At 63.5% G+C, this 55,568-nt stretch carries 55 protein-coding genes (1 of these 55 running past the window's edge); 29 read left to right on the forward strand and 26 right to left on the reverse strand.

Annotation, left to right across the window (positions count from 1 at the left end):
* Positions 1–461 precede the first annotated feature (461 nt).
* Positions 462–1,412, forward strand: coding sequence for a helix-turn-helix transcriptional regulator (locus tag THL1_RS08415; RefSeq protein WP_083245849.1), 951 nt, complete (start codon positions 462–464; stop codon positions 1,410–1,412).
* Between the two features lie 208 nt (positions 1,413–1,620).
* Positions 1,621–2,292, forward strand: coding sequence for a hypothetical protein (locus THL1_RS08420; protein ID WP_069082844.1), 672 nt, complete (start codon positions 1,621–1,623; stop codon positions 2,290–2,292).
* Between the two features lie 209 nt (positions 2,293–2,501).
* Here THL1_RS08420 and THL1_RS08425 read toward each other — a convergent pair whose 3' ends face one another.
* Both THL1_RS08425 and THL1_RS08430 read right to left on the reverse strand, forming a co-directional pair.
* Positions 2,502–3,158 carry a hypothetical protein gene (locus tag THL1_RS08425; protein WP_069082845.1) on the reverse strand — a complete coding sequence of 219 codons (657 nt, stop codon included), beginning with the start codon at positions 3,156–3,158 and terminating at the stop codon, positions 2,502–2,504.
* Positions 3,159–3,651: 493 nt separating this feature from the next.
* Positions 3,652–3,957 carry a hypothetical protein gene (locus THL1_RS08430; RefSeq protein ID WP_069082846.1) on the reverse strand — a complete coding sequence of 102 codons (306 nt, stop codon included), beginning with the start codon at positions 3,955–3,957 and terminating at the stop codon, positions 3,652–3,654.
* Positions 3,958–4,534: 577 nt separating this feature from the next.
* Here THL1_RS08430 and THL1_RS08435 point away from each other — a divergent pair.
* A complete protein-coding gene (locus THL1_RS08435; RefSeq protein ID WP_069082847.1) occupies positions 4,535–4,906 on the forward strand; it encodes a hypothetical protein in 372 nt (123 codons plus the stop codon).
* A gap of 138 nt (positions 4,907–5,044) precedes the next feature.
* On the opposite strand, the gene THL1_RS08440 is transcribed toward THL1_RS08435, so the two are convergent.
* Positions 5,045–5,776: a TrmH family RNA methyltransferase gene (locus tag THL1_RS08440; RefSeq protein WP_069082848.1), complete on the reverse strand. Its 732-nt coding sequence runs from the start codon at positions 5,774–5,776 to the stop codon at positions 5,045–5,047.
* An 11-nt stretch (positions 5,777–5,787) separates the two neighbouring features.
* The gene (locus THL1_RS08445) at positions 5,788–7,425 is read right to left on the reverse strand and encodes an NAD(P)/FAD-dependent oxidoreductase (protein WP_069082849.1); all 1,638 of its coding nucleotides are present in this window, start codon (positions 7,423–7,425) and stop codon (positions 5,788–5,790) included.
* Between the two features lie 241 nt (positions 7,426–7,666).
* Between THL1_RS08445 and rlmE the strand changes: the two genes are divergently transcribed.
* Positions 7,667–8,287: a 23S rRNA (uridine(2552)-2'-O)-methyltransferase RlmE gene (gene rlmE / locus THL1_RS08450; protein ID WP_069082850.1), complete on the forward strand. Its 621-nt coding sequence runs from the start codon at positions 7,667–7,669 to the stop codon at positions 8,285–8,287.
* Between the two features lie 64 nt (positions 8,288–8,351).
* On the opposite strand, the gene THL1_RS08455 is transcribed toward rlmE, so the two are convergent.
* Both THL1_RS08455 and THL1_RS08460 read right to left on the reverse strand, forming a co-directional pair.
* Positions 8,352–8,642, reverse strand: coding sequence for a hypothetical protein (locus THL1_RS08455; protein ID WP_069082851.1), 291 nt, complete (start codon positions 8,640–8,642; stop codon positions 8,352–8,354).
* A gap of 133 nt (positions 8,643–8,775) precedes the next feature.
* Complete coding sequence (locus THL1_RS08460) at positions 8,776–9,780, reverse strand: GlxA family transcriptional regulator (protein ID WP_237234778.1); 1,005 nt, start codon at positions 9,778–9,780, stop codon at positions 8,776–8,778.
* 55 nt (positions 9,781–9,835) lie between these two features.
* Here THL1_RS08460 and THL1_RS08465 point away from each other — a divergent pair, with 55 nt between their 5' ends.
* Positions 9,836–10,612, forward strand: coding sequence for an MBL fold metallo-hydrolase (locus THL1_RS08465; protein WP_069086452.1), 777 nt, complete (start codon positions 9,836–9,838; stop codon positions 10,610–10,612).
* A 61-nt stretch (positions 10,613–10,673) separates the two neighbouring features.
* Here the strand turns inward: THL1_RS08465 and THL1_RS08470 are convergent, their stop codons facing one another.
* The gene (locus THL1_RS08470; protein ID WP_069082853.1) at positions 10,674–10,955 is read right to left on the reverse strand and encodes a peptidylprolyl isomerase; all 282 of its coding nucleotides are present in this window, start codon (positions 10,953–10,955) and stop codon (positions 10,674–10,676) included.
* A gap of 111 nt (positions 10,956–11,066) precedes the next feature.
* Complete coding sequence (locus THL1_RS08475) at positions 11,067–11,948, reverse strand: LysR substrate-binding domain-containing protein (RefSeq protein ID WP_069086453.1); 882 nt, start codon at positions 11,946–11,948, stop codon at positions 11,067–11,069.
* A gap of 190 nt (positions 11,949–12,138) precedes the next feature.
* On the opposite strand from THL1_RS08475, the gene THL1_RS08480 reads away from it, so the two are divergent.
* The 6 genes from THL1_RS08480 to THL1_RS08505 all read left to right on the forward strand — a co-directional run bounded on the left by THL1_RS08480 (position 12,139) and on the right by THL1_RS08505 (position 18,817).
* The gene (locus THL1_RS08480) at positions 12,139–13,602 is read left to right on the forward strand and encodes an aldehyde dehydrogenase family protein (RefSeq protein WP_069082854.1); all 1,464 of its coding nucleotides are present in this window, start codon (positions 12,139–12,141) and stop codon (positions 13,600–13,602) included.
* Between the two features lie 331 nt (positions 13,603–13,933).
* A complete protein-coding gene (locus THL1_RS08485; protein WP_069082855.1) occupies positions 13,934–15,037 on the forward strand; it encodes an ABC transporter substrate-binding protein in 1,104 nt (367 codons plus the stop codon).
* A gap of 95 nt (positions 15,038–15,132) precedes the next feature.
* Complete coding sequence (locus THL1_RS08490; RefSeq protein ID WP_069082856.1) at positions 15,133–16,041, forward strand: ABC transporter permease; 909 nt, start codon at positions 15,133–15,135, stop codon at positions 16,039–16,041.
* Positions 16,038–16,883 (forward strand): ABC transporter permease, encoded by an 846-nt coding sequence (locus tag THL1_RS08495; protein WP_069082857.1) that lies wholly within the window; start codon positions 16,038–16,040, stop codon positions 16,881–16,883. Before THL1_RS08490 ends, THL1_RS08495 begins: the two co-directional genes overlap by 4 nt.
* A 13-nt stretch (positions 16,884–16,896) precedes the next feature.
* Positions 16,897–17,952 (forward strand): ABC transporter ATP-binding protein, encoded by a 1,056-nt coding sequence (locus THL1_RS08500; protein WP_069082858.1) that lies wholly within the window; start codon positions 16,897–16,899, stop codon positions 17,950–17,952.
* An 82-nt stretch (positions 17,953–18,034) separates the two neighbouring features.
* Complete coding sequence (locus THL1_RS08505; protein ID WP_069086454.1) at positions 18,035–18,817, forward strand: SDR family oxidoreductase; 783 nt, start codon at positions 18,035–18,037, stop codon at positions 18,815–18,817.
* Between the two features lie 100 nt (positions 18,818–18,917).
* Here THL1_RS08505 and THL1_RS08510 read toward each other — a convergent pair whose 3' ends face one another.
* On the reverse strand, positions 18,918–20,531 hold the full coding sequence (locus tag THL1_RS08510; protein ID WP_069082859.1) for an FMN-binding glutamate synthase family protein: 1,614 nt from the start codon (positions 20,529–20,531) through the stop codon (positions 18,918–18,920).
* Between the two features lie 413 nt (positions 20,532–20,944).
* Between THL1_RS08510 and THL1_RS08515 the strand changes: the two genes are divergently transcribed.
* Positions 20,945–21,919: an IS110 family transposase gene (locus THL1_RS08515; protein ID WP_069081544.1), complete on the forward strand. Its 975-nt coding sequence runs from the start codon at positions 20,945–20,947 to the stop codon at positions 21,917–21,919.
* A gap of 267 nt (positions 21,920–22,186) precedes the next feature.
* Here THL1_RS08515 and THL1_RS08520 read toward each other — a convergent pair whose 3' ends face one another.
* The 5 genes from THL1_RS08520 to THL1_RS08540 form a co-directional block, all read right to left on the reverse strand.
* The gene (locus tag THL1_RS08520; protein ID WP_069082860.1) at positions 22,187–22,888 is read right to left on the reverse strand and encodes an ABC transporter ATP-binding protein; all 702 of its coding nucleotides are present in this window, start codon (positions 22,886–22,888) and stop codon (positions 22,187–22,189) included.
* Between the two features lie 3 nt (positions 22,889–22,891).
* On the reverse strand, positions 22,892–23,659 hold the full coding sequence (livG, locus tag THL1_RS08525) for a high-affinity branched-chain amino acid ABC transporter ATP-binding protein LivG (protein ID WP_069082861.1): 768 nt from the start codon (positions 23,657–23,659) through the stop codon (positions 22,892–22,894).
* The gene (locus tag THL1_RS08530; protein WP_069082862.1) at positions 23,656–24,912 is read right to left on the reverse strand and encodes a high-affinity branched-chain amino acid ABC transporter permease LivM; all 1,257 of its coding nucleotides are present in this window, start codon (positions 24,910–24,912) and stop codon (positions 23,656–23,658) included. The genes livG and THL1_RS08530 overlap by 4 nt, the downstream gene beginning before the upstream one ends.
* A complete protein-coding gene (livH, locus tag THL1_RS08535; protein WP_069082863.1) occupies positions 24,909–25,832 on the reverse strand; it encodes a high-affinity branched-chain amino acid ABC transporter permease LivH in 924 nt (307 codons plus the stop codon). Before livH ends, THL1_RS08530 begins: the two co-directional genes overlap by 4 nt.
* A gap of 115 nt (positions 25,833–25,947) precedes the next feature.
* Positions 25,948–27,069 (reverse strand): branched-chain amino acid ABC transporter substrate-binding protein, encoded by a 1,122-nt coding sequence (locus THL1_RS08540; RefSeq protein ID WP_069082864.1) that lies wholly within the window; start codon positions 27,067–27,069, stop codon positions 25,948–25,950.
* Positions 27,070–27,422: 353 nt separating this feature from the next.
* Between THL1_RS08540 and THL1_RS08545 the strand changes: the two genes are divergently transcribed.
* The gene (locus THL1_RS08545) at positions 27,423–27,740 is read left to right on the forward strand and encodes a DUF2288 domain-containing protein (RefSeq protein WP_069082865.1); all 318 of its coding nucleotides are present in this window, start codon (positions 27,423–27,425) and stop codon (positions 27,738–27,740) included.
* 149 nt (positions 27,741–27,889) lie between these two features.
* Positions 27,890–28,258 (forward strand): DUF5064 family protein, encoded by a 369-nt coding sequence (locus tag THL1_RS08550; protein WP_069082866.1) that lies wholly within the window; start codon positions 27,890–27,892, stop codon positions 28,256–28,258.
* Between the two features lie 256 nt (positions 28,259–28,514).
* On the opposite strand, the gene phnE is transcribed toward THL1_RS08550, so the two are convergent.
* The 4 genes from phnE to THL1_RS08570 are packed head-to-tail and all read right to left on the reverse strand — an operon-like array spanning position 28,515 to position 31,751.
* On the reverse strand, positions 28,515–29,279 hold the full coding sequence (gene phnE / locus THL1_RS08555) for a phosphonate ABC transporter, permease protein PhnE (protein ID WP_069082867.1): 765 nt from the start codon (positions 29,277–29,279) through the stop codon (positions 28,515–28,517).
* The gene (locus THL1_RS08560; RefSeq protein ID WP_069082868.1) at positions 29,276–30,103 is read right to left on the reverse strand and encodes a PhnE/PtxC family ABC transporter permease; all 828 of its coding nucleotides are present in this window, start codon (positions 30,101–30,103) and stop codon (positions 29,276–29,278) included. Before THL1_RS08560 ends, phnE begins: the two co-directional genes overlap by 4 nt.
* Positions 30,097–30,903: a phosphonate ABC transporter ATP-binding protein gene (locus THL1_RS08565; protein WP_069082869.1), complete on the reverse strand. Its 807-nt coding sequence runs from the start codon at positions 30,901–30,903 to the stop codon at positions 30,097–30,099. Before THL1_RS08565 ends, THL1_RS08560 begins: the two co-directional genes overlap by 7 nt.
* Positions 30,900–31,751 (reverse strand): putative selenate ABC transporter substrate-binding protein, encoded by an 852-nt coding sequence (locus THL1_RS08570; protein ID WP_069082870.1) that lies wholly within the window; start codon positions 31,749–31,751, stop codon positions 30,900–30,902. Before THL1_RS08570 ends, THL1_RS08565 begins: the two co-directional genes overlap by 4 nt.
* Before the next feature lie 125 nt (positions 31,752–31,876).
* On the opposite strand from THL1_RS08570, the gene THL1_RS08575 reads away from it, so the two are divergent.
* The 4 genes from THL1_RS08575 (at position 31,877) to mnmH (ending at position 35,824) form a co-directional block, all read left to right on the forward strand.
* A complete protein-coding gene (locus tag THL1_RS08575) occupies positions 31,877–32,764 on the forward strand; it encodes an NAD(P)-dependent oxidoreductase (protein ID WP_069082871.1) in 888 nt (295 codons plus the stop codon).
* Positions 32,764–33,549: a hydroxypyruvate isomerase family protein gene (locus THL1_RS08580; RefSeq protein ID WP_069082872.1), complete on the forward strand. Its 786-nt coding sequence runs from the start codon at positions 32,764–32,766 to the stop codon at positions 33,547–33,549. Before THL1_RS08575 ends, THL1_RS08580 begins: the two co-directional genes overlap by 1 nt.
* 149 nt (positions 33,550–33,698) lie before the next feature.
* On the forward strand, positions 33,699–34,733 hold the full coding sequence (selD, locus tag THL1_RS08585) for a selenide, water dikinase SelD (protein WP_069082873.1): 1,035 nt from the start codon (positions 33,699–33,701) through the stop codon (positions 34,731–34,733).
* Positions 34,733–35,824: a tRNA 2-selenouridine(34) synthase MnmH gene (gene mnmH, locus THL1_RS08590; protein ID WP_069082874.1), complete on the forward strand. Its 1,092-nt coding sequence runs from the start codon at positions 34,733–34,735 to the stop codon at positions 35,822–35,824. Before selD ends, mnmH begins: the two co-directional genes overlap by 1 nt.
* A gap of 270 nt (positions 35,825–36,094) precedes the next feature.
* Here mnmH and THL1_RS08595 read toward each other — a convergent pair whose 3' ends face one another.
* Entirely contained in the window at positions 36,095–38,296 is a 2,202-nt protein-coding gene (locus THL1_RS08595) for a putative bifunctional diguanylate cyclase/phosphodiesterase (protein ID WP_069082875.1), read from the reverse strand.
* A gap of 299 nt (positions 38,297–38,595) precedes the next feature.
* On the opposite strand from THL1_RS08595, the gene THL1_RS08600 reads away from it, so the two are divergent.
* Positions 38,596–39,921 (forward strand): spinster family MFS transporter, encoded by a 1,326-nt coding sequence (locus tag THL1_RS08600; protein WP_069082876.1) that lies wholly within the window; start codon positions 38,596–38,598, stop codon positions 39,919–39,921.
* Between the two features lie 89 nt (positions 39,922–40,010).
* Here THL1_RS08600 and rapA read toward each other — a convergent pair whose 3' ends face one another.
* A complete protein-coding gene (gene rapA, locus THL1_RS08605; protein WP_069082877.1) occupies positions 40,011–42,860 on the reverse strand; it encodes an RNA polymerase-associated protein RapA in 2,850 nt (949 codons plus the stop codon).
* A 155-nt stretch (positions 42,861–43,015) separates the two neighbouring features.
* On the opposite strand from rapA, the gene THL1_RS08610 reads away from it, so the two are divergent.
* From THL1_RS08610 to THL1_RS08620, 5 genes are all read left to right on the forward strand, one after another.
* Positions 43,016–43,312: an aspartate-semialdehyde dehydrogenase gene (locus THL1_RS08610; protein WP_069082878.1), complete on the forward strand. Its 297-nt coding sequence runs from the start codon at positions 43,016–43,018 to the stop codon at positions 43,310–43,312.
* Positions 43,313–43,350: 38 nt separating this feature from the next.
* Positions 43,351–43,944, forward strand: coding sequence for an alpha-ketoglutarate-dependent dioxygenase AlkB family protein (locus THL1_RS08615; protein WP_069086455.1), 594 nt, complete (start codon positions 43,351–43,353; stop codon positions 43,942–43,944).
* Positions 43,944–44,108 carry a hypothetical protein gene (locus THL1_RS30290; protein ID WP_145928275.1) on the forward strand — a complete coding sequence of 55 codons (165 nt, stop codon included), beginning with the start codon at positions 43,944–43,946 and terminating at the stop codon, positions 44,106–44,108. Before THL1_RS08615 ends, THL1_RS30290 begins: the two co-directional genes overlap by 1 nt.
* A gap of 265 nt (positions 44,109–44,373) precedes the next feature.
* Positions 44,374–44,490 carry a cytochrome c oxidase subunit CcoM gene (gene ccoM, locus THL1_RS31175; protein WP_280326068.1) on the forward strand — a complete coding sequence of 39 codons (117 nt, stop codon included), beginning with the start codon at positions 44,374–44,376 and terminating at the stop codon, positions 44,488–44,490.
* A 102-nt stretch (positions 44,491–44,592) separates the two neighbouring features.
* Positions 44,593–45,720, forward strand: coding sequence for a GNAT family N-acetyltransferase (locus THL1_RS08620; RefSeq protein WP_069082879.1), 1,128 nt, complete (start codon positions 44,593–44,595; stop codon positions 45,718–45,720).
* On the opposite strand, the gene THL1_RS08625 is transcribed toward THL1_RS08620, so the two are convergent.
* The 5 genes from THL1_RS08625 to THL1_RS08645 all read right to left on the reverse strand — a co-directional run bounded on the left by THL1_RS08625 (position 45,721) and on the right by THL1_RS08645 (position 50,538).
* The gene (locus tag THL1_RS08625; protein ID WP_069082880.1) at positions 45,721–46,005 is read right to left on the reverse strand and encodes a DUF2790 domain-containing protein; all 285 of its coding nucleotides are present in this window, start codon (positions 46,003–46,005) and stop codon (positions 45,721–45,723) included.
* Positions 46,006–46,351: 346 nt separating this feature from the next.
* The gene (locus THL1_RS08630) at positions 46,352–48,184 is read right to left on the reverse strand and encodes an ABC transporter ATP-binding protein (protein ID WP_069082881.1); all 1,833 of its coding nucleotides are present in this window, start codon (positions 48,182–48,184) and stop codon (positions 46,352–46,354) included.
* Positions 48,185–48,239: 55 nt separating this feature from the next.
* Entirely contained in the window at positions 48,240–48,794 is a 555-nt protein-coding gene (locus THL1_RS08635) for a peptidylprolyl isomerase (RefSeq protein WP_069082882.1), read from the reverse strand.
* Positions 48,788–49,597 (reverse strand): alpha/beta fold hydrolase, encoded by an 810-nt coding sequence (locus THL1_RS08640; RefSeq protein WP_069082883.1) that lies wholly within the window; start codon positions 49,595–49,597, stop codon positions 48,788–48,790. The genes THL1_RS08635 and THL1_RS08640 overlap by 7 nt, the downstream gene beginning before the upstream one ends.
* Before the next feature lie 14 nt (positions 49,598–49,611).
* Complete coding sequence (locus THL1_RS08645; protein WP_069082884.1) at positions 49,612–50,538, reverse strand: LysR family transcriptional regulator; 927 nt, start codon at positions 50,536–50,538, stop codon at positions 49,612–49,614.
* A 109-nt stretch (positions 50,539–50,647) separates the two neighbouring features.
* Between THL1_RS08645 and THL1_RS08650 the strand changes: the two genes are divergently transcribed.
* The 5 genes from THL1_RS08650 (at position 50,648) to THL1_RS08670 (ending at position 54,763) form a co-directional block, all read left to right on the forward strand.
* Entirely contained in the window at positions 50,648–50,962 is a 315-nt protein-coding gene (locus THL1_RS08650; RefSeq protein WP_069082885.1) for a 3-phosphoglycerate kinase, read from the forward strand.
* 159 nt (positions 50,963–51,121) lie between these two features.
* A complete protein-coding gene (locus THL1_RS08655; protein WP_069082886.1) occupies positions 51,122–51,721 on the forward strand; it encodes an FMN-dependent NADH-azoreductase in 600 nt (199 codons plus the stop codon).
* Positions 51,722–52,114: 393 nt separating this feature from the next.
* Positions 52,115–53,011 (forward strand): EamA family transporter RarD, encoded by an 897-nt coding sequence (gene rarD, locus THL1_RS08660; RefSeq protein WP_069082887.1) that lies wholly within the window; start codon positions 52,115–52,117, stop codon positions 53,009–53,011.
* 129 nt (positions 53,012–53,140) lie between these two features.
* Positions 53,141–54,472, forward strand: coding sequence for a DEAD/DEAH box helicase (locus tag THL1_RS08665; protein ID WP_069082888.1), 1,332 nt, complete (start codon positions 53,141–53,143; stop codon positions 54,470–54,472).
* Between the two features lie 3 nt (positions 54,473–54,475).
* On the forward strand, positions 54,476–54,763 hold the full coding sequence (locus tag THL1_RS08670) for a DUF1294 domain-containing protein (protein WP_069082889.1): 288 nt from the start codon (positions 54,476–54,478) through the stop codon (positions 54,761–54,763).
* A 112-nt stretch (positions 54,764–54,875) separates the two neighbouring features.
* On the opposite strand, the gene THL1_RS08675 is transcribed toward THL1_RS08670, so the two are convergent.
* On the reverse strand, positions 54,876–55,568 hold the 3' portion of the coding sequence (locus tag THL1_RS08675) for a zinc-dependent alcohol dehydrogenase family protein (RefSeq protein WP_069082890.1). The gene runs 285 nt beyond the window's last position; 693 of the gene's 978 nt are visible here — the last part of the coding sequence; the start codon falls outside the window, past its right edge; the stop codon is at positions 54,876–54,878.

A 55,568-nucleotide genomic window follows, 5' to 3' on the forward strand; every position in this document is an offset into this window, starting at 1 on the left:
TCTCTGTCGAGCCGACCATTTCTCTGCCCACTCCATCTGAGCGGTGTCATGGTGCGAATGGCCTTTGCCCACAAGCATGGGAAATCCCCTCGCACCACAGCCCGCGATTAGCCCAATCCCTGCGCAGATGCCGGCAGATCCACAGCTCACCTAATCCGATCGGCACATGTTGTGAACTTGCGTTCATGCGCCCGGCTACCTGGAGGTAATACCCAGTACTAGAGGGGCATCCTTGCTTAGTCAAAGTGTTGGCGAATCGTAAATTGGCCTGATTAGGACTTCTATTTAATTGATTAAAAAGCTTTTTTTGCTAGTGTCATTGCGTGGCTGTGCGACGAAGCCGCCAAAAGCCGGGCTAACCGGTGCACCGAGGCTGCACGCCTGCCGACTACTGCGTAACCGATGAACTGGGCGAGGCCCCACCAGCAGCGTGGGTATCGGCTGTCTCGATCTGCTGGCGGATGAACAGCATCGCGGGTTCGGGAGGTTCCACTGAGCCGCCGACCGGCGGAGCCATCTTTTGGGTTCCATCCACTAAACTGTCTGACCCGACAGCAAAGCACAACGGGGGCAAGGCGATGAGTTTGCCATGTCTCGTCTGGGCCGATCTTCGCACCAACCGGGCGGACCCCAGCCCCGTAGGTGACTTGAGCGAGCAGTTCCGCATCCAGCGTGTCGTTGAGATGACCGCCATAGCGCAGAGCATCGACCAGACCGCGCCGCTGTTGTCATGCTTCGAGTACGACTACCCCGACCTGCCTGCCCTGAAGGCAATGCGCGCCACCAAGCTGGCCTATCCCTCCCTGCCCATCCTGATGCTCACCCTCCATCACTCGGAAGCCCTGGCCGTCTGGGCGTTTCGCACCAGGGTCTGGGACTACCTGGTAAAACCGATCACGGCCGAAGAGCTCTGCGATCGGCTCAAACCGCTCCTGTCGGTGCTGCCACCGCAGCGGCAAGCGCAGCGGGAAAACGCAATGCCCGCGCCGCTCATCCCGCTGGAAAGCCGCTTCGGTGCCCACAACGCTGCCCAGCAGGCGGCCGAGGTCGCCTTGTCTTACGTGGAGCGCCACTATTCGGAGCCGCTGCGGTTGCAGGAAGTCGCAATTTTCTGCCGGATGGGTATCTACCAATTCAGCCGGGCATTCAAGCGCACCTTCGGCCTGACCTTTCGCGAATACGTCTGCCGCTATCGGCTCGAACGCTCCCTGGAGCTACTGATCAATCCTCACGTCACGGTTTCCGAAGTGGCCTGTGCCGTCGGCCTGCCAAATGTCTCGCACTTCACACGGACCTTTCGCCAGCGTGTCGGCATCACCCCCTCGCAGTATCGACGCGATCCGTGCCCGCAAAATATGCACAGCCCACTGCAAGAGGTGCACAGCAGGCCGCTTTTGCGTCCCATAGACTGATTTATTAGCCGGCCAATCGCGGGCAATGACTCCCGCCAGTGGGGGGATGGCATGAGCGCCTTGCCGCCCCATCGAGGGAGTATCGAGGGAGTATGAGAGCCGAATCCACAAGGGTGTCTTTCGGTACGCCGGGGCAAGGGCGGCGCACGATGCGCGGCGAACAGCCAGAAAAAACACCTCGCCCCTCTCCTCAAACAGGAGGCAAGCCATGTTCACTCATTGGTTAAAGGTCTACTCAGTTCCATTCGCGATCAGCATCGCGGGCGTAGGGTTTTATGCCAGTCCGGCACATGCCGGGGTCTGCGAGTTAGCGGACGCCGCCAGGGATACTGGCTGGTCGATCACCTTCGACGATGCCCAGGTCAGCAACTGCGTCTTTACCGGCAACCCCGGTGAGGGACGCAACAAAGGCACGCTCAGTCTGACGCTGAAGTTCGTCGACCGGACTCCCGTCGCCATTCAGTTCGTGGAGGAAGCCGCAGCCGCCGCAGACAGTTTTGGCTTGCGCATCACCTGGAACCTGACGCTGGACAACCAGTTTCAATTGCTGAGAGGCATCAGGGGCCGGGCATTTGATGACAGCCCGGTACTCGACGACGACGACAACGAGTTCGTCGCGGACGAACACCCGGGGTTCGCGCACTTTCACCAGGATGGGACCTTCAATCCCGGCCCGTTCGTAGGGGCGATGGATTGTGACTGCGAATCCAAGCGTGATTTCAAGGTCAGGGGCGTGGATGAAGGCTCCTTTGCCGCCGGGACGGTCGGTACGGTTTCCGGAATAGGCGTCCATCAGATCGAAGAGCTGGGACAGCAACGGAACTTCACGGTCAATGTCGAGCCCTTGCGTGCGGAGGAGCCACCAGAGGCAGGAATGTAAGGGGGCTCGCCCCACCCGCACAGCGCCGCCGACCAAACCGGGTCGGGGGCGTTGTGCGGTCAATGCAAACCTCGGCTCTGCTTGCCCGGCAGGGAAGCGAGGCCATGGGGCCTGGTAATCGGCAGGACTCAGGAGGGAAAGCCGCAGGAGCCCATGGGCAACCTGCGGCTGTCGGGTAATTCAGGTCGGGCTTCCTTGCCCGCCCACGCTTACCAGGAGGCGAGCGCGGGGTTCATTCGAGCAGGGGCCTGGGCTGTAGTCCGGCTGGAGGCAAATTTGACCAGCAGGGTCATTGCGGCGAAGCCGAGGCAGATGAGCACCGGGTAGGCGAACATGATGTCGCCCAGGGAGTATTTCCAGCTCAGCGGGCGGGCAATTCCCAGCATGGCTCCATAGAACCAGGAGACTCCGGAAACGACGCCCGAGAACACCGCGAGGGTACGGGTATTGGTCTCAAGCTTGAGCAGGTTGCCGGCCTTGTCCAGCGCAGGCATTACCACGCTGTGCAGCACGTACCCGTTGAGGGTCAGGAGTGCGACGACCAGAATCTTGGCCTGGAGTTTGGGGTTGAGGAAATACACCGCGCCCTTCACCGAGTAGTCCAGCAGCAGGATGCCGATCCCGGTCACCCAGAGCGCCGCAAGAGAAAGCAGTACGGTCTTCTTCAGAACATGAAGGTGTTCCTTGTCGGCGGCGGTCGCATCGCCGCCCTGGAACAGTTGCTTGATCATGGCGAGATCGCTGGTCAGGACCAGGCCGATGGCCACGCAGCAAGCGATAAGGTGGGCGTAGACAACACCCATGCGTGTCAACTCCATGGTTGCGTCCTGCTGGAGCAGGGAAGCAATGAGATGAAAAAACTCCATGGTTTACCTCTTTCTTAGCAATTTAAGCGGCTGTACTGATGCAACAGCGGCATTGAACAAATGGGTTTGGACGTTCGCCATTTGCCGCGAACGAAAAGGCTTGATCGGGAGATAGGGCACCTGTTTCACAGGCCTGGATTCACCGGTTGCCTTTTTTCGGAACGAGCTGTCTCCTGCACATGAACTTGTGCATGCGGAATCGTCCCGGGGTTGAAGAAAAATGAGCGCCGCGCCGACGATGCAAATGCCGTGGCGCGACCTGATTGCCGGCGCATAATAATCGCAACTTTCAGAATTTGATCAAAAAGTGATCAGTGGTCCGACGAGCGGCTGCGATGCTGGTGACCACGGAGTCCCCGCAAAACCGGAAAGACCCTATTAAACTGCGGGTTTCCGCTACCTCTTCCTCCGTCCTGGCAGTGCCGGAAAAACACCCACCTGAAGGGGCGAATTCATTCGCCAAGCAGACCGCAGGTGTTGCTGATGGGTATCGCTACGTTCGCGGAATGCCGCCCGACCCATCCAACGAACTGCCCAGTTCCATTGCCCGTTCATGGGCCGCCTCGTAGAGCGATCGCGCATCCCCCAGCAGCAAACCCACCGCAAAGGACAACCGCGCCGCCTCGCGCTGCACGAAATCCGTGTTCTCGGCCTGCTCCACAAGTTGCAACAGGTCCAGCACGGCGGACAGGCGCTGATGGGCGGTTTCGAACAGGTGGGCAGGGCTGGCTCCGGCGTTGAAGAACATCACGTCGGGGTAGGGCTGGGAGGGGGCGGTGAAGGCCTTGAAGTCAGGCATGGCGCACCTCCGGGACGGAGGTGGTAGAAAGGCCGAACGTTGAATGGCGGTGCGCGGGGGTAAAAGGTGGGTAGCGCATATCCGTTGCTCCCTCGTGTGATTAGGGATGCCGCCTACCCGTCTGTTGCTAAGCGAAAAGGGTGGCGGAGCCATGCGGGGGTAGCAAACCGGTCACACGAGGGAATCCCCACCCGGCAAGGCACAAGGCCTTCCCCGCACGGTCCGCCATAGAAGCCAAAAGCAGCAGGCAGAAAAAAGCGCCCGTGCTTTAGGCATTGGCGCTACCGCGCTCGTGTGAATCCGGGTTGCTACGCCCAGGTCACGGGATTGACCGTGACAGGGCCGGACTCTAGCCAGAGCGCTTGTAGGCGCTCAAGGTTAAAGACTCGTAGGAGTTTTCTCTGTAGGAGGGCGGGTTTGGAGTACAGAAATGGCTGTAGGAAACGGCCTTCACCGTACGTCGCCACAGCCCCGATTGCCGACATAAGGCTGCCCCAAAAACGGATTGAAACGGGTCAAAAACTATACTGGAAGTGCGGGGGTGTAAACGTGGGGGGACCATTCAGGAGGGCTCGCCATGCGTATCCTCAAGCTACTCATCTTCTTCCTGGCCTGCGCTACCGGCGGGCAAGCCCTTGCCCAGCAACCCTGGTCTACCACCAGCAGCTCCGGCGAAACCCTGCTCGCCTGGAACGGTGGCGGCCACGGCGGAGGCCGGCACAACGGCTATCGCCACGGGTATGGCTACAAGCATCACAAACACTTCTACCGCCATCGCGGTTACTACGACCGCGCTCCGCGCGTCATCTACGCCCCGCGCTATTACGGCGGCTACTACGCAGATGAGCGGCCGTACTACTACGAGCGCTACCGCAGCCCGCGGATCGTCATCCAGTACTACGACCCGAGGCTGGGGATATTTATTGGGACGGATTTAGACGGGTACTAAGCGCAACCGTCCGGCTGCCTTAGAGTTGGCGGGCACCAGTCTTTTAACGTGCTTACCAGATGACCTTCAGTAACATGACGCTGCACGGGGCCGGGGAGTGGCCGGGCTTACCAGACGAGAGAACGGCTCCCTGATCCGCTATCTGTTTAATTCGTACGCGCACATATTGACCGTCGCGGCCAGGTTCAGCGACTCGACGGTGCCACAACCGGGAATCGTAAAAGGTTGGGCGTTGAGTGCGATCAGTTGCTCGCGGGGCACGCCACGTGCTTCGTTGCCGAACAGATAACAATCGAACGTTTTAAAACTGGCGGATTGCACGCGGTCGCCATTCATATCCAGACAGGCAATGCGCTCAAAGCGCGTGCGCAAGGAGTCCAATTCCACATCCAGCTCCATGGGCGCATGAAAAATGGCGCCCATGCTGGAGCGCACGACTTTAGGATTATACGGATCAACGCTGCCGGGACTGAGCAGGCAGCGGAAATTACCGAACCACGCCAACGTGCGCAGGATGGTGCCGAGATTGCCCGGGTCCTGAATTTCATGCAGGTAAATGGCGCGCTCGTTATGAATGGGGGCAGAAACCGGCGCGGCTGTCGCTGGCATTGGCACCAGCGCAATAATTCCCTGCGGTGTTTTGGTATCGGCGATCTGCGCCATTTGGCGGTCGTTGATCACATGGGTTTCAAACGGGCTTTGCCAGTGCTCGTAGGCGCCGGTTACATACAGCTGACTGTTCTGTAGCAGCGGATTCTGCAAGGCCGCTTTTTGCAACTCCAGCAACAGATGTTCGCCCTCCACCAGAAAATAACCGAACTCGGCCCGGTATTTTTTCTGGTGGAGTTTTTTGATGTCGTCGAGTTTCATCAATGCGGTGCTCAGTTTGTCTGCACTTCGGTCTTTTTTATTTCAGACAGAAGCGACTTGGCCAACGCTTCGGCGACTTTGATGCCATCCACGCCTGCCGACAAAATGCCCCCCGCATAACCGGCGCCTTCACCGGCCGGATACAGGCCGCGCAGGTTGAGACTTTGCAATGTCTCGTTGTCGCGGGTGATACGGACCGGGGAGGAGGTGCGGGTTTCGATACCGGTGAGCACCGCGTCATCGCGATCAAAACCGCGTATCTGCTTGCCAAATGCCGGCAGCGCCTCACGGATGGCCTCGATCGCATACTCCGGCAGCGAGGGCGCAAGATCGCCCAGGCGCACGCCAGGTTTGTAGGAGGGTTCTACCTCGCCAAATTCGGTCGACGGCACTCTGCGAATAAAGTCGCCCACCAGTTGCGCGGGCGCACAGTAATCGCTGCCGCCCAACTCATAGGCGCGGGATTCCAGGCGCTCCTGCAATTCCACTCCGGCCAGCGGGCCTCCCGGGAAATCCTGCTCCGGGTTGATACCGACGACGATGCCGGCATTCGCATTGCGCTCGTTGCGGGAGTACTGGCTCATGCCGTTGGTAACGACTCGCCCTGGCTCGGAAGTGGCCGCCACCACAGTGCCGCCGGGGCACATGCAGAAGCTGTAGACGGCGCGGCCATTTTTGGCGTGATGCACCAGTTTGTAGTCGGCGGCGCCGAGCTCCGGATGGCCGGCGTACTTGCCCAGGCGCGCCTGGTCGATCATGCCCTGCGGGTGTTCGATGCGGAAACCTACGGCGAAAGGCTTGGCCTCGATGAACACGCCCTGCCGGTGCAGCATGCGGAAGGTATCGCGGGAGCTGTGGCCCAGCGCTAGCACAACATGGCGACTGCGGATTGTTTCGCCACTGGCCAGCACCACACCCTCAAGCTGGCCGTCGTCGATCAGCAGATCGGAAACTTTGCTTTCAAACCGCACCTCGCCGCCGAGGGCGATAATCTCCTCGCGCATGGCGGATACCACGCCGGTGAGTCGGAAGGTGCCGATATGCGGCTTGCTCACGTACATGATCTCGTCCGGAGCGCCGGCGCGGACGAACTCGTGCATCACCTTGCGGGCGTAGAACTTGGGGTCTTTGATCTGGCTGTAGAGTTTGCCGTCCGAGAACAGTCCCGCACCACCCTCGCCGAATTGCACGTTGGATTCCGGAGTCAGGACCTTTTTGCGCCACAGTGCCCAGGTATCCTTGGTGCGGCTGCGCACATCCTTGCCGCGCTCCAGCACAATGGGTTTAAACCCCATCTGCGCGAGCAACAGCGCCGCGAATAATCCACAGGGGCCAAAGCCCACGACCAGCGGCCGCTCGCTCAAATGGGCCGGCGCTTGTCCTACTGGATAGTACTGAGTGTCCGGGGCTGGAAGTACATTATGGTCATCTGCAAAGCGCGCCAGAATTGCCGCCTCGTCGCGTGTCTCCAGATCGATGATGTAGATGAACAGAATGACGCTGTTTTTCTTGCGGGCATCGTAGCTGCGCTTGAATACGGTGAAGTTCAGCAGATCGGCGTCGCTGATATTCAGGCGTTTGACGATGGCCTTGCGCAACTCATCGGCGGAATGATCGAGGGGCAGAGACAGTTCGTTGATGCGAATCATGGCGGTAATCCTGGCCGGTGAATCCGGCAAAGGAAGCAACAGAGGGTTGGAGTAAGGCGCGAATTGTACCCGCCGCCGCCCACCCCTGTCAGGCCGTTCTCCTGAAGGCGGAGCCTGCCCCGCGGATTTAACCTGCGCAGTACTATCGGCTTATAATCGCCGCCGCTTTACGCCCAACAGCCCCCCTGTGTCCCATGCATTGCTCCACACCTCACATTGATTTTCTGTGGTTGGCTCTATCATGAAACGATCCAAAAGCAGCCGCCGCTGGCTGGATGAACACGTCAACGATCCCTACGTCAAACAGGCTCAGAAAGACGGCTTGCGCTCCCGTTCCAGCTACAAGCTGATTGAGCTGAACGAGAAGGACAAGCTGATACGCCCCGGTATGCTGGTCATGGATCTTGGCTCCGCCCCCGGCGGCTGGTCGCAGGTAGCCGCAGGTCTTGTGGGCGAAAAGGGACGGGTTCTGGCCACCGACATTCTGCCGATGGACGGGCTGGAAAACGTCGACTTCATTCAGGGCGACTTCACCGAAGAGGCTGTGTTCCAGCAGATTCTCGACCAGCTCGACGGCAAGCAGCCCGATCTGATTGTTTCCGACATAGCCCCCAATATCAGCGGCGTCGCTGCCGCCGACCAGGCATCTTCGATGTACCTGGTCGAACTCACCCTCGATATGGTCCGGCAAGTGCTCAAGCCCAATGGAAACTATGTGGTCAAGGTCTTCCAGGGCGAAGGCTCCGACGAATTCCTGAAGGACGTTCGCACCTCGTTCGAGAAGGTGGTGATACGCAAACCAGAGGCGTCGCGGCCGCGGTCGAGGGAGGTTTATCTCGTGGGGAAGGGGTTCAAAGGATAAGACGCCCGCGGCGCTGTGCGATCGAGCTCACGTCGATAGCGACGCAGGCTTGTCCGGGTCGATTTCAGTGAAGAACGTTGGAAGCGGTATCGGACGGACGTGAAATCGCGTGCACGATTTCGCCGGCCAATCCCTGCGCCTCGTTAGCGAAATCGGCCTGGCTGGGGATGCCGCAGCAACACCCGTTCGCGTCCGTCACCAGTACGCGCCGGATTTGATTGTCTTCCATCAGTTCGCGGTACTCATCGGCGCTCGCATCCTTTGCGCTAGGCTCTGTACGAAAAGTGCCTGCGGGCTTCGCGCGTGATGCTGCGTTGAAATCGGCCTCGTGCGCGAGTCCGATCAGAATGCTCATTTACAACGCGTAAACTGCGCTTCTTCGGCCGATTGACTCGCTCGCGCTCGCCCTTCGGGACAGCCTTCTGCTGTTACTCCCGATGGTCGTTGCGCCTTGCCTGACCTTCGCTCGACGACTTTTCGTACAAACCCTAATAGCGAGCAAAGCGCTGTCGATATTGCGCTGGAGTGAAACCGGTCAGCTCCTTGAACATCCTGCGCATGTTGGAGTCGCTGCTGAAGCCCAGTTCGGCACTGATCGTACTGATAGGAGCTGAGGTCAGGGTGAGGCGTTCGCCGGCCTGGCCTAGTTTGATACGACGCGCGTAGCTACCGGCGGCGACTCCTATTTCGCTCCTGACCTTGCGTGCCAGCGTACGTTCGGACGTGCCCAGTTCGTCCGCCAGCTTTTGAAGGGTGATCTGCTCGGCGGGCAGCCTTTCCACTAGCGCGTGCATTCGCCGCAGTAGCGGACTGGGTTGTTCGATGAGGCTGATGGCCTGGAAAGCGTCATGCGACTGCGCGGGGCGCGGGAGCACCATCAGCCTGGTGAGGTCGCGGAATATTTCGGCGCTGACGTGCTGCTCGATCAGCGACTGGGCGATCGGCAGGTAGCCGTTGACCCCACTCGCGGTGGCGTTGCGTTCGTTAAATATGCTGTTTCTCTCGCTCTGCCAGCCGACCTTGGGATAGCGCTTGAGCAGGGTGTCCGCCAGCCACCAGGTCACGGTCGCCGGTTGACCATTGAGACATCCGCTGGCGGCGGCCAAGCAGACGCCCACGCAGTAGCTCCACACTTTGCAGCGCTTGCCGAGTCTTGCCAGGGCGGCCAGGAGGTCGGCATTGGCAGTCAGGGCCGCCTCGACATGCTGCGGGGATTCCGCCCAGAAGCCAGGTATCAGGATTGCGTCGAGCGCACGGTCGGCAATGGCATGCGTGGCTTGCAGGACCAGGCTGTGCGCACATTCGACCGGGCCGCTGTGCACACCAACAAAGTGCGTTTCGAAGAGGCAGAGCCCGGTTCGCCGATTGGTGGCATGCAGCATGTCGGCAAAGGCGAGCAGCCCTGCCGGCATGCAGCCGGGGAAGAGGAGAAGGCCGATCTGAAGAGGGCTGGGCATGGCGGTAAATGAATCAATTGTGTCTGATTCTGCCATTATGGTCGCTGCTGCGGATCGGCACCATGAAGCCACGCCTGAGGAGGGCTTCATGATGAAGATTCAGCAGATCCGCAACGCGACGATCATTCTCGAACTGGGTCCCCATCGCATCCTTGTTGATCCGATGCTTGCACGCAAAGGCGCGCTTCCCCCGCTACGGGTGTTTTCCGCGCGGCAGAGAAACCCACTGGTCGAGCTGCCGGATTCGGCAGCGCAAGCACTCGAGTCTGTGACCCACTGCCTGATCACGCACTGCCAGAAAGGGCACTTTGATCACCTGGACCGGGCGGCCAAGCGTTGGCTGAGGGAACGGCAGATTCCGGTCATCTGCACGCCACATGACGCGCCATATCTGGCGGCGCGGGGCCTTAACGTCCAGCCGCTGCCGGAGGATCACGAGGCGCCGAGCCCGTTCCTGGGCGGTTGGATTCGCACGGTCCGCTGTACCCACGGGGAGGGCCTGATCGGCAAGCTGATGGAGCATGGCGTCGGCTATCTGATCGAAGTATCCGGTGAGCCCAGCCTCTATTTGGCGGGCGACACGTTGCTGACGCCCACCGTTCGCGAGCTCGTGCTGCAGCATCAGCCTCGGATCAGCGTTGTTCCTGCCGGCGGGGCGCGCTTCGACGTCGGCAACGACATCATCATGGGCGTGGATGACGTGCTCGAGTTCACTCGACTGAGCCTCGGGACCGTTGTCGCGAATCACCTTGAAGCCATCAGTCATTGTCCCGTCACTCGTGAGGGGCTGGCTGATGCGGCGACCGAGGCTGATGTCGCGCACCGGTTGCTCATTCCAGCCGATGGGCAGGTACTGGACTTGAGTTAGTGCACTTTCTCAATGCGGATGCTCCATGCAGGCGCCGCCGGGCGGCGGCGCCTTGGAACCGTCAGTCCTGGCGGCTGGTGACTTCCAGCAGGTGGTAGCCGAACTGGGTCTTCACCGGGCCTTGCACCACGTTCAGCGGGGCGCTGAATACGACGGCGTCGAATTCCTTGACCATCTGGCCGCGGCCAAAGGAGCCGAGGTTGCCGCCGTCGCGGCTGGAGGGGCAGGTGGAGTGTTGCTTGGCGACTTCGGCGAAGTCGGCGCCGGCTTCGATGGCGGCTTTGAGTTCGTTGCACTTGGCTTCGGTGGAAACCAGGATGTGGCGGGCGGTGGCGCGTGCCATGGTGGGGTACTCCTTGTTCGTTGAGGGGGCAGAGACTAGCGGAATTGATGGGCGTTTCAAGGTGCTTGGTCGGCAGCAAGGCTGCTGGCCGATCCTGCGCACCGGCGCAACTCAGTGCGCATGCGCCTGGGCGGTCAGCCACTCCACCAGTTCGCGCAGTTGCGGGCTGGGACCGGGGCGCTCGGGGTAGACCAGGAAGTAGGCGCCACCCGTGGGCACCTTGAGCTCGAAGGGCGCCACCAGGCGGCCGGTCGCGAGGTCTTCGCCGATCAGCGCCCAGTCGCCCAGGGCTACACCATTGCCCTGGGCCGCGACGGACAGGGCCAGGTCGAGGGTGTCGAAGTGGTGCCCGCTACCGAGCTTGTGGAGGGTTGCACCGGCGGCCAGGAGCCAGGTTTTCCAGTCCTGGTCATCGCGGGTCGGGTGCAGCAGGGTGTGCCGGGCCAGGTCGGCGGCGCTGGTGAGCGGCACGGGGCCGTCCATCAGTTGCTGGGAACACACGGGTGTGAGCTGTTCATCGAACAGGTGGTGGGCGACCTGGGCGGTGCCGGGCTGGGTGCCGTAGATCACTGCGGCGTCGAACTCTTCACGGCGGAAATCCACGCCGTACTGCACGGTGGTGGTCAGCTCCACCGGCACGTCCGGGCGTTCGGCCTGCCATTGCATCAGGCGCGGCAGGAGCCAGCGCATCACGCAGGTGGGGGCCTTGAGTTGCAGGGCTTCGCGCTTTGCGCCGACTTGTTCGACGGCCTCATCGATCAGGGTGAAGACCTGCTGAATGCGTGGCAGCAGCTCACGCCCCTGGGCGGTGAGGCTGAGCCCTCGCGCCTGGCGCTGGAACAGCGGGTAGCCCAGGTGGCTTTCCAGCCCGGAGATCTGCCGGCTCACGGCGCCCTGGGTGAGGTGCAGCAGTTCGGCGGCGCGGGTGAAGTTGCAGCATTGGGCGGTGACCAGGAAGGTATGCAGCGCAGGCAGCGGCGGGAGGCGTTTCATCTGGGCAGCCATGACGTGAGGACATGGCAAGTATGACAAATTTTGCCTTGTCATGGCCGCCGCCCGACGGGTCCAATTGCGCAACCTACCTGCCCCAGCTCTTGCTGCCGCGCGCATCCCGTATCACGGCGCGCCATTGTCATCCGCGCCGATTGCAGGTTCGGCGGCCCAGAATCGACGGAATCATGCAATGCAGAACACGCTCCCGACCTACACCGAAACCCTCGCAGGCGTTTATATCGATGGCCAGTGGCTGACCGGCGGCGCCGAGCTTGCGGTGATCAACCCGGCCACCGAAGAACACTTGGCGACGCTTGGCACCGGTGACGCCGCCAGTGTCGAGCAGGCTGTGCAGGCCGCCGGCAACGCCTTCCCGGCCTGGGCCCGCAGCAGCGGTGCCGAGCGCGGTGCTGTGCTGCGCCGTATTGCCGAGGGTGTGCGTCAGCGCCGCGAAACCCTGATCCAGCTGCAGTCCGCCAACAACGGCAAGCCGTTGTTCGAGGCAGCCATCGATGTGGACGATGTGATCGGCACCTTCGAGTACTACGCCGGCCTGGCCGAAGGCCTCGATGCCCAGCAGGACCGCCCGATCGAGCTGCCCACCGAAGACTTCGCCGCGCGTCTGCGCCGTGAGCCCTATGGTGTCGTGGGCCTGATCGTGCCCTGGAACTTCCCCATGGTGACCACCGCCTGGAAACTCGCCCCGGCCCTGGCCGCCGGTTGCACCGTGGTGCTCAAGCCCTCTGAAGTGACGCCGCTGCCGGAACTGGAACTGGCGCGCATCATCCATGAAGCCGGCTTGCCGGCTGGTGTGCTCAACATTGTGTGCGGCACCGGCCTGGCGGTTGGCGCGCCTCTGTCGTCCCACCCGAAGGTGGCCAAGGTGTCCTTCACCGGCAGCAATGCCGTGGGTGTGCAGGTGATGCAGCGCGCGGCGGAAACCGTGAAGGGCGTCAGCCTGGAGCTGGGCGGCAAGTCGTCGCTGCTGGTGCTGCAGGACGCCGACCTGGAGCTGGCGGTTGAGCTCGCTTGTGGTGGTGCATTCTTCAATGCCGGGCAGATGTGCTCGGCCACCAGCCGCGTGCTGGTTGCCGAGCCGTTGGTGGCGGATTTCCTGGCGCGGGTGCAGGCCCGTGCTGAGGCCACCAAGGTGGGTGACCCCTTCAGTGAGGGGGTGGAGATGGGCGCCCTGGTGAACCAGGCGCAATACCAGCGGGTGCGTGGCCACATCGAGCGCGGCATTGCCTCCGGTGCGCGCCTGGTGTGCGGTGGCGAGCGTCCGGCGGAATTGGAGCGCGGCTACTTCCTGAGGCCTACCGTGTTCGCCGATGTGCCGCAGGACAGCGCCCTGTGGAACGAGGAGATCTTCGGCCCGGTGCTTTGCGTACGCAGCTTCGCCACAGAGGAAGAGGCTATCGAACTGGCGAACGACAGCGAATTCGGCCTGGTGGCCAGCGTGGTGAGCCGCAACCTCGAAGCGGCTGAGCGCGTGGCCAATGGCCTGCAGGCCGGCATGGTGTGGATCAACTCGCCGCAGGTGATCTTCCCGCAGACCGCCTGGGGTGGTTACAAGCAGAGCAGCATCGGCCGCGAGCTCGGCCCGTGGGGTCTCTCCGCCTTCCAGGAAATCAAGCACGTGGTACGGGCGGTCTGACGCCTGCCTTCGTTGTGGGAGCGATTTCAATCGCGAATGAATTCGCTCCCACAGGACCACCAGTTGAGGCCCGGCATGGCGCCGCTGGTGGATGGAAAAGCGCCATCCACCCGACATTTCGACCACCCGCTGTGTGTCCCCTTAGCGGAAACAGCATGAAACCCAACAAGGCCGCCTTCGGGCGGCCTTGTCATGTCTGCTCTCCAGCCATGCGCGGAGGACATGGCTCCGATGACGAATTTTCGATTGTTGCGCTCTCTGGTGCGTCGCAGGATGACCGCGCCGGGCACAACGCGGCCGCAGCTCCATACAAGAACAAAAGGAGTCCTCAATGGGCGAGCATGATCTGAGCAGAAGAAATTTCATCAAGACGGTAGGTGTCGCTTCGGTGGCCGCCGCCACCTTGTCGATGCCGTTTATCCGGGCCAGCGCCAGCGATACCCGCTTCCAGGGCAAGACCCTGCGACTGCTGACCTGGTCGGACGACACCGGGCTTGCGGCACTGCGCAACATCGCGGCCACCTTCGAGGCCAAGACCGGCGCCAAGGTGATCGCCGACCGCACTGGCAGCACCTCGGAAATGGTCGCCAAGCTGAAGGCCGGTGGTGATCGTCCGCAGTACGACATCATCACCCTCGCCGGGGTGGGCGCCGAAGGCCTGGCCACTGCCGGGCTGCTGGAAAAACCCGACCTCAACCGCATTCCCAACCTGAAGGACGTGCCCGCCCAGTACCAGACTGGCGCCAACGGCCACGGCATCGGCTACCTGCTGTGGTGCAACAGCCTGGTCTACAACACGCGCACCGTGAAGGACGTACCGGACAGCTATGCCGCGCTCTGGGACCCGGCCTACGAAGGCCGCCTGTTCCTGCCGCCGCCGAACTGGACCGAGGCCATGGACCTGATCATCATCGCGGCCAAACTGGCCGGTGGTGACGTGCACAACATCGAGCCGGGCTTCAAGAAGCTGGAAGAGCTGAAGGACCGCGTGATGACCCTGGGCGAGAACCCCAACCAGATCGCCGAGCTGTTCCGCACCAACTCCCTGGACATGGGCGGCCTCTACGCCCCGGCGTTCTTCCCCAAGCAAATCCGCGACCCCGCCTACAGCCTGGGCGCCACCTTCGGCATGAAGGAAGGCTTCTACACCGACCTGATGCTCTCGGTCATGCCCAAGCACCGTCCGGGCGATACGGACCTCGCCTACGCCTTCCTCGACCATTCGCTGGACCCGCTGGTGCAGGGCAAGATGGCCGAAGACATCTTCAACGGCCCGGTCAACGCCAAGGCGATCATCTCTGCCGAGGCGCGCAAGAGCCCCTTCATCCTCACGCCGGAACAGATCGCAGAGAAGGCGATCATGCACGACAACGCCTTCCTCGCCACGGTCCACGACCAGTGGATTCGCCGCTACACGGAAATCTTCTCTTCCTGATGCAGCCACGGCGTCTGCCGTGAATCGCGCCGGGCGGCTGGCCTTGGGCTGTCCGTCCGGACGCGTGGTTTCCCTGTTCTGACGAGACGAGCGATATGGAACACATTGATCTGACCGAACCGGTCGGCGCGGCACCTCTGCGCCCGACAAAGGCGGTTTCCCCTACTGTGCGGGCCTGGCTCTTCCTGACTCCTTCTATGCTGTTCCTGGCCGTGCTGGTGGCCGCCAGCCTGCTGGTGCTGCGCATGAGCATCGGCGAGAAGGGTGCGGAGTGGAGCGGGTTCAGCCTGGCCAGCTATGCCCAACTGGCCGAGCCCTACTACCTGAAATCCCTGTTGCTGACCTTGCGCCTGGCGCTCTTCAGTGCGCTGATCGCGGTGGCCCTGGCGATCCCGGTGAGCTATTGCATGTCGCGCCTGCAGTCGCCATTCCTGCGCCGGGTGTTCCTGGCCGCGGTGCTCCTGCCGTTGCTGGTGAACCTGCTGCTGCAAAGCTACGGCTGGCTGGTGATCCTCGGTCCGGCCGGCATGCTCAACCAGGCATTGATGGGGCTGGGGCTGATCGACCGACCGATAATGCTGCTCTACAACCAGACCGGCGTGTTGATGGGGCTGGTGCAGACGGCCTTCCCGCTGGCGGTGTTGCCCATCGCCAGCGCCATGCGCGGCGTGTCGCGCACCTACGAAGAGGCGGCCGCGACCCTGGGCGCCAGCCGCGTGCGGGTGTTCTGCCAGGTGGTATTGCCGATGAGCCTGCCGGGTATTTTCACCGGCGCCACCCTGGTGTTCGCCTACAACGCCAGTAGCTTCGTGGTGCCGCTGCTGCTCGGTGGGCGGCGCGTGCCGATGCTGGCGGTGATGGTGCATGACCAGATCGCGCCGCTGATGAACTGGCCCGCGGCTTCCGCCGCCGGCGTGGTGCTGATCGTTACCACCCTGGCGATCATGACCTTTTCCGAGTACGTCACTGGCCGTCGCCGCCGCATGCTGGAGGCTTCGCAATGAGCAATCCTTTCCGTACCCACGCGGCGCTACCGGGGGAAACCGGCCGCTTCGCGATGATTCTTTCCGGCGTGATCCTGTTGCTGGCGGTGCTGCCGATCCTGACCATGATCGTGATGTCCTTCAGCGGCGCGTCGAACCTCGATTTCCCGCCGTCGAACTACAGCCTGCAATGGTACGAGGCGGCCTGGCGCACCTTCGTCTCGCCTGATGCCAGCGATGTGCTGAGCCTGGGCCAGGCGCTGACCACCAGCCTGCTGGTGTCCTGCCTGACCATGGTGCTGGCCACCCTGGTCGCGGTGCCGGCGTCTTACGCGTTGACCCGCTGCGAGTTCCGTGGCAAGGCCGTGGCGCTGCAACTGATGTCGCTGCCGCTGGTGTTCCCCATGGTGGTGCTGGGGCTGGCGCTGCTGCTGGTGTTCGACAGCCTGCCGTTCCACATGGATACCTCGCGGCTGGTGATCGCCCACGTAATCCTCGCCCTGCCCTTTGTGGTGAAGAACTGCACGGCGGCCATGGTTTCCATCGGTACCGAGGTGGAGGAGGCCGCGCAGATGCTCGGCGCATCGCCGCTGCGGGCGATCCGCGATGTGGTGGTGCCGCTGATGCGCTCGGGCATCCTGGCCGGGATGCTGCTGGCCTTCATCGTGTCGTTCAACGAGTTCACCGTTACCTACTTCCTCTACAACATCGATGTGATGACCGTGCCGATCTGGATGTACAGCCGCACCGTGTCGTCTCTCGATCCCACCGTATTTTCCTTTGCCGTGCTGATCGTGCTGATCGACTTCGCCCTGATCTGGGCGCTGGAGAAGCTGGTTGGCGATGGCGGCGTGTCTTTCTGAGTCGAGGTGAAGCATGTCTGGACTGATTCTGCAAAAAGTCGAAAAACGCTACGGCTCCATCTGTGCCGTGACGGACGTCAACCTGCACCTGCCCGAGGGCAAACTGGTGTGCTTCCTCGGCCCTTCGGGCTGCGGCAAGACCACCTTGCTGCGGATGATCGCCGGCCTTGAGAGCTTGAGCTCCGGGCAGATCCTCCTGGATGGCAAGAACATCGGCTACACCCCAGCGCACGAGCGCAACTTCGGCATGGTGTTCCAGTCGCTGGCGCTGTTCCCGCACATGACGGTCGGCGAAAACATTGCCTACCCGCTGCGCCTGCGCAATGTGCCCAAGGCGGAGCAGCAGGCGCGGGTGGCCGAGCTGCTGCAGATGATCCAGTTGCAGCAGATGGTCGACCGGCCGGTGTCCCGGCTTTCTGGCGGGCAGCGCCAGCGCGTGGCCATTGCCCGCGCCATCGCCTCGCACCCCAAGCTGTTGCTGCTGGATGAGCCCTTGTCGGCGCTGGACGCCAAGCTGCGCGAGTCGATGCAGATCGAGATCCGCCAGCTGCAGCAGCGCCTGAACATCACCACCATCATGGTCACGCACGACCAGCGTGAGGCCATGACCATGGCCGACATCGTGGTCGTACTGGGCGAGCATCGGGTGCAGCAGGTGGGCACGCCGATCGAGATCTACCGCAACCCGGCCAACGAGTTCGTCGCCGACTTCATTGGCACCGGCAACATCTTCCCGGCCACTGCCCTGGGCAGCGGACGCGTGGGCCTGCCCGGCGGCGCGGCGATCCAGGCTCCGATTTGCAGCAGTATCCAGGCCGGCGCGCCGATCAAGCTGTTGGTGCGCCCGGAAGACTTGCAACTGTCGGCGCCCCAGGCCGGCGGCGCCAACAGCGTGCCGGGTACGGTGACCTTTGTACGGGACATCGGCGCCACCATCGAGACCACAGTGGAATGCTCCGGCGTTTCCCTAACCGCGCTGACCACGCCTTGCCAGGACATTGGCCTCGCCATCGGCAACCCGGTGTCGGTGACCATTCCGGAGCACGCCTGTCGGGTGCTTTCGGCATGAGTCATGACGCGTTGTTTGGCCATTGGCCTCGATCAGCGTCAGGCGCACACTGGCGGGTGAACCTGGAAATGGAGTGCTGATCATGGACCTTCAACTTGAAAACCGCAGTGCCCTGGTGTGCGGCGGCAGCTCCGGGTTGGGTTTCGGCGTGGCCGAGGCCCTGGCCAGGGAAGGGGTGCGGGTCTGCCTGCTGGCGCGCAATCTGTCGAAGCTGGACCTTGCCGTAGAGCGCATCCGCCGTAACGGCGGAGAGGCGCAGGCGGTTGCGGTGGATCTGAACGACCTGGGCGCCGTGGACATGGCCATCGAACAGGTCGTTGCGGCCATCGGCGCGCCGGACATTCTGGTTGCCAACAATGGTGGGCCGCCGCCGATCAATGCGGTGGATTTCGACCCGTCACTCTGGCATCGCCAACTGGACGCCATGTTGCTGAGTACCATGGCGCTGGTGAACGCTTTCCTCCCCGGTATGCGTCAGCGACGCTTCGGCCGCATCCTGATGATTTCGTCCACCAGTGTGGTGGAACCCATTCCCGGCCTGGTGCTGTCCAGCGCCTTGCGCGGCGCCTTGGCCAACTGGGCCAAGTCGCTGTCCGCTGAGGTGGCGGCCGATGGGGTGACGGTGAATACCCTGATGCCCGGTTCGTTCTGGACCGAGCGCACCGAAACCCTGCTGCTGCGTGCGGCTGAGCGCAGCGGCACACCGGTATCCAGCTTGATGGCCAAGGAGCAGGCGGCGATTCCGGTGGGGCGCTATGGCGCGGCGGAGGAGTTCGGCGCGATGGCGGCGTTTCTGGCCAGTCCGCGGGCCAGCTATGTGACCGGAGTGCTGATTCCGGTGGATGGCGGGGTGCTCAAGGGGTGACTCTGTTTCGCGAATGAATTCGCTCCCGCAAGAAGGTGCCGCGACCATCCTGTGGGAGCGATTTCAATCGCGATGAGGCCGCGAAGCGGCCCCACATTTCTCACCAGGCACACGACGGCTCGAAGCTGTCCGCGCGAGCCATGGCCCACATGCGTTCGTAGAAGTCTGCCTCGATCTTGTCCTTGAGCAGGTCGCCTGGATTGAGGAAGACGTGAATCTGCGAGAACAGGCGGATTTCCTTGTCTGATACGCGTCGCACCAGATGGCGGGGCTCCAGTTGGTTTGGGTGTTCGAGGCCGGCGGCGGCCAGCATCTCGGCCAGGGCCTTGAGGGTGTTGCGGTGGAACATCTGCACCCGCTGCGCCTTGTCCGGCACGACCAGGGCGCGCTGGCGCAGTTTGTCCTGGGTGGCGACGCCGGTGGGGCACTTGTTGGTGTGGCAGGACTGCGACTGGATGCAGCCAATGGCGAACATGAAACCACGTGCCGAGTTGGCCCAGTCTGCGCCGATGGCCAGCACGCTGGCGATGTCGAAGGCGCTGATGATCTTACCGCTGGCGCCGAGCTTGATCTTGTCCCGCAGGTTCAGCCCAACGAGGGTGTTGTGCACGAACAGCAGCCCTTCACGCAGGGGCACGCCGATGTGGTCGGTGAATTCCAGCGGTGCCGCGCCGGTGCCGCCTTCCTTGCCGTCGATGACGATGAAGTCGGGAAGGATGCCGGTTTCCAGCATGGCCTTGGCGATGCCCATGAACTCCCACGGATGACCGAGGCAGAGCTTGAAGCCCACTGGCTTGCCGCCGGACAGCTCCCGCAGTTTGGCGATGAACTGCATCATTTCGATGGGGGTGGAGAAGGCACTGTGGCGCGAGGGCGAGATGCAGTCTTCGCCCATGGGTACGCCACGGGTGAGGGAGATTTCTTCAGTGACCTTGTGCTTGGGCAGGATGCCGCCGTGCCCGGGCTTGGCGCCCTGGGAGAGCTTGATTTCGATCATCCGAACCTGCGGGCTGCGTGCCTGGGTGGCGAAGCGTTCCGGGTCGAACTGGCCGTCGCTGGTGCGGCAGCCGAAGTAGCCGCTGCCCAGCTCCCAGACCAGGTCGCCGCCGTTCTCGCGGTGGTAGGGGCTGATGCTGCCTTCGCCGGTGTCGTGATAGAAGTTGCCGAGCTTGGCGCCACGGTTCAGCGCTCGGATGGCGTTGGCGCTGAGGGAGCCGAAACTCATGGCCGAGATGTTGAAGACCGAGGCCGAGTAGGGCTGGCTGCACTGCGGCCCGCCTACTACGACGCGAAAGGAGGTCGGGTCGCTGAGCGGCGCCGGGCGCATGGAATGGCCGATGAATTCGTAGCCGGACTTGTACACGTCGATCAGGGTGCCGAAAGGTTTGTCACCCCCTTCGTTCTTGGCCCGTGCATAGACCAGCGAGCGCTGGGCGCGGGAGAAGGGCAGGCGGTCATCGTCGGCCTCCAGCAGGTACTGGCGGATTTCCGGGCGAATGCCTTCGACCAGGTAGCGGATGTTGCCGAGGATGGGGTAATTGCGCCGCACCGCATGGCGCGACTGCAGCAGGTCGAGCACGCCGAGCGTACTGAGTACAGCAGCGAGCAGCGTGAAGGGCCAGATCCATTCGTGGCCGGTGAAGGGCAGGCTGAAGAGGGTGAACAGCGCGCAGAAGGCGAAGAAGGCGTAACGGCTCAGTAGCGAAAGGCTCATGCGGACTCCTTGTTTGCAGGTTCCGGCACAGCGTAGTGCGAATGGGCGGGAATTGCCTTGCCGGGGCTCAAGGACAAGACCTGAATCGATGTAGGTTGGTGCTGAGCCTGCGAAGCCCAACGATTCGAGGTCCCCGGGTGTTTCCTGCGTTGGCCCTCGCTGCGCTCGGACCAACCTTGTATCTCGACTACCACCCTCTCAAGGGGTGATAGTCCCCGACTGATCATCGGGGGAGAGCCAGGAAGCCGTGTCCACCCTTAGGCCTCGAGCCCGACCCGTAGATAGTGCCCTGGCCCTCCACACTCACTCAGATAGCTCGAACGGTATCTAGAGCCCACTTCAAGTGAGAGCTCGCATTCACAAGGCCGGGCCGGGTGCAGTGATGATCACTCTGGATGGATTGAGGAGGTTGCATGTCCAGCATCGTCGGCATTGACATTGCCAAGCACAGTTTCGATATCGCCACCCTGCAGGCCAACGGCAAGTACCGCAGCAAGGCCAAGCTGATCAACGCCGCAGAGGGCTTTCAGGTGTTGCAGGAGTGGTTGAACAAGCACAGCGAACCTGGGGCCTGGATCGTGATGGAGGCGACGGGTACCTACCACGAGGCGCTGGCTGAGCACTTTTACGCGCTGGGCTACCGGATTTGCGTGATGAATCCTGCGCAGATTGCCTATTACGCGCGAAGCCAGTTGCAACGGGTCAAGACGGATCAGGTCGACGCCAAGCTGATTGCCAGCTACGGCGAGCACCATCAAGATGAGCTGCGCGCCTGGCAACCCGAGCCTGCCGCGATCCGCCGTCTGCGTGCCCTGGTGCGGCGCCTGCAGGATCTCAAGGAGATCGAGCAGATGGAGCGCAATCGTCTGGGGGTGGCCGATGCCAGCGTGCAAGAGTCGATTCACTCAGTGCTGCAGCGTGTCGAAGAGCAGATTGCCGAGACCCTGAAAACCATCCGCGACCATATCGATGATGATCCAGACCTGCGGGGTAAACGCGATCTGCTGACCAGCATCGATGGTATCGGCGAGCAGACTGCCGCCCTGCTCCTGGCGGAACTGGGTGATCCGCTGCAGTTCGAGAGCGCGCGAGCGATCACTGCCTTTGCCGGGCTGAATCCGAAGCTACAGGATTCGGGTAAGCATAAAGGGCACGTACGCATTTCCCGTGTGGGCTCAGCGCGGCTACGCGCGGGCCTGTACATGCCGGCGATCACCTCGATGACCCACAACCCCGCGATCAATGCCCTGGCACAGCGCCTGCGCGCCCGCGGTAAGGCCGGAAAGCAGATCGTCTGCGCGGCCATGCGCAAGCTGTTGCATATCGCCTATGGCGTACTGAAATCCGGCCAGCCATTCGATGCCCAACTGGCCCTTGCCCGGGGCTAAACAAGACGGTATCTACGGGGCCGCCGCGCGACCCTTGGCGAATGAATTCGCCCCTACAGAGGCCGCGCCAGAGCGAGGAGGTTTTCGTAGGTTGGCGTAGAGCGCAGCGAAACCCAACGCTTCGGCGCCTGTGCCGTGCCACGTTGGTCCGCGCCGGCTCGGACCAACCTACGAGGCCGCTGCGGCTGATTGACATGGAATCTCCCACAAGGGGCCGCCAGAAAAGAAAACGGCCCGCGAGGGGCCGTTTCTTTTACTGCGAGGGCGTCAGCCGCCGAGGTAGGCGTCGCGGACCTTGGGGTCGTTGAGCAGGTCGTCGCCGCTGCCCTGCATGACGATGCGCCCGTTCTCCAGCACATAGCCACGGTCGGCCAGCTTGAGCGCCTGGTTGGCGTTCTGTTCCACCAGGAAGATGGTTACGCCGTCCTTCCGCAGTTGCTCGATGATGTCGAAGATCTGCTGGATGATGATGGGCGCCAGACCCAGCGAAGGCTCGTCGAGCAGCAGCAGCTTGGGCTTGCTCATCAGCGCGCGGCCGATGGCGAGCATCTGCTGTTCGCCACCGGACATGGTGCCGGCGCGTTGCTCGAAACGCTCCTTCAGGCGCGGGAACAGGTGCAGCACTTTGTCCATCTGCTCCTGGAAGTCGCCCTTGGCGGTGAAGAAGCCGCCCATGGCCAGGTTTTCTTCGACGGTCAGGCGGGCGAACACGCGGCGGCCTTCCGGCACGACGGCGATGCTCTTGCGCATGATGTCGCAGGATTCCTGGCCGACCAGCTCGTCGCCTTCATAGCGAATGCTGCCGCTGGCCGCACGCGGCGAGCCGCAGAGGGTCATCAGCAGGGTCGACTTGCCGGCACCGTTGGCGCCGATGAGGGTGACGATCTCGCCCTTTTTCACATCCATGCTGACGCCGTGCAGCGCCTGGATCTTGCCGTAGAAGGTGGAAACCTTGTCGAAAGTAAGCATGGTTCAGGCCTCCCCCAGATAGGCTTTGATCACGTCGGGGTTGTTGCGGATCTGCTCCGGCGTGCCGTCGGCCAGGGGGGTGCCCTGGTTGATCACATAGATGTGGTCGGAAATGCTCATCACCAGCTTCATGTCGTGCTCGATCAGCAGCACGGTCACGTTGTGCTCGTTGCGCAGCATGGCGATCAGCGCCTTGAGGTCGTCGGTCTCACGCGGGTTGAGGCCGGCAGCCGGTTCGTCGAGCATGAGGATGCGCGGGCGCGTCATCATGCAGCGGGCGATTTCCAGGCGACGCTGCTGACCGTAGGCCAGGGTGCCGGCCGGGCGGTTGGCGACGTCGGTGAGGTTGACCTTCTCCAGCCAGAGGGCGGCGTATTCCATGGCCTCGCGCTCGCTCTTGCGAAAGCCCGGGGTCTTCAGCAGGCCGGCGAGGAAGTTGGTGTTGAGGTGGCGGTGCTGGGCGACCAGCAGGTTCTCCACCGCAGTCATTTCCTTGAACAGGCGGACGTTCTGGAAGGTCCGTACCACGCCCTTGCGGGCGATCTTGTGGCCCGGCAGGGCTTCGATCTGCTCGCCATCCAGGCGGATGCTGCCGGAAGTCGGCTGGTAGAAGCCGGTCAGGCAGTTGAACACGGTGGTCTTGCCGGCGCCGTTCGGGCCGATCATGGAGACGACTTGTTTTTCCTGTACGGTCAGACCCACCCCGTTGACGGCCAGCAGGCCGCCGAAGCGCATGGTGAGACCGCTTACTTCGAGAATCGGGCGGCTCATCGTTTCAGCTCCAGGTGGGGACGTTGCATCGGCAGCAGGCCTTGCGGGCGCCAGATCATCATCAGCACCATCAGAACGCCGAACATGAGCATCCGGTACTCGCTGAATTCACGCATGAGTTCCGGCAGCAGGATCATGACGACTGCGGCGAGGATCACGCCCAACTGGGAACCCAGGCCACCCAGCACCACGATGGCGAGGATGGTCGCCGACTCGATGAAGGTGAAGGACTCAGGGGTCACCAGGCCTTGGCGCGCGGCGAAGAAGCTGCCGGCAAAACCTGCGAAGCAGGCGCCCAGGGTGAAGGCTGAGAGCTTGATGATCGTCGGGTTGAGACCCAGCGCGCGGCAGGCGATCTCGTCTTCGCGCAGGGCTTCCCAGGCGCGACCCAGCGGCATGCGCAGCAGACGGTTGATCACGAACAGGGCAAACAGGGCCAGCAGCAGGGCGACCAGGTAGAGGAAGACCACCTTGTTCACCGAGTTGTAGGCGATGCCGAAGTACTCGTGGAAGGTCTGCAGGCCTTCTTCGGCGCGGCGCTCGAAGGTCAGGCCGAACAGGGTCGGCTTGTCGATGTTGCTGATGCCGTTCGGGCCGCCGGTCAGCCAGGTCATGTTGCGCAGCAGGAGGCGGATGATCTCGCCGAAGCCCAGGGTCACGATGGCCAGGTAGTCACCGCGCAGGCGCAGCACCGGGAAGCCGAGGATGAAGCCGAAGAACGCGGCCATCAGGCCGGCGATCGGCAGGCATACCCAGAAACCCAGGCCGTAGTAGTGCGAGAGCAGGGCATAGCTGTAGGCGCCGACGGCGTAAAAGCCGACGTAACCCAGGTCCAGCAGGCCCGCCAGGCCAACCACGATGTTCAGGCCAAGGCCCAGCAACACGTAGATCAGGATCAGCGTGGCGATGTCCACGGCACCGCGGGAGCCGAAGAACGGCCAGACCAGGGCGACCACGATCAGACCGAGGACGACCCAGCGCTGGGTGGACGGCAGGGTGAGGAAGTGGCTGGTGCTCTTCGACATACCCGGCAGTTTGGGCGCGGCGGCCCAGGCGCCCTGCACCTTGTCGCGCATCATCTGCCAGACGAACATGGCCACGGCGCACGCTGCGATGGCCAGCAGGGTCGGGGTGTCGGCGCCGGTGACCACCAGGCCCACGCCGACGACGCTGAGTTTCAGGCCGAGGACGGGGTAGGCGACGGCCAGCACCAGGAGGGCGCTGAAAAACGCCGTTTTGAGTCGAGTATTCATACCTTCTCCACCTCCGGACGGCCAAGGATGCCGGTCGGCCGGAACAACAGGACCAGAACCAGCAGGCTGAAAGCCACGACGTCCTTGTACTGGTCGCCGAAGATGTCGGCGCCGAAGGCTTCGGCCACGCCCAGCACCAGGCCACCGAGCATGGCACCCGGAATACTGCCGATGCCGCCGAGTACGGCCGCGGTGAAGGCCTTGATACCGGCGAGGAAGCCGATGTGCGGGTTGATCACGCCGTATTGCATGCCCAGCAGCACCGCGGCCACGGCGGCCAGGGTGGCGCCGATGACGAAGGTCAGGGCGATGATGTTGTTGGTGTTGATGCCCAGCAGGTTGGCCATGCGGATGTCTTCAGCGCAGGCGCGGCAGGCACGGCCCAGGCGCGAACGGGAGATGAACATCGTGAGGCCGTACATGACCAGGAAAGTGACGACGAAGATCAGGATCTGCATATAGGAGATCACCACGCCGTTCATGGTGCTCTCGCCGAACACGAAGTTGCCTGGAATCAGGTTCGGGATCGCCTTGTCCTTGGAGTCCTGGGTCAGCAGTACTTCGTTCTGCAGGAAGATCGACATGCCGATCGCGGAGATCAGCGGGATGAGCCGGTTGCTGCCGCGAAGGGGGCGATAAGCGACCCGTTCGATGCTGTAGCCGTACGCGCTTGCAACGATGATGCTCGCCGCGAAAGCCGCGACGATGACGATCGGAAGGCTTTCCAGCCCGAGCATGGTAAGCCCGGCAATCACGATGAAGGCTACGTACGAGCCAATCATGTAAACCTCGCCGTGGGCGAAGTTGATCATGCCGATGATGCCGTAGACCATGGTGTAGCCGATGGCGATCAGGGCATAGGTGCTGCCAACGGTGAGCCCGTTAACCAGCTGTTGCAGATAGTGGTAGAGATCAGGCATTCCCTAACTCCTCGGGCATCACGAAAAGCGGCGCTTGTGGCGCAGCGGAGCCCGTAAAACACGGATAAACAAAGCCCACTGCCGTAGCAGTGGGCTTTGCGTTCAGGCGGGAAGCTTATTTAGCTTCGGTTTTGGTGCCGTCCTTGTGCCACTCGTACACCACGAAGCTGAAGTCCTTCAGATCGCCCTTCTCGTCGAAGGCCAGGTTGCCGGTCGGGGTAGCGAAGGTGTTGGCGCGCAGGGCGGCAGCGACCTTGGCAGTGTCGTCTTCGCCGGCTTTCTTGATGCCTTCGGCGATGACTTGAACGGCAGCGTAGGCCGGGAACACGAACGGACCGCTCGGGTCTTCGTTCTTGGCCTTGAACGCTTCTACCAGGGCCTGGTTCTTCGGATCCTGGTCGAAGGACTTCGGCAGGGTAACCAGCAGACCTTCGGAAGCCGGGCCAGCGATGGCGGACAGCTCTTTGTTGCCCACGCCTTCCGGACCCATGAAGCGGACTTTCAGACCTTTTTCAGCCGACTGGCGCAGCAGCAGGCCGAGTTCCGGGTGGTAGCCGCCGTAGTAGACGAAGTCCACACCGGCCTGTTTCAGCTTGGAAACGATGGTGGAGAAGTCCTTGTCGCCAGCGTTGATACCTTCGAACAGGGCGACTTTCACGCCTTTGCCTTCCAGGGTCTGCTTGACGGCAGTGGCGATGCCTTCGCCGTACTGCTGCTTGTCGTGGATGACAGCGACGGTCTTCGGCTTGATGTGATCAGCGATGAAGTTGCCGGCGGTCGGGCCTTGCAGGCTGTCCAGGCCGATGGTGCGGAACACCAGCTGGTAGCCACGGGAGGTGATGTCCGGGCTGGTGGAAGCCGCGGTGATCATCAGGATGCCTTCGTCTTCATAGATGTCGGACGCAGGCTGGGTGGAGCTGGAGCAGAGGTGGCCAACCACGTAGTGAACACCGTCGTTGACGATTTTGTTGGCGACGGCAACGGCCTGTTTCGGATCGCAAGCGTCGTCGTAGACCACGCCTTCGAGCTGAGCGCCGTTCACCCCGCCGGCCTTGTTGATCTGCTCGATCGCCATCTTGGCGCCAATGAATTGCATCTCGCCGTACTGGGCGACCGCACCGGTCACCGGGCCAGCCAGGGCGATCTTGATGGTGTCAGCCGCTACGGAGTAGCTGGCGACACTGGCCAGAGCCATGGCGGCGAACAGTTTGGAAATCTGCTTGGTAGCCTTGTTCATAGTGCTCCACTCTTGTGTTTTTCGTTGTTGTTGTCCTGTTTGCCGAAGCTACGGGACAGGGAATTGCACCCCGCCAACACCCCCCGGCAACTGTACCGGAACAGTGTAGATTGCTGATTTACGGCTTGAAAAGTCGGGTTTTGATGGCGGAATGATCTGGTGTCGCTTAATTGAAACAAACGTATAGAAATACGGCGTGTCTTGGTTGTGGTTGGAGTCGTCAGGCCGGGCTCGTCTGATTGTTGGCCGAAGTGAGGGCCGGTTGAAGTTTCCCTGGCTCGCAACAAGCCCTCCACAGCCCCTATCATTGTTCCCCCCAAATCCATTCGTTACCAACCAACACAGAACACGCCATGAACGACAACGCTAGCACCCTCTATGCCAAGCTGCTCGGCGAAACCGCCGCCATCACCTGGGAAGAGCTACAGCCCTTCTTCGCCCGGGGTGCCTTGCTCTGGGTCGAAGGGGCGGAAGACCTGGTGGCCATTGCCCTGGCGGTGGCGGAAGACGACAAACCCCAGGTCGCGGCGCTGCTGGCCTCCGGCAAGCTCAGCAAGGTGGAAGAATCCCGCGCACAGGACCTGCTGGCGCGTGACCCGAGACTCTGGGCTGTCGTGGTGGCTCCCTGGGTGCTGATCCAGGAACGTGACGAGGCGCCGACCCGTCACTGACGAGGCGCTCGTGGACGCCTGGGACGGGCGTCCAGGAGGGTGCCGATTGCCTGACCCTGCACGGGCTAGGGGCAGCCGGCGAAACTGGTGGGGCGAGCTAGACTGTTTCCACCTACTACTTCTCTTCGCTATCCACAGGGAGTGCCATCATGTTCGAGCCGGGCCATGTACATCGGGCCAACATCCCCGGAATCCCGGGGCAGCAGGAGTTCTCCATCGACCTCTACTACGAGGCTCGTCCTGACGCGAAGGAAGGCACCATGCTGCACTTCCGCATGGTGGGCGAGATCGGCGGCAAGCATTTCGAGGAGGAGTTCGAGATGCACCGCGACACGGCGTTCAACTTCGCCAGCGTAGTCTCCAAGGTCGCGGTGAAGCATGGGCTCAACCCCAACAACACCCTGATCATGCGCAACCACAAGGAATACGACCTGATCTTCGAAGATATCCGCCGCGTACTGGGCGCCGAGCCGGGTGAGACCGTGAACTTCGACCATTTGGAAAAGGACGGTCTCTGATCCCTGTCCCGGTGGAGGCCGCATCGTGGTTTCCACCTTCCCGCTCGCTTCGATTCTGAGTCAATCGGTGCTGACGGGTATCGCTTCGCTCAACCGCATCCTACGACTGCGGAGTTGGCCGTAGATGGTGCGGGCGGCGTTCCGCTAGAGCGAAGCGAAACCCAACGAGTGGGGGCGGGTTGAACCGCCAATGTTGGGCCTCGCGCAGCTCGGACCAACCCACGGATGCAGGTCGGGGTCGACTCCCGCATTCACCTCAAGCGCTGACCCAGCGCTGGCGCATCCAGCCGCTCAGGGCATCCACCCCCAGTACCAGCACCAGCATGGCGATGATCACGCTGGACGCTTGCGCCTCCTGGAACAGGCTGAGGCTCATGTAAAGCATCTGCCCCAGACCGCCGGCACCGACGAATCCGAGCACGCTGGCCATGCGGATGTTGTTCTCCCAGCGATAGAGCATGTAGGCCACCAGTTGCGGCCAGACGCTGGGCAGGGTGCCGTAGCAGAACGCCGCGACACGCCCGCCACCGTTCAGGCGAATGGATTCGGCGGGTTCCGGCTGGGTGTTCTCCAGGGCTTCGGCGAACAGACGGCCCAGTACCCCAGCGGTGTGCAGGGCCAGGGCCAGCGTGCCGGCATTCGGGCCGAGGCCGGCGGCCAGCACCATCAGGGCAGCCCAGACCAGCTCCGGTACGGCGCGCAGGGCGTTCAGCACCAGGCGCGCGACACCCTGGGCCAGGCTGCCGAAACGGCCGGCAGCAGGCAGCGCGAAGAGTAATCCCAGCAGTGCTGCCAGCAAGGTGCCGAGGGCCGACATGGCCAGGGTTTCCAGCGCGCCCCAGCCAATGGCCTTGAGGTGCGTGGCGGACAGGTCAGGTTGGAGGAAGCGCGCGGCGTAACTGCCCATCTGTTGTAGGGCATCGCCGCTGACAAGGGCACCCAGATCGATGCCCAGCCCTATAAAGGAAGCGATCACCGCGCCCAGCAAGGCCAGGATCACCAGGATATTGCCCGCCTTCACGCGAACCTCCCGCGCAGGAAGCGACTGAGCTGATCCGCCAGCAGCACCAGGGCCAGGAAGGTCAGCAGCATGCTGGCCACTTCACCGCCGGCGAACATGCGCATGGACAGGTCCATCTGCTGGCCCAGGCCGCCGGCCCCCACAAAGCCCATGACCACCGAGGCACGCACTGCGCACTCCCAGCGGTAGACGGTGTAGGAAATCATCTCCGCCGCCGCGCTTGGCAATACGCCGTAGGCGAAGGCAGCCAGGCGCGGGCCGCCAGCGGCGAGCAGGGCGCGGGTGGGGCGCGGGTCGACGGACTCGAAGATTTCCGCATAGACCTTGCCGAGCATGCCGCTGTAGGTGATGGCGATGGCCAGTACTCCGGCGGTGGGGCCCAGGCCCACGGCGCGAACGAACAGCAGCGCCCAGACGATTTCCGGCACGCTGCGCAGGAAGATCAGCAGCCCGCGCACTGGCCAGCGCAGAGCCTGGGCCCACCAGGCCGGGCGGCCGCCGCGGTGCAGGGCGGACAGCGACAGGGCGCGGCTGGCCAGAAGCGAGGCGGGCAGGGCAATCAGCAGCGCCAGGCTCATGCCAGCGGTGGCGATGGCCAGTGTCTCCAGGGTGGCGCGGCCGAGCAGGTGGAGGAATTCCTCGCCGTGCTCGGGGGGCCAGAAGGCGGAGAGGAACTGCCCCATGGTGCGAGCATTGCCTTCGTCCAACAGCACGGCCGGATTCAGCTCGCTCAACCGCAGGCCCGGCCAGAGCAGGGCCAGGGCGAGGACGGTGAGCAGCAGCCGGGGCAGGGCCGCAGGATCGCGGGGGGCGGATTTCAGCATCGCGGAATATGCAGGATGGGGGCCGCCACGGGCGCTGAGGACGGCAGGTCGCCGTGCAGTTGCTCGTTGGCATACAGCGCGTTCAGGTCGGCCTGGCTCACGGCTTCTCGCGGGCGATCGAAGGCGATGCGGCCGTCGCGTACACCGACGATGCGCGGGAAGTGCTCCAGCGCCAGTTCCACCGCGTGCAGGCTGGCCAGCAGGGTGACGCCACGGCGGCTGGCATCGGCGCAGAGCACGCCAAGGGTGTGGTCGGCCAGCACCGGGTCCATGGCGGAGACGGGTTCGTCGGCGAGGATCAGTTCCGGTGCCTGGTAGAGCACGCGGGCGATGCCGACCCGCTGCAACTGGCCGCCGGAGAGCTGGTCGCAGCGCTCGAAGAGTTTGTCGGAAAGGTCCAGCCGCGCCAGGGCGGCTTGCGCACCGGCACTGTCCAGCGGATGCAGCAGGCTGAACAGCCCCTTGGCCAGGGACCATTGGCCGAGCTTGCCGGCCAGTACCGCCGTGACCACCCGCTGGCGGGGTGGCAGCGGCGGCGCCTGGTGGATCAGGCCGATGCGTGCGCGCAGGCGCTGGCGGGCACCGGCAGACAGAGACCAGGGCGCCGCGCCGAGCAGCTGGAGCTGCCCGGCGGCGGGTTTCAGGCTGGTGGCGAGCAGCCGCAGCAGACTGGTCTTGCCGGCACCGGAGGGGCCGATGATGGCCACCCGTTCGCCGTTGCCAACGAGCAGGTCGATGCCGTTGAGCGCAGGCTGGCCGTTGGCGTGGACCAGGTCCACGCCGTGCAGCGCGAGGCTCACTTCAACAGGCCGGCCGAGCGTGCGGCTTCCTCGATGCCCTCATAGTTCTCGGGTTTGGTCGGAATGAAACGGGAAGCGGCCTGCAGGTCGAGGATCGCCTTGTGCTCCGGGTTGGCCGGGTCGAGGGCGAGGAAGGCCTGCTTGATCTTCTCGGCCAGGGCCGGGTCCAGGGTGCCGCGCACGGTCCAGTTGTAGTCGTAGTAGGTCGGGGTGGTCGCGAAGACCTTCACCTTGCTAGTGTCGACCTTGCCGGCATCCACCAGCTTCTGCCAGACGCTGGCGTTGAGCACGCCGCCGTCGACCTTGCCGGCCTGAACCCAGGCGACGGTGGCGTCGTGGGCACCGGAGTAGGCAACGCGGGAGAAGAACTGCTCGGGAACGATACCGTCCTTCTGCATGAAGTAGCGCGGCATCAGGCTGCCGGAGGTGGAAGACACCGAGCCGAAGGCGAAGGTCTTGCCCTTGAGATCCTGCAGGGAGTTCACCGCCGGGTCGGCGGTGATGAACTTGCTGGTGAACTTCTCGTCCTGCTCACGCTGCACCAGGGGGATGGCGTTGCCGGTCTTCAGGCGCGTCTGGACGAAGGTGAAGCCGCCGAGCCAGGCCATGTCCAGGCGGTCGGCCGCCAGGGATTCGACCACGGCGGCGTAGTCGGCCACGGGCACGAACTCGACCTTCATGCCTAATTGCTGCTCAAGGTAAGCACCGAGAGGCTTGAACTTGCGCAGCAGTTCAGTGGGGGCTTCGTCGGGAATGGCCGAAACCTTGAGGGTGTCGGCGGCCTGGGAAATGACAGCGGACAGGGACAGAGCGATACCGGCCGCGAGGGCCAAAGTGCGTTTGAACATGGGATTCTCCGGTTCAATAGCGGAAAAGGCAGGCGGATTATAGTGGCCACCCGTTAGCTTGGAAGCTTCACGTTGCTGGCCAGGCGTTTAAGATGTGCAATTCGCCAACTGCCTGGAGTCTTGGCATGACCGCTTCCCTGCCTTCCATCGCCTTCGCCGGCATCGGCCTGATGGGCCTGCCCATGACCCGCCGCCTGCTGGCCGCCGGCTTTCCGCTGACCGTGTGGAATCGCTCCCCTGATAAGTGCGCCCCTTTGCTGGAGCAGGGCGCCCGTCGTGTGAAGACGCCGGCCGAGCTGTGCGCCGAGGCGGATATCGTGATGCTTTGCCTGGCCGACACCCGCGTGGTGCGCAAGGTGGTCTTCGGTGAGGGCGGCATTGTCGAAGGCGCCAAGCCCGGTCAGTTGTTGGTGGATTTCTCCAGCCTGGAGCCGGCTGCCACCCGCGAAATGGCCGCCGAGCTGGAATCGCGCAGCGGGATGCGCTGGATGGATGCGCCGGTCTCCGGTGGCACCTCCGGTGCCGAAGCCGGCACCCTGGCGATCATGGCCGGCGGTCATCAGGACGATGTGGAACGGGTGCGCCCGATCCTGGCTCACCTGGGCCAGCGGCTGACCCGCATGGGCGGGATCGGCGCCGGCCAGGTGACCAAGGTGTGCAACCAGATGATCGTGGCCTGCAATGCCCTGGTGATTGCCGAAGTGGTCGCCCTGGCGGAAAAAGCCGGCGTGGACGCCAGCCTGATCGCCCCGGCCCTTGCCGGTGGTTTCGCCGACTCCAAACCGCTGCAGATCCTGGCGCCGCAGATGGCCGAGAGCCATTTCGAACCCATCAAGTGGCACGTGCGCACGCTGCTGAAAGACCTGGACACCGCGGTGCGTCTGTCCCGCGAGCATGATTCGGCCACGCCGCTCAGCGCTCTGGCTGCCCAACTGATGCGTCTGCACGGTAGCCAGGGCAACCTGGAGCGCGATCCGGCTACGCTGGTGGAAATGTATCGGGAGAACCTGTGATGAAGATTGCCGCCAACCTGTCCCTGCTGTTCACCGACCGACCGCTGATCGAGCGCGTCATCGCTGCCCGCGTTGCTGGATTCGACGGTGTCGAGGTGCAGTTTCCCTATGAGTTGCCGGCGATCCGCATGAAGGAAGTGCTGGAGGCGGCCGGCCTGCCGTTGATTCTGTTCAACCTGCCGGCCGGCGACCTGATGGAAGGTGGCCCTGGCCTTGCCGCCGTGCCGGAGCGGCAGGAACAATTCGACGACGCACTGGAGCAGGCCCTGAGCTACGCCGCGATGACGCGCCCGCGCTTCGTCAATGTGCTGGCCGGGCGCAAGGCTGACGGGGTGAGTCGAGAGCGGGCCCTGGCCTGTCTGGCCGCCAACCTGCGCAAGACTGCCGAAGCCTTTGCCGTGCTGCGCATTGGCGTGGTCTGCGAGGCGATCAATTCGCTGGATATGCCGGGTTTCCTGATCAACACGCCGGAGCAGCTGGATGAGCTGTTGCGCGACGTGGACCATCCCAACCTCAGCGCCCAGTACGACCTCTACCATATGGCTCGCCAGGGCGTGGACGCGGCGGCGGGTATTCGCCTGCTGGCCGGCCGCATCGGCCATGTGCAGTTCGCCGACTGCCCCGGTCGCGGTGAGCCGGGCACGGGTAAAACCGACTTCGGCCCGGCCCTGCGCGCCCTGCAGGAAGATGATTACCCCGGCTGGATGGGCGCCGAATACAAGCCCACCGGCGTAACTGCCGATACCCTCGGCTGGTTGCCGGAGTGGAAGGCCAGGCTGGCTTGAGCTGGCAAGTGCGCATTTTGTAGGGGCGAATTCATTCGCCAAGGGACGCATAGCGGCCCCGGTGGAACTCCCAGGGCAGGCCGTTAGCCTGCTTGGCGAATGAATTCGCCCCTACAGGAAATTGATTTCGCTTTTGTAGAGAGACCCAGATGACCGAACCCATCCGCCTCACCCAGTACAGCCACGGCGCGGGCTGCGGCTGCAAGATTTCCCCCAAGGTGCTGGAAGTGATCCTCGCCGGCAGCGGCGCGCAGAACCTCGATCCTAAGCTCTGGGTGGGCAACGCCTCCAAGGACGACGCGGCGGTCTACGCCCTGGACGAGGAGCGCGGTGTGGTATCCACCACCGATTTCTTCATGCCGATTGTCGATGATCCCTACGATTTCGGCCGTATTGCCGCGACCAATGCGATCAGCGACATCTACGCGATGGGGGGCGACCCGCTGATGGCCATTGCCATCCTCGGTTGGCCGGTGAACCTGCTGCCGCCGGAAGTGGCACGCGAAGTGATTCGCGGTGGCCGTTCGGTGTGTGACGAGGCCGGCATTCCCCTGGCCGGCGGGCATTCCATCGACGCGCCCGAACCGATCTTCGGCCTGGCCGTCACCGGTGTGGTGGATAAACGCAACATGAAGCGCAACGACACCGCCACCGCAGGCTGCAAGCTCTACCTGACCAAGCCGCTGGGAATCGGCATCCTCACCACCGCCGAGAAGAAGGGCAAGTTGCGCGAATCCGACGTGAGCCTGGCCCGCGACTGGATGTGCACCCTGAACAAGCCGGGCAGCCGTTTCGGCAAGCTGGCGGGCGTCACGGCCATGACCGACGTGACCGGGTTCGGCCTGCTAGGCCACCTGGTTGAAATGGCCGATGGCAGCGGCCTCACTGCACGCATCGACTACGCCAAGGTGCCCAGCCTGCCAGGCGTGGAGTACTACCTGGAGCAAGGCTGCGTGCCCGGCGGCACCCTGCGTAACTTCGACAGCTACGGCCATCGCCTGGCGCCGCTGGCCGAGGTGCAGAAACTGCTGCTCTGCGACCCGCAGACCAGCGGCGGGCTGCTGGTGGCGGTGACTCCGGAAGGGGAGGCGGAGTTTCTCTCCGTGGCCGAGGAACTGGGCCTGCAGCTTGCGCCCATCGGCCAGCTGCACGAGCGACAGAGTCTTGCGGTCGAGGTGTTCTGATGCGCCCGGATACCGCCGATTACCGCGAAATCTTCCTCAACGACCTGCCGATGATGGATGCCCGCGCCCCCGTGGAGTTCGGCAAGGGCGCTTTCCCTCACACCGTTAACCTGCCGCTGATGACCGACGTCGAGCGGCAGAAGGTGGGCACCTGCTACAAGCAGTATGGCCAGGACGCGGCCATCGCTCTCGGCCACCAATTGGTCAGCGGCGCGATCAAGGCTGAGCGTATCGAGGCCTGGGCGGCCTTTGCCCGAGCCAATCCCCATGGCTACCTCTACTGCTTCCGTGGCGGACTCCGTTCGCAGCTGGTCCAGCAGTGGCTGAAGACCGACGCGGGCATCGAGTACCCGCGGGTGAAGGGGGGCTACAAGGCGATGCGGACTTTCCTCTTGGAAACCACCCAGGATGCCGTGGCCCAATGCGATTTCGTGCTGGTGGGCGGACTGACGGGCACCGGCAAGACCGATGTGATCGCCCAGCTGCCCAACAGCCTGGACCTGGAAGGCCACGCCAATCACCGGGGCTCCAGTTTTGGCAAGCGCGCCACCCCGCAGCCGGTGCAGATCGATTTCGAGAACTACCTGTCCATCGACATCCTGAAGAAGCGCGCTGCGGGTCATCAGCAGTTCGTGCTGGAGGACGAAGGCCGCATCGTCGGCAGCTGCTCGGTGCCGCTGGAGCTGTACCAGGGCATGCAGGACTATCCGCTGGTCTGGCTGGACGACAGCTTCGAGGACCGTGTGGAGCGCATACTGCGTGATTACGTGGTCAACCTCTGTAGCGAGTTCATCGCCACCCATGGTGCCGAACACGGCTTCCCGCGCTTCGCCGAGCGGTTGCGCCAGAGCCTGGACAACATCGTCCGGCGCCTGGGCGGCGAACGCCACCAACGCATGGCAGCCCTGATGGATCAGGCATTGGTCGAGCAGGAAGCGTCCGGCAAGGTCGACTTGCACCGCGGCTGGATCGAAGGCCTGCTGCGCGAGTATTACGACCCCATGTACGCCTACCAGCGCGAGAGCAAGGCGTCGCGTATCGAGTTCGCCGGCGAACAGGCGGCGGTTCTGGAGTATCTGCGCCAGCGCTAGGGTTCGTGCGAAAAGTCGTCGAGCGAAGGTCAGGCAAGGTGCAATGACCATCGGGAGTAACAGCCGAAGGCTGGCCCGAAGGGTGAGCGCGAGCGAGTCAATCGGCCGAAGAAGCGCAGTTTACGCGTTGTAAATGAGCATTCTGATCGGACTCGCGCACGAGGCCGATTTCAACGCAGCATCACGCGCGAAGCCCCCAGGCACTTTTCGTACAGAGCCTAGGGCCCGTTCCGGGTTGGACGGTTTGCCTTCCCCCCGGCCCGGCGCACCTTACGCCGGACTCGAGTCCACGGGTCTCAGCGGCAGCACATTGCTGGTACCCAGCCCGTTGGGGTGATTCAGGACGTCTTCGATTGCCGCCAGCGGCTGGGGGCGGCTGAGCAGGTAGCCCTGGATGTAGTCGCAGCCATGGGCGCGAAGGAAGTCCAGTTGCTCGCGGGTCTCCACCCCTTCGGCCACCACCTGGAGATGCAGCGTATGGGCCATGCCGATGATGGCCTGGACGATTTCCATGTCGGCGTGGCTGCCGGGTATGTCCATGACGAAGGATCGGTCGATCTTCAGGGTGTCCAGGGGCAGGCGCTTCAGGTAGGCCAGGGATGAGTAGCCGGTGCCGAAGTCGTCGATGGAGATGGTCACACCCAGGTTGCGAATGCGTTCCAGCAGGTGCAGGGCCTGATTGACGTTACTCATGAGGGCGTTTTCAGTGACTTCCAGCTCCAGTCGCTGTGGGCGAATGCCGGTTTCCTTCAGGGCGCGCTGCACTTCATCCACCAATTCGTCGCGGCTGAGGTTCAGCGCCGAGCAGTTAACCGCCACGCGCAGTTCGTGGAAGCCCTGTGCGGCCAGGCTGGCAAGGTCGCGACAGGCACGGTGCAAGACCCAGGCATCCAGTTTGGCGATGAAGCCATTGGCCTCGGCGACGCCGATGAACCGGTCCGGAGGGAGCATGCCCAGTTGCGGGTGCTGCCAGCGCACCAGGGCTTCCAGCTTGGTGACCACGCCGCTGTGCAGGTCGAGGATGGGCTGGTAATGGAGGAGCAGACCCTCGTCCTTGGCCAGGGCCAGGTGCAGCTCCTCTTCCAGCTGCAGCTCGAAGGTGGCCTTGTTTTTCAGATGGCGGCTGAAGAAGTGCAGATTGTTGCGCCCGCTGCTCTTGGCCTGGTAGAGCGCGAGGTCCGCATGTTTAAGCAGCTCCTCGCAGGTTTCGCCATCGTCCGGGAAGAGGCTGATACCGATACTGGTGGTCATGGTGACGTTGCGGCCGGCGAGGGTGATCGGTTCCTTCATGCGCTGCATGATGCGCTGCGAAAGCGCTTTGGCCTCCACCAGGTTGCTCAGACCGGCCAGCACGCAGAATTCATCGCCTCCCAGCCGGGCGATGACATCGTCGCGGCGCAGTACGCTGCGCACCCGTTCGGCTACCACCTTGAGCAGCTCATCGCCAGCGTCGTGGCCGAGACTGTCGTTGACGCGCTTGAAGTGGTCCACGTCCAGGAACATCACCGCCAACGACTGCTTGAACTGTGCATGGGCGTGCAGCTTTTCAGCGAAGAATTCGTTGAACGCGCGGCGGTTGGGCAGGTTGGTCAGTGCGTCGAAGTGGGCGGCGTTCTGCAGCTTGGCCTTCACCTGCTCCAGTTCGTGAAGCAGGTTGCTGACATGCTGCAGGTCCAGTTCCTTGCGTTGCAGCTTCTTGTCGGCCCAGGCTACGCCCAGCGCACAGAGCAGCACCATGCCCGCAATCACCGAGAGGCTGAGCCCCAGTTGCAGGGCGTTGTCGGCGCGTTCGAGGTGCAGCTCGACGCCCGCCGGAACGGCCATCTGCAGGGCAAGCATGCCCGTGAAGTGCATGCTACAGATGGCCGCGCCCATGGCCAGGCTGGCGGGGACCTTCAGCAGTTGGTGGCCCTCTGTGCGCTCGCGGAAGAAGGCGGACATGAGGATGGCCGCCAGGCTGGCGGCGACGGCGACACCGATGGAGATCGCCACCATGCCGGGGTGGTAGTACTGGGTCGCGACCGAGCGGATGGCGGCCATGCCGCAATAATGCATCGCCGCGATGCCCAGGCCGACGGCCAGAGCGGCTGCGAATGCTTGACGAGGCTCTACCTTGGGGCGGCCGAGGGTGTACATGCCGACCAGGGAAGCAGCGACCACGATCAACAGGGAAAGGGCGGTGGTGGGGATGTCGTAATCGATGGTGACTGGTGCTTCGAACGCCAGCATTGCGATGAAATGCATCGCCCAGATGCCGCCTCCCAGGCAGCAGGCGCCCAACCAGCACCAGCGTCGTCGGGTTTCCGGCTGCTGGGCGTGGGCCACCCGCTCGGCCATGTCGAAGGCACAGTAGCCGGCGGCTGAAGCTACGAGGAACGCCAGCAGCACCAGCCAGCTGTTATGGGTGCAGGCCAACAGGATTTGACCGTCCGCAGGAAGCTCACTACTGAAACGCAGGCCCAGCCAATCCATAGACGGAATTCCCATGCAGGCGGTTCAAGAGCGGGGGAGGGAGTTGCTGGCACAATGCTGTCAGTGTAGCCAGTGTGGACGGCTGACCTTGCACGTGCGTACTCGGGCGCCAAACGGTCGTCAGGAGGGGATAGCTGGTATGGCGCAGGTCGTATGTCGAGCGCCCGCACCCTGGCAGCATTGGGTTACATAAATGCCACGAATTGTCGCAGACAGTGGCCAGCAGGACGCTCTAGATTGCAGCATTGAGCCCGGCTTGCGGTTATCCGGGCGCCTGACAACAACAACGAGACCGACTCATGCAACAATCTCCTCAAGCGGGCAATGCCTGGCGCGTGCTCTTCCTGCTGTTCCTGGCTAACCTGTTCAATTTCTTCGACCGGACCATCCCGGCCATCATCATCGAGCCGGTGCGCCATGAGTGGAGCCTGAGTGACTTCCAGCTGGGCCTGATCGGTACCGCCTTCACCCTGGTCTACGCCGTGGCCGGCGTGCCGCTGGGGCGCATGGCGGACACCGGCGCACGCAGGAAGATCATGGGCTGGGGCCTGGCGGTGTGGAGTGGGCTGACGGCTGTGAATGGTCTGGCCTGGAACTTCTGGAGCTTCCTGCTGGTGCGCATGGGCGTCGGTATCGGTGAGGCCAGTTATGCGCCTGCGGCCAACTCGCTGATTGGTGACCTGTTCCCGGCCCACAAACGCGCCCGCGCCATGGGCATCTTCATGCTGGGCCTGCCGCTGGGCCTCGTGCTGGCTTTCTTCACGATCGGCGCGATGGTCAAGGCGTTCGACAGCTGGCGCGCACCCTTCTTCATTGCTGCCGTGCCGGGGCTGCTCCTGGCGATCTTCATGTTCTTCATCAAGGAACCAGCCCGCGGTGCCGCGGAGTCGGTGCAGGTCGCCGTTACACCGCTGGACAAGCCGCTGCGTCGGGTCCTGGCGATTCGTACGTTCTGGTGGCTGACCCTGGCGGGACTGACCTACAACTTCGCCACCTACGCGACCAACTCCTTCATGGTGCCGATGCTGCAGCGCTACTTCCTGATGCCGCTGGAACAGGCGGCCATCGCGACCGGCATCATCACTGGCCTGACCGGGCTGGTGGGCTTGACCCTCGGTGGCTGGGTGGCAGACAAGGTTCACCAGAAATCCGAGCGTGGACGCCTGCTGCTGGCCGCCTTCAGCATGCTGGTGGCGGCGGTTTGCACCGGTTATGCGCTACTGGCCGGCCGGATCGAGATCGGGCTGTTCGTGGGCGTATTCAGCGTTGGCTGGCTGTTCGCCTACAACTTTTATACCTGCGTCTACACCGCCATCCAGGACGTGGTCGAACCGCGTCTGCGGGCGACGGCCATGGCGCTGTTCTTTGCCGGCCTCTACCTGCTGGGCGGCGGTCTCGGCCCAGTCGTGGTGGGCCTGCTGTCGGACCATTATTCCCAGGCCGCGATGCTGGTGGCGGGTGCCAGCGAGATGAACGAGACGTTCAAGGCCGTGGGGCTGCACAACGCGCTGTTCCTGGTGCCAGTCGCGCTCACCCTGACCATGCTGGCATTGTTCCAGGCCGCGCGTTGCTTCGTGCGGGATGCGGCGAGCATGCGCCAGGGGCTGGTGGCAGCTGCGGCCTGATAGTCGTCGACATCCGAATGTAAAACGGCCCGCGATTGCGGGCCGTTTCATTGAGCGTGTTGATTGCCAGGCAGCCCACGAACCGTCCGTCAGCCGGCCACCAGAACCCGGATCGACTCCAGGCGCAGGGCGGCCTTGTCCAGCAGTACGAGGCCTTCGTCGCGCTGGTGGCGCACGGCTTCAAGTTCACTGTCGCGCACGCTGGGGTTGACCGCCTGGAGCGCGGTGAGGCGCGCCAGTTCTTCATCCAGCTCGGCTTTCAGGCGACGCTGGGCCTCGGTCACGCGCTCGACGTGACGCGGGGCGACTTTGGCTTCAGCGGCGTTGATCTGGGCGGCGAGGACATCGCGCTGGGCCTGGACGAACTTGTTGGCGCTGCCGCGTGGCACGCTTTCCAGTTGATCGTTCAGGGTTTCGAAGCCGACCTTGGGCGCCAGGTCGTTGCCGTTGGCGTCCAGCAGGCAACGCAGGGCCTTGGGCGGCAGGAAGCGGCCCAGCTGCAAGCTGCGCGGGGCAACCACTTCGCTGACATAGAGCAGTTCCAGCAGCACGGTGCCAGGCTTGAGCGCCTTGTTCTTGATCAGGGCTACGGCGGTGTTGCCCATGGAGCCGGAGAGCACCAGGTCCATGCCGCCCTGCACCATGGGGTGTTCCCAGGTGAGGAACTGCATGTCTTCGCGGGACAGGGCCTGGTTGCGGTCGTAGGTGACTGTCACGCCCTCGTCATCGCCCAGGGGGAAGCCGGCGTCGAGCATCTTCTCCCCCGGCTTGAGCACCAGGGCGTTCTCGGAGTGGTCTTCGCTGTCGATACCGAAGGCTTCGAACAGGCTTTCCATATAAATAGGCAGGGCGAACTGGTCGTCCTGTTCGAGGATCTCCTCGACCAGGCGCTCGCCTTCGCCGGCACCGCCGGAATTGAGCTCCAGCAGACGGTCGCGGCCATTGTGCAGTTCGCCTTCCAGGCGCTTGCGCTCGGCTTCGGCTTCGTCGACCAGGGCTTGCCATTGGCTGTCGTCGCCACCGTCCAGCAGGGGCAGCAGGCGTGGGCCGAACTGGTGCTGCAGGGCGCTGCCAGTGGGGCAGGTGGCGAGGAAGGCGTTCAGTGCCTGGTGGTACCACTGGAACAGGCGTTCCTGCGGGCTGGTTTCCAGGTAAGGCACGTGCAGCTGGATGGTGTGCTTCTGGCCGATCCGGTCGAGACGGCCGATACGCTGCTCCAGCAGGTCCGGGTGGGCCGGCAGGTCGAACAGCACCAGGTGGTGGGCGAACTGGAAGTTGCGGCCTTCGGAGCCGATTTCAGAGCAGATCAGCACCTGGGCACCGAACTCCTCGTCCGCGAAGTAAGCGGCGGCGCGGTCGCGCTCGAGGATGCTCATTCCCTCGTGGAACACGGTGGCGGGGATGCCGGAGCGCACGCGCAGGGCATCTTCCAGGTCCAGGGCGGTCTCGGCGTGGGCGCAGATCACCAGGACCTTGAACCTCTTGAGCATCTTCAGGGTGTCGATCAACCATTCCACGCGCGGGTCGAAGCGCCACCAGCGCTCGGAGTCGTCGCTGCTGTCCTGCTGGGACTGGAAACTGACCTCCGGGTACAGGTCAGGGTGCTCGCCGATGGGCAGCTCCATGTACTCGGACGGGTTGGGCAGCGGGTAGGGGTGCAGCTGGCGCTCGGGGAAGCCCTGTACGGCGGCGCGGGTGTTGCGGAACAGCACGCGGCCGGTGCCATGGCGGTCCAGCAGTTCGCGTACCAGTCGCGGCGCGGCTTCGGTGTCGCCAGCGGCCAGGGCCTGGAGCAGGCCTTCGCCTTCTTCGCCCAGGAAGCCCTTGATGGTGGCTTCAGCCTTGTCGCTCAGGCGACCCTGGTCCAGCAGTTCCTGGACGGCTTCGGCCACCGGACGGTAGTTGGCGCTTTCGGCGCGGAAGGCGTCCAGATCGTGGAAGCGGCTCGGGTCCAGCAGGCGCAGGCGCGCGAAGTGGCTTTCCAGGCCCAGTTGTTCCGGGGTCGCGGTCAGCAGCAGCACCCCGGGGATGATCTCGGCCAGTTGCTCCACTAGGCGGTATTCGGGGCTCGCCTGCTCCGGGTGCCAGACCAGGTGGTGGGCTTCGTCGACCACGAGCAGGTCCCAGCCAGCGGCAAAGGCCGCGTCCTGGGCACGCTCGCTTTCTTTCAGCCACTCCAGCGAAACCAGGGCCAACTGGGTGTCTTCGAAGGGGTTGCTGGCATCGCTTTCGGCAAAGCGCTCGGCGTCGAACAGGGCCACTTGCAGGTTGAAGCGGCGGCGCATTTCCACCAGCCACTGGTGCTGGAGGTTTTCCGGGACCAGGATCAGCACCCGGCTGGCGCGGCCGGAAATCAGCTGGCGATGGATCACAAGGCCCGCTTCGATGGTCTTGCCCAGCCCCACTTCGTCGGCCAGCAGTACGCGCGGCGCAACGCGATCGGCCACTTCACGGGCAATGTGCAATTGGTGGGCGATGGGCTGGGCGCGAGCGCCGGAGAGGCCCCAGAGCGGGGACTGCAGCTGGCGGGAGTTGTGCTCCAGGCTGTGATAGCGCAGGGCGAACCAGTTCAGCGGGTCGATCTGGCCGGCGAACAGGCGGTCGCTGGCCAGGCGGAACTGGATGAAGTTGTTCAGCTGGGTTTCCGGCAGGGTCCGGGGCTCGTTCTGAGCGGTGATGCCGTGGTAGACCAGCAGGCCGTCGATGTCTTCGACTTCCTGGACGTTGAGCTTCCAGCCATCGAAGTGAGTGATTTCGTCGCCAGGGGCGAATCGCACACGGGTCAGGGGCGCGTTGCGCAGCGCATACTGGCGGGTTTCGCCAGTCGCCGGGTAGAGCACTGTAAGCAGGCGTCCATCCGTTGCCAGGATGGTTCCGAGCCCCAGTTCCGCTTCGCTGTCACTGATCCAGCGTTGCCCCGGTTCATACTGCTGCGCCATGCGTGTCTCCCTGTTGTGAAAAAAGCCGGCTATGGTAACGGAACGCAATGCGCAGGGCGACGCCAGATGCGGGCCGTATGTCCGCAAAAGTGTAGCGAGCGGCGGTAAAGAAGCGCCCAATGCGGCCGACAGACTGACCAAAGGAGGGCTTCATCATGTTGCCACCCATTCCCCAGGGTCTGGTCCCTGTCACTGCCCAGCAGGACGTGGTCAAGCCACGCCCGGACATCCCGCCGGTCACGCCGATGCAGGAGAGCGCCCAGGAAAGCTCCGTCGGCCTGGACAAGCGCCATCCCCAGGAAACCGAGGAGTTGCTGCGCGAAGAGCAGCGCCGTCGCCAGCGGCGTGGCTATACACCACAGGAACTGGCTGCGGGGGATGTGGCAGAGGAAGACCAGGCCGTTCTGGAGGAGCTGCCGAGGCAGGGACTGTGGGTGGATGTGGAGGTCTGAGGCAGAATGAGCCATCTCCCTTGCTGAAGCCGACGCCGGTGGACCTGTTCGACGATATCCCCCTCCAGCTGCCCGACGCCGAACTGCGCTACGAGCCGCACTTCCTCTCCCCGAGCGAAGCCCGCGACTGGCTGGAACGGCTGGTGGCCGAGACGCCCTGGGACCAGCCCCAGGTCTACCTCCATGGCCGCTATTATCCGGTTCCGCGCCTTGTGGCCTGGTACGGCGACCCGGAGGCGAGCTACCGCTATTCCGGCCTGACTCACCAACCTTTGCCCTGGACGCCGCTGCTGGCGGAAATTCGTGCGCGCGTCGAGCAAGCCGCAGGGCAGACGCTCAATGGGGTGTTGCTCAACTACTACCGCGACGGCCAGGACTCAATGGGCTGGCACAGCGACGACGAGCCGGAGTTGGGGCGCAATCCGTTGATCGCGTCCCTCAACCTGGGCGGCACCCGCCGTTTCGACTTGCGCCGCAAGGGCGCGAGCCGCGTCGAACACTCCCTGGAACTGGGCAATGGTGCGCTACTGGTCATGAGCGGGCCGACGCAGCATTATTGGCAACATCAGGTGGCGAAGACCCGTACCCCTTGCGCCCCCCGACTCAATCTCACTTTCCGCTGGATCCGCTGATGAGCAACGACGACAACCTGATCGACTTCGGCGCCGAGCGCGACAAGCGCATCCACGACCTCAACGACAAGCGCCTCAACGACATGCGCAAGGCATTCGAGCAGGCGATGCCCCTTTCGCTGCCCAAGGGCAAGAAGGGCGGCAAGAAGACGAAGAAGCGCTGAGGCTGCCCGGCCTTCCCCCGGCGACCCTCCGAGATCCTGTCCACCTCTTTGTGGGAGCGAATTCATTCGCGAATGAATTCGCTCCCACAAGACAGCTTTCCCCCCTTCCCCTTGTCTCACACCTTCCGAAAATTGACCTGGATCAGTATCCCGCCAGCCTTCTTGCAGGCCCATGGAGGCGATTGATCCAGATCAATTTTCCGCCCCTGCCGTGCGAGTAACTTGAACCCATCGAAGCAACAACGCCAAACGCAGGAGGCACATGATGTTCGTCGATGTAGTGGTTCTCGCCGGTATCGGCACCGTCGGTCTCATGGTCGCCTTCTTCGCCGGTGTTGGTTACTTCATCTGGAAGGACTCGCACAAACGCAAGCCGCGTTGAGTTCTCTGGGTTTACAGGCACGCAAGGCACCTCGGGCGACTTCGGTCGCCCATTTTTTTGTCCCCGCTTTTCTTCCATCGCGGCCCGCGCCAGACTGGCGCCATGCCGATCCAGACTCTTTTCCGCCTCGACGAACTCGACCCGCAGCACTGGGATGCCCTGCTGCCGGACGACCAGCCCTTTTTACGCCATGCCTTTCTTTCGACCCTGGAGGAAAGTGGCAGTGTGGGCGGCCGCAGCGGCTGGCACCCGGCGCACCATCTTTTGCGTGGCGCGTCGGGTGAATTGAGGGCCGCACTGCCGGCTTACCTCAAGAGTCATTCCTACGGCGAATACGTGTTCGACTGGAGCTGGGCCGATGCCTGCCAGCGCGCCGGCATCCGTTATTACCCGAAGTTGCTGGCCGCAGTGCCTTTCACCCCGGTCGGCGGGGCGCGGCTATTGGCGGTGGATGATTCGGCGGCGAGGGAACTGCTGGATGCCGTCGTCGCCGATGTGAGCGCCGATGGGTTGTCCGGGCTGCACATCAATTTCACCGACGCCTTTGCCGATCGCCATCTGCATGGCCGCGAAGGTTGGCTGGAGCGCCTGGGTTGCCAGTTCCATTGGCGCAACCATGGTTATCGGGATTTCCAGGACTTTCTCGACGCGCTGAGCTCGCGTAAGCGCAAGCAGATCCGCAAGGAGCGAGAGCAGGTGGCGGGGCTGGGGATCGAGTTCCAGTGGCTGCAGGGGGATGCGCTGAGCGAGGCGGACTGGGATTTCGTCTACGCCTGCTATGCCAACACCTACCGGGTGCGTGGCCAGGCGCCTTATCTGACACGCACCTTCTTCAGCCTGCTGGCGGAGCGCATGCCGCAAGCCATTCGCGTTGTCCTGGCGCTGCAAAGCGGCCGGCCGGTGGCCATGGCGTTCTCGCTACGAGGCGGCGATACCCTGTACGGGCGCTACTGGGGGTGTCTGGCGGAGTTCGATCGGCTGCACTTCGAGACGTGCTTCTACCAGGGCATCGACCAGGCCATTGTCACGGGGCTCCAGCGCTTCGATGCCGGGGCCCAGGGTGAGCACAAGTTGATTCGGGGATTCGAGCCGGTGATCACCCGCTCCTGGCACTGGCTGGCCCATCCTGGCTTACGTGCCGCGGTGGACGATTTCCTGGTGCAGGAGCGGGGAGGGGTGCTGGCCTACGCCGAGGAGGCGCGAGACCTGCTGCCCTATCGGCGGGACTGATCAGCCGATCTGAGTGGGTTCGGGGGTGGCGGTGTTGCCGCCCCACTCGAGGAAGCGGATTTTGTGGACTTCACCTTCGCTGTCTTCGTAGACGAGGGTGACGGGCACTACGCCTGTTTTCCCGGACGTGTCGGTGCGGTGCAGCACCTTCTGAATATCGACGTCCATCCCGTAGTGGTAATCCACCGGCGCGAGGCCGGAGCCTTGATTCTGAATGCCTTCCTGGGCGAATACGCTGGGTGCGAGGCTAGTGAGCAGGGCGCTTACAACCGAGGCCATTTTCATAGGGCTTGTATTCCTCTGTTGGGTTTCGCTGACAAGGGACTTTATCTGACCGACTGAGAACGGTTAGTTCAGCGCTGCGTTCCGATGACCCCGCTTTGATCGTTTTTTGATCGCCCTGAATCGCCCGTGTTTGAGGTGCTGCGACCGTTTGTCGCAGATGCGGAAATTTTCTCCTTTCTGGTCTAGCGAAGCGCTCTCTCCATGCCGGCAGCACCACTGGTCGTGGTGCACGAGTGCGGGATTCGAAGGGGCACGGGCTAGGAGGGGTGACGCCGGGAAAACCGGGAGCGGGTGCGCATGGCGCACCCGGCTGGGCAGCAGGTCCACGCTCCAGGAACATGGATGTTCACTCCACGCCGACGAAACCACCCGTCTGGTGCTGCCAGAGGCGTGCGTACAGGCCTCCGTGCTCCAGCAGCTGCGCGTGGGTGCCGCTTTCCACTACCCGCCCCTTGTCCAGCACCACCAGGCGGTCCATGCGGGCGATGGTGGAAAGCCGGTGTGCGATCGCGATCACCGTTTTTCCGCGCATCAGGGTTTCCAGGCTTTCCTGGATGGCTGCTTCCACTTCCGAGTCCAGTGCCGATGTCGCTTCGTCGAGGATCAGGAGGGGCGCGTCCTTGAGCAGGACGCGGGCGATGGCGATGCGCTGGCGCTGGCCGCCCGAGAGTTTGACGCCGCGTTCGCCAACGTGGGCGTCGAAGCCGCGCCGGCCGCTGGCATCCGAGAGCAGCGGGACGAACTCATCGGCGCGGGCTTTGCGCACGGCATCCATCAACTCGGCGTCGCTGGCGCCGGGGCGGCCGTAGCGCAGGTTGTCACGGATGGAGCGGTGCAGCAGCGAGGTGTCCTGAGTGACCATGCCAATCTGCGCCCGCAAGCTTTCCTGGGTCACCTGGGCGATGTCCTGGCCGTCGATGAGAATGTGCCCACCTTCCAGGTCGTAGAGCCGCAGCAGCAGGTTGACCAGGGTGGACTTGCCGGCGCCGGAGGGGCCCACCAGGCCAATCTTCTCGCCTGGCCGCACGCGCAGGTCGAGCCCCTCGATCACGCCGCTGCCCTTGCCGTAGTGGAAGCTGACGCGTTCGAAGCGCACTTCGCCCTGCTGGACCTGGAGCGGTTTGGCGTTCGTGTGGTCGGTCACCTGGCGCGGCACCGCGATGGTCTGCATGCCATCCTGGACCTGGCCGACATTGTCGAAGATGCCGGTGACCACCCACATGATCCAACCGGACATGTTGATGATGCGGATAACCAGGCCAGTGGCCAGGGCGATGGCGCCGACGCTGATCAGCTCCTGGTTCCACAGCCAGAGTGCCAGACCGCAGGTGCTGACGATCAGCAGGCCGCCCATGATGGTGATGGTGGCGTCCATCGTGGTGATCACCCGCGCCATCGCCTGGGTCTTGCGGGTCTGATCGCCGATGGCTTCGCGGGCATAGTCCTCCTCCTCGCGGGTGTGGGCGAAGAGCTTGAGGGTGGTGATGTTGGTATAACCGTCGACGATGCGCCCCATCAGTTTCGAGCGGGCGTCGGAAGACTCCACCGAGCGTTGCTTGACCCTGGGCACGAAGTAGGCGATCGCCGCGATGTAGCCGATGATCCAGGCCGCCAGCGGCAGCATCAGGCGCCAGTCGGCCTCGGCGAACAGGACCAGTGAACTGACCGCGTAGACCAGTACGTGCCAGAGGGCATCCACCGCCTGCACCGCCGAATCGCGCAGGGAGTTGCCCGTCTGCATGATGCGCTGGGCGATGCGCCCGGCGAAGTCATTCTGGAAGAAGCCGAGGCTCTGTTTGAGCACGTAGCGGTGGTTTTGCCAGCGGATCAGGTTGGTCAGGCTGGGGTTGATGGTCTGGTGCACCAGCAGGTCATGCAGGCTGTTGAACAGCGGCCGCAATATCAGGGCTACAACGGCCATCCACAGCAGTTCTGTGCCGTGCCGCTGGAAGAGTTCGCCCGCGGGTGTGGCTTGCGCCAGGTCGACGATGCGGCCGAGGAAGCTGAACAGCGCCACTTCGATCAGGGCCACAATCAGCCCGACCAGCAGCAGGGCGCTGAAGATCGGCCAGACCTGGCGCAGGTAGTGGACGTAGAAGCGCAGCACGCTGCGCGGGGGCATTTCGTCTGGCGCCTGGCGGAATACGTCGATCAGGCGCTCGAAGCGTTGGAACAACATGGGGACCATCCTGGTAAAGGCCAGGGGGCCGGGCTTCCTGCCCGGCCCGCGGGGCTCAGAGGCGTTTTGCCGAGAGGATCACCACCGGCTTCAGCGGAACGTTCTGGTACATGCCGCGATTGCCGGTGGGCACGTTGGCGATCTGGTCGACGACGTCCATGCCGCGCACGACCTTGCCGAATACGGCGTAGCCGAAGTCGCGGCCGCCGTGGTCGAGGAAGGCGTTGTCCTTGTGGTTGATGAAGAACTGGCTGGTGGCCGAATCCACGACCTGGGTGCGGGCCATGGCCAGGGTACCGCGCAGGTTTTGCAAGCCATTGTCCGCTTCGTTCTTGATCGGCTCGCGGGTGTCTTTCTCGTTGAAGTCACCATCGAAGCCGCCGCCCTGGATCATGAATCCGGGAATGACGCGGTGGAACACGGTGCCGTTGTAGAAGCCGGCGTCCACGTAGTCGAGGAAGTTCTTCACGCTCGCCGGGGCCTTGTCGGCATCCAGTTCCACTTCGATCTCCCCGGCACTGGTGGTCAGCAGTACGTGGGGCTTGTCGGCGGCCAGCAGATTGAAAGAGACGAGCAGGGCGCAGGCGCCCAGGACGAGTTTTTTCAGCATGGTTTCGGGTCCTTGTTACGCTCCACTTCGGCCAGGAAGTCGAGCAGGGTGGCGTTGAATCGTTCGGGTTGGTCCAGCGGTGTGGCGTGGCGTGAGTTTTCGATGACGACCAGGCGCGCGTTCGGCAGTTCTTTCACATAGGTTTCCTTCTGCGCAACCGGGGTGTAGTCGCGATCGGCTGTGATCACCAGCGTCGGACAGAGGATACGCCCGAGGCGTTCGCGCACGCCCCAGCCGATGATGGCGTCGAGGGCACAGAGGTAGGCGCGCTTGTCGTTCTGCGGCCAGCGCTCCTCGATCTTGCGGCGCAGATCGGCCTGTTCGGGCAGCGGGAACAGCAGGCCGCCAAGGGCCTTGGCGATGCTGTCGAGGCTGAGCAGGCGCGAGAGTGTCCAGCGCTTGGCGATTTCCAGGAAATCCTTCGGTGAGCGGGGTTTGACCTCGGGGCCGCTGTTGACGATGGTCAGGCTTCTCAGCAGCTCCGGGTGATCGACGCCAAGCTGGAAGCCGATCATGCCGCCCATGCTGATGCCCACTAGATGCACGTCGACCAGTCCCAGATGCTCGATCAGGGCCGCCAGGTCATCGGCGAACATGGCGATGCTGTAGCGTTCGCGGGGCTTGTCGGAGCGGCCGTGGCCGCGCACATCGATGACGACGACCCGGTAATGCGCGGCAAGCGCAGGGACCTGATATTCCCAGTCACGGGTACTGGAGCCTAACCCGTGAACCAGCACCACCGGCATGCCATGACCGTAATCTTCGTAATGCAGCTGGCACCCGTCATTCTCGAAATAGGACATTGGCTGACCTCCTGTCAGGCGCTGGGGAGCGGGGCGGCGAAGGGGGCGTCCAGCGGGGCGGAATCGAAGGTCTTGATCAGCTCGACCAGAATCTGCGACGCCGGCCCGAGTGCCTTGTCCTTGTTGGCATAGAGATAGAACGAGGGATGGCGGCTGCCACCCTGTTCCATGGGCAGTGGCTTGAGCTGGCCTTCCTTGAGTTCCCGCTCGATCAGGTGGCACGGCAGCCAGGCAAATCCGAGGCCGCTGCTGACGAAGTTGGTGGCTGTGGACAGGCTGCCCACGGTCCAGCGCTGTTCCGCGCCCAGCCAGCCGACGTTGCGCGGCTGGGTACGGCCGGTGTCGCGAATCACGACTTGCAGCTGGCTTTCCAGATCCTGGAAGTTGATCTGCCGCTGTAGCCGGTGCAAAGGATGGTCCGGGTGGGCGACCGCGATGAACTCCACCGAACAGAGCCCCGCCCCCAGGTAGCCCTGGATGTCCAGGGTAGTAATGGCCAGGTCGGCCGAGCCCTCCAGCAGCACTTCCTCGACGCCGGACAGGACTTCCTCGCGCAGGCGCACACGGCAGCCACGGCTCTGCGGCATGAAAGCGGAGAGGGCGCGCACCAGGCGGGCATTGGGGTACGCCGCGTCGACGACCAGGCGCACCTCGGCTTCCCAGCCCTGTTCCATATGATGGGCCAGCTCTTCCAGCTGGCTCGCCTGCTTGACCAGCTGACGCGAGCGCCGCAGCAGCACTTCGCCCGCTTCGGTCAACACGGCCTTGCGGCCTTCGATGCGCAACAGCGGCACGCCCAGTTGTTCCTGCATGCGCGCAACCGTGTAGCTGACCGACGATTGCGAGCGGTGCGTGGCTTCGGCCGCCTGGGCGAAACCGCCGTGGTCGACCACCGCCTGCAGGGTTCGCCACTGGTCCAGGGTTACGCGCGGGGCTTTCATGCTGTGCTGCTCCTCTTGTTGCTTATGCCGGCAGATTGCGCGCGCCCATGGCGCTGATTCCGCTTACGGCCCTCTGTTAAGCTGGCGCCCTCTACTCTGGAGAACGCCCATGAAAAAGCTGTGTTGTGTCGTGCTTGCCTTGCTGCCGACCCTGACCTTCGCCTACCCCATCGAGGTGGAGAAACAGTACAACGGCGCCGAGATCGTCTACGACACCACCGATATCGATAACAACCTGGCGGCCATCAACATCCAGAACGTCGGCGGCACCACGGCCGAATGCAAGGCGGTATTCGTCAACGGCCCGGAAACCCCCAAGGTGCGCAAGGCCATTATCGAGAGCGGCAAGAGCGCTTACCTGACCGCCAATTTCAGCCGCGTGGTGCTCAAGCTGCGCATCAAGCTGACCTGTAATCCCAAGTAATCGGGACAAGGTTCGGGCACAGGAATCAGCCTAGTGCCCCGCTCTGGACAAATCAACTTTCTTGATGCTTTGCAGCGGATATTTACGCTTTTTAATCGATTTATGACGAACTAATCTGCGCCCCATCGACCTGTTCAACCCCCGATGGAGGTAGCCCCAATGTCCCGCGTACTCGTCATCGAAAGCAGCGCCCGCCAACAAGGTTCCGTTTCTCGCCAGCTCACCCAGGATTTCTTCGCCAAGTGGCAAGTCGCCCACCCGGCCGATGAAATCAAGGTTCGCGATCTCGCTGTTGACCAGGTGCCGCACCTCGATGCCGATCTGCTGGGTGGCTGGATGAAGCCGGCCGACCAACAGAGCGAAAGCGAGAAGGTTGCCCTGGAGCGTTCGAACCTGCTGACGGAAGAGCTGCTGGCTGCCGATGTCCTGGTCATGGCGGCGCCCATGTACAACTTCGCCATTCCCAGCACCCTGAAATCCTGGCTCGACCACGTGCTGCGCGCTGGCGTCACCTTCAAGTACACCGAAACCGGCCCCAAGGGCCTGCTGACCGGCAAGCGCGCCATCGTCCTGACCGCTCGTGGCGGCATCTACTCCGGCAGCCCGATGGATCACCAGGAGCCCTACCTGCGCCAGGCCATGAGCTTCATCGGCATCCATGACGTGACCTTCATCCACGCCGAAGGCCTGAACATGGGGGGTGAGTTCCAGGAAAAAGGGCTGGCCTTTGCCAAGGCCCAGTTGGCCCAGGTGGCCTGATTCACTGCTCCGCTCCCCGCTCCTCCTGGTGCGCCTTGGCTCCTTGAGCGCACCCTGTCTGCCCGGCCTGGTTCAGGTCGGGCTTTTTTCATTGGGAAATGGGCGACAGATCTGGCTCATACCTCGGCATGACTTCGCGACATGCCCCATCGTGGCCAAACACCTGTGGGAGCGAATTCATTCGCGAATGAATTCGCTCCCACAGGCAGCCTCCATCCTCCCTGCGCGCCGTCCATGCCGTTTTCAACAACGCTGAGGACGGCCCTGCCCGGATGGTCAGCTTTGCGCCTTGTTAAGCTTTCGCTCGCGGCAAGGAAGGCGTATGTTCGCCGGCTGCTTTGCGAGGCCCCTGATGATTTCGCTCCATTCCCAGTCCTGCGCGCCGAGGTGGCCATGAAACTGTCTGGCCGCGGCGTTGCGCTGTCGCTGATAGCTTCCGTCCTGTTTGCCCTGATGCCCGGCTACGTGCGCGAACTTGCGCCGCTGGACGGCGTGCAGGTGTTTGCCCAGCGTGTGCTCTGGTCGATTCCGGTTGTGTTGTTGTTGCTGGTGCTGACCCGCCAGTGGCCAGCTTTCATCGCGGTACTCGGGCGTTTGCGGCGTGAGCCGTTGCTGCTGGCCGCCCTGCCGTTGGCGGCGGTGCTCATCGGCCTGCAATGGGGGCTGTTCCTCTGGGCGCCCTTGCAGGGACGGATGCTGGAGGTGTCCCTCGGCTACTTCCTGCTGCCGCTGGCGATGGTGGTAGCCGGGCGGGTCTTCTACGCCGAGCGGCTGCGGCCGCTGCAACTGCTGGCCGTCGCGTGCGCGGTGATGGGCGTACTCCACGAACTCTGGCTGACGCGAGCCTTCTCCTGGCTGACCCTGATTACCGCCCTGGGTTACCCGCCTTACTTCATGCTGCGTCGCTGGATGAGGCTGGATGCGCTGTCCGGCTTCATCCTGGAAATGGCCGTGCTGGCCCCACTGGCCATCTGGCTGATCGTCAGCTTCTCGCCACCCGGAGCGTTCAGCCAGTCGCCACAGCTCTGGTGGCTGATACCGGGCCTCGGCCTGCTGGGCACCCTGGCCTTTGCCGCCATGATGGCGTCCAGCCGCTTGCTGCCCCTGGGGCTCTTCGGAATTCTCGGTTATGTGGAGCCGGTGCTGCTGTTTGCGGTGGCGGTCGCGTTCCTGGGCGAAGCCTTCAACCCCGCCCAGCTCTGGACCTACCTGCCGATCTGGATGGCGGTGCTGCTGATCGGCTGGGACAGTGCCAATCTATTGCGCAAGCAGGCTCGCCAAACTCACTAGCACATGGTCCCGCTCATGGGGCGGACTTCGGATTGGGGCTTCCGTCGCTCTGTCGCTCGGAACTCGGGCGTTTGGTCGCGACTCCGGTTAACCTATGCAGCTGTTTACGCTTTCGACCGAGGTAGCCCTGTGTTTTCCCAATTCGCCCTGCACGAACGTCTGCTCAAGGCCGTTGCCGAACTCAAATTCGTCGAGCCGACCCCGGTGCAGGTGGCGGCCATCCCGCCGGCCCTTGAAGGGCGCGACCTGCGGGTGACCGCCCAGACCGGCAGCGGCAAGACCGCCGCCTTCGTCCTGCCGCTCCTGAACCACCTGATTGGTGAGGCCAAGCCGCGCGAGCGCATCCGTTCGCTGATCCTGCTGCCGACCCGCGAACTGGCCCAGCAGACGCTGAAGGAAGTCGAGCGCTTCTCCCAGTTCACTTTCATCAAGTCCTGCATCGTCACCGGCGGGGAAGACTTCAAGGTGCAGGCAGCGATGTTGCGCAAGCTGCCCGACGTGCTGATTGCCACTCCCGGCCGCCTGATCGAGCACCTCAACTCTGGAACTGTGGACCTGCGCGAGGTGGAGGTGCTGGTACTGGACGAGGCCGACCGCATGCTCGACATGGGTTTCGCCGAAGACATGCAGCGCATCACCGAACTTTGCGCCAACCGCAAGCAGACCCTGCTGTTCTCCGCCACCACCGGTGGCAACGCCCTGCGCGAGGTGGCCAACAATGTGCTACGCGACCCGCTGCACCTGCGCCTGAACAGCATCGACCAGCTCAACGAGAGCACCCGCCAGCAGATCATCACGGCCGACCACCCCGAGCACAAAGAGCAACTGGCGCGCTGGCTGCTGGCCAACGAGACCTACCAGAAGGCGATCATCTTCACCAACACCCGCGTCCAGGCCGATCGCCTGTACGGGCACCTGGTGGCGGGCGGCTACAAGGCGTTCGTGCTCCACGGCGACAAGGACCAGAAAGACCGCAAACTGGCCATCGACCGCGTGAAGCAGGGCGGTACCAAGGTATTGGTGGCCACCGATGTGGCCGCTCGCGGACTGGATATCGAAGGCCTGGACCTGGTGATCAACTTCGACATGCCGCGCTCTGGCGACGAGTACGTGCACCGCGTCGGTCGCACCGGTCGTGCCGGTGGCGAGGGCCTGGCCATCTCGCTGATCTGCCACAACGACTGGAACCTGATGTCGAGCATCGAGCGCTACCTCAAGCAGAGCTTCGAGCGCCGCGTCATCAAGGAGCTCAAGGGTACCTACAGCGGCCCGAAGAAGGTCAAGGCATCTGGCAAGGCCGTTGGCGTCAAGAAGAAAAAGACCGACAAGAAGGGCGACAAGAAGACCACCACCAAGGCCGCCGCACCCAAGCGCAAGCCCAGCAAGCCGCGCGACGAATCCCGTGTGGTGAGCGGTGATGGGCTGGCGCCGCTCAAGCGCAAGAAGCCTGCGGCGGAGTAAATCGTGTCAATCGAGCTCGTCTGGCCCGTCCAGGCGCTGCTGGTCAGCTACTCGGCAATGAGCCTGGTGTGCTTCGTCGCCTATTGGCGGGACAAACGCTTGGCGGTTGCCGGCGAACGGCGAATTCCCGAAGCGCGCTTGCACCTGCTGGAACTATTGGGCGGCTGGCCGGGTGGATTGCTGGCCCAGCGGCTGATCCGCCACAAGAACCGCAAGGTCGCCTATCAGGTAAAGTTCTGGCTGATCGTGGCCGCGCACCTGGGCGTGCTGGGGTACTGGGTGATGCGCTGATGGGGCAGGGCGGATCTGCGGTCCGCTTTCGCGAATGAGTTCGCTCCCACAGATGCAGAGTCGCTCGGTGTGACGCCCCTCTCCCTTCGGGAGAGGGGCTGGGGGTGAGGGGTCAAGGCACCAGCACGATCTTCCCATCCCGCTCGCCGCCGGCTGCGGCGGCCACGGCTTCCTTGATCTGGCTGATGTCGTAGGTCGCGGCGATGCGGGCCTTGAGCTTGCCGTTGGCAATCAGTTGGATCAGTTCGCCGAACAGCTGCATCTGTTGCTGCGGGGTGGCCTGGCGGAACCAGCGGGCCAGCCAGAAGCCTTTCAGGGTCACGTCGCGGAACACGAAGGAGCCGGGGTTGACCTGGCAAGGCTCGCCACTCATGCGCCCGTAGTTGACCAGCACGCCGCCCTCGGCAAGGCTCGCTGCCAGGTGGTCGGTGGAGGCACCGCCCACGGCGTCGATGCCCAGCTTCACCGGCGCGCCCCCGGTCGCTTCGCGCACGCGTTTGGGCAGGTCGGGGCCGTCCACCAGCACCACATCACCGCCTTCGGCCTTCACGGCCGCCACCGCCGAATCGCGGCGCACGACGTTCAGCGTTTTCAGCCCGCGGATCCTGGCCAACTGGATCAGGTAGCTGCCCACGCCCGAGTTAGCGGCGTTCTGAATGACCCAGTCGCCAGGTTGCAGGTCGACGAAGTCGCGCAGCATCAGGTAGGCGGTGGGCGGGTTGACGGTGAGCATCGCCAGCTGCTGCGGGTCGGCGCTGGGCAGCGGGATCAGCTGTTTGGCGTCGGCGATCAGGTGCGTACGCCA

This window comes from Pseudomonas sp. TCU-HL1, assembly GCF_001708505.1.
Classification (GTDB): domain Bacteria; phylum Pseudomonadota; class Gammaproteobacteria; order Pseudomonadales; family Pseudomonadaceae; genus Metapseudomonas.

Bases quoted from the DNA above. Each gene is read 5' to 3' on its own strand.
- THL1_RS08415 (WP_083245849.1), top strand. From the start codon at position 462: ATGAACAGCATCGCGGGTTCGGGAGGTTCCACTGAGCCGCCGACCGGC.
- THL1_RS08420 (WP_069082844.1), top strand. From the start codon at position 1,621: ATGTTCACTCATTGGTTAAAGGTCTACTCAGTTCCATTCGCGATCAGC.
- THL1_RS08425 (WP_069082845.1), bottom strand. From the start codon at position 3,158: ATGGAGTTTTTTCATCTCATTGCTTCCCTGCTCCAGCAGGACGCAACC.
- THL1_RS08430 (WP_069082846.1), bottom strand. From the start codon at position 3,957: ATGCCTGACTTCAAGGCCTTCACCGCCCCCTCCCAGCCCTACCCCGAC.
- THL1_RS08435 (WP_069082847.1), top strand. From the start codon at position 4,535: ATGCGTATCCTCAAGCTACTCATCTTCTTCCTGGCCTGCGCTACCGGC.
- THL1_RS08440 (WP_069082848.1), bottom strand. From the start codon at position 5,776: ATGAAACTCGACGACATCAAAAAACTCCACCAGAAAAAATACCGGGCC.
- THL1_RS08445 (WP_069082849.1), bottom strand. From the start codon at position 7,425: ATGATTCGCATCAACGAACTGTCTCTGCCCCTCGATCATTCCGCCGAT.
- rlmE (WP_069082850.1), top strand. From the start codon at position 7,667: ATGAAACGATCCAAAAGCAGCCGCCGCTGGCTGGATGAACACGTCAAC.
- THL1_RS08455 (WP_069082851.1), bottom strand. From the start codon at position 8,642: ATGAGCATTCTGATCGGACTCGCGCACGAGGCCGATTTCAACGCAGCA.
- THL1_RS08460 (WP_237234778.1), bottom strand. From the start codon at position 9,780: ATGGCAGAATCAGACACAATTGATTCATTTACCGCCATGCCCAGCCCT.
- THL1_RS08465 (WP_069086452.1), top strand. From the start codon at position 9,836: ATGAAGATTCAGCAGATCCGCAACGCGACGATCATTCTCGAACTGGGT.
- THL1_RS08470 (WP_069082853.1), bottom strand. From the start codon at position 10,955: ATGGCACGCGCCACCGCCCGCCACATCCTGGTTTCCACCGAAGCCAAG.
- THL1_RS08475 (WP_069086453.1), bottom strand. From the start codon at position 11,948: ATGAAACGCCTCCCGCCGCTGCCTGCGCTGCATACCTTCCTGGTCACC.
- THL1_RS08480 (WP_069082854.1), top strand. From the start codon at position 12,139: ATGCAGAACACGCTCCCGACCTACACCGAAACCCTCGCAGGCGTTTAT.
- THL1_RS08485 (WP_069082855.1), top strand. From the start codon at position 13,934: ATGGGCGAGCATGATCTGAGCAGAAGAAATTTCATCAAGACGGTAGGT.
- THL1_RS08490 (WP_069082856.1), top strand. From the start codon at position 15,133: ATGGAACACATTGATCTGACCGAACCGGTCGGCGCGGCACCTCTGCGC.
- THL1_RS08495 (WP_069082857.1), top strand. From the start codon at position 16,038: ATGAGCAATCCTTTCCGTACCCACGCGGCGCTACCGGGGGAAACCGGC.
- THL1_RS08500 (WP_069082858.1), top strand. From the start codon at position 16,897: ATGTCTGGACTGATTCTGCAAAAAGTCGAAAAACGCTACGGCTCCATC.
- THL1_RS08505 (WP_069086454.1), top strand. From the start codon at position 18,035: ATGGACCTTCAACTTGAAAACCGCAGTGCCCTGGTGTGCGGCGGCAGC.
- THL1_RS08510 (WP_069082859.1), bottom strand. From the start codon at position 20,531: ATGAGCCTTTCGCTACTGAGCCGTTACGCCTTCTTCGCCTTCTGCGCG.
- THL1_RS08515 (WP_069081544.1), top strand. From the start codon at position 20,945: ATGTCCAGCATCGTCGGCATTGACATTGCCAAGCACAGTTTCGATATC.
- THL1_RS08520 (WP_069082860.1), bottom strand. From the start codon at position 22,888: ATGCTTACTTTCGACAAGGTTTCCACCTTCTACGGCAAGATCCAGGCG.
- livG (WP_069082861.1), bottom strand. From the start codon at position 23,659: ATGAGCCGCCCGATTCTCGAAGTAAGCGGTCTCACCATGCGCTTCGGC.
- THL1_RS08530 (WP_069082862.1), bottom strand. From the start codon at position 24,912: ATGAATACTCGACTCAAAACGGCGTTTTTCAGCGCCCTCCTGGTGCTG.
- livH (WP_069082863.1), bottom strand. From the start codon at position 25,832: ATGCCTGATCTCTACCACTATCTGCAACAGCTGGTTAACGGGCTCACC.
- THL1_RS08540 (WP_069082864.1), bottom strand. From the start codon at position 27,069: ATGAACAAGGCTACCAAGCAGATTTCCAAACTGTTCGCCGCCATGGCT.
- THL1_RS08545 (WP_069082865.1), top strand. From the start codon at position 27,423: ATGAACGACAACGCTAGCACCCTCTATGCCAAGCTGCTCGGCGAAACC.
- THL1_RS08550 (WP_069082866.1), top strand. From the start codon at position 27,890: ATGTTCGAGCCGGGCCATGTACATCGGGCCAACATCCCCGGAATCCCG.
- THL1_RS08560 (WP_069082868.1), bottom strand. From the start codon at position 30,103: ATGCTGAAATCCGCCCCCCGCGATCCTGCGGCCCTGCCCCGGCTGCTG.
- THL1_RS08570 (WP_069082870.1), bottom strand. From the start codon at position 31,751: ATGTTCAAACGCACTTTGGCCCTCGCGGCCGGTATCGCTCTGTCCCTG.
- THL1_RS08575 (WP_069082871.1), top strand. From the start codon at position 31,877: ATGACCGCTTCCCTGCCTTCCATCGCCTTCGCCGGCATCGGCCTGATG.
- THL1_RS08580 (WP_069082872.1), top strand. From the start codon at position 32,764: ATGAAGATTGCCGCCAACCTGTCCCTGCTGTTCACCGACCGACCGCTG.
- selD (WP_069082873.1), top strand. From the start codon at position 33,699: ATGACCGAACCCATCCGCCTCACCCAGTACAGCCACGGCGCGGGCTGC.
- mnmH (WP_069082874.1), top strand. From the start codon at position 34,733: ATGCGCCCGGATACCGCCGATTACCGCGAAATCTTCCTCAACGACCTG.
- THL1_RS08595 (WP_069082875.1), bottom strand. From the start codon at position 38,296: ATGGATTGGCTGGGCCTGCGTTTCAGTAGTGAGCTTCCTGCGGACGGT.
- THL1_RS08600 (WP_069082876.1), top strand. From the start codon at position 38,596: ATGCAACAATCTCCTCAAGCGGGCAATGCCTGGCGCGTGCTCTTCCTG.
- rapA (WP_069082877.1), bottom strand. From the start codon at position 42,860: ATGGCGCAGCAGTATGAACCGGGGCAACGCTGGATCAGTGACAGCGAA.
- THL1_RS08610 (WP_069082878.1), top strand. From the start codon at position 43,016: ATGTTGCCACCCATTCCCCAGGGTCTGGTCCCTGTCACTGCCCAGCAG.
- THL1_RS30290 (WP_145928275.1), top strand. From the start codon at position 43,944: ATGAGCAACGACGACAACCTGATCGACTTCGGCGCCGAGCGCGACAAG.
- ccoM (WP_280326068.1), top strand. From the start codon at position 44,374: ATGTTCGTCGATGTAGTGGTTCTCGCCGGTATCGGCACCGTCGGTCTC.
- THL1_RS08620 (WP_069082879.1), top strand. From the start codon at position 44,593: ATGCCGATCCAGACTCTTTTCCGCCTCGACGAACTCGACCCGCAGCAC.
- THL1_RS08625 (WP_069082880.1), bottom strand. From the start codon at position 46,005: ATGAAAATGGCCTCGGTTGTAAGCGCCCTGCTCACTAGCCTCGCACCC.
- THL1_RS08630 (WP_069082881.1), bottom strand. From the start codon at position 48,184: ATGTTGTTCCAACGCTTCGAGCGCCTGATCGACGTATTCCGCCAGGCG.
- THL1_RS08635 (WP_069082882.1), bottom strand. From the start codon at position 48,794: ATGCTGAAAAAACTCGTCCTGGGCGCCTGCGCCCTGCTCGTCTCTTTC.
- THL1_RS08640 (WP_069082883.1), bottom strand. From the start codon at position 49,597: ATGTCCTATTTCGAGAATGACGGGTGCCAGCTGCATTACGAAGATTAC.
- THL1_RS08645 (WP_069082884.1), bottom strand. From the start codon at position 50,538: ATGAAAGCCCCGCGCGTAACCCTGGACCAGTGGCGAACCCTGCAGGCG.
- THL1_RS08650 (WP_069082885.1), top strand. From the start codon at position 50,648: ATGAAAAAGCTGTGTTGTGTCGTGCTTGCCTTGCTGCCGACCCTGACC.
- THL1_RS08655 (WP_069082886.1), top strand. From the start codon at position 51,122: ATGTCCCGCGTACTCGTCATCGAAAGCAGCGCCCGCCAACAAGGTTCC.
- rarD (WP_069082887.1), top strand. From the start codon at position 52,115: ATGAAACTGTCTGGCCGCGGCGTTGCGCTGTCGCTGATAGCTTCCGTC.